The following is a 57671-nucleotide window of genomic DNA, read 5'->3' as shown; positions in this document are numbered from 1 at the left end:
TGACATTGACTGGCTTGCTGATAAGATCAGAGCTTTAAATAAAAGGCCGGAGGTTTTCTTTTGCGCCAACGATTTCCTTGCCATATGCACAATTAAAGCCCTTAGAAAACTAGGCTTAAATGTACCTGATGATGTATTGGTATGTGGCTTTGACAATGCACCTGAGGCAACAATTATTGATCCGGGTTTAACAACAGTAAAAATACACAGCAGTTCAATGGGATATATTGCCGCAGATATTTTACTTTCACGAATTGCCAATCCGCATACTCCATATAAAAAGACCTATATAGAAACCGACATAATCCTTCGTGAGTCCACAGGCTCAGTGCACATATCTGTCTGAATCAAACATTAGCTCAATCATCTGTTAATAGAATGTTAACTTGTAAGGATGCGCCCGGTGTGCATATAATAACTTCATGGGTTTAGTAGTTTATATTGAAGATTGGAGTAGTTATGACAAATAACAGAGACGACGAATTTGATTTCAGAGAAGTCAAAGACGGCGAGGAATCCGAAGTTGTGGATACTACAACTGATTCAGCTGCCTCTGACGATAAATCTGATAATACATCGAATAATAATGAAGAAAAAACTGAATACGAAGATGTCTGCTTTGTCTGCAGACGTCCTGAAAGCAAAGCTGGCAAGATGTTCCATCTTCCAAACAACATCTGCATCTGCAATGACTGCATGCAGAAGACCATGGATACTGTAAGCCAGTTTGACTATCAGAATCTTTTGAACAATCCAAATCTCATGAATGAGCTCAACAAGAATCAGAATGGATTCCCAGGATTTGGATTCTTTAACATGGACAACAACAATGGTTTTAACATGGGTGGCATACCAAACTCTCAGAAGATCAAGAAAAAAAGCGAGAGCAAGGTAAAACCTGCTTTTGACATCAAAAACATCCCTGCTCCTCACAAGATCAAGGCTAAACTTGATGAGTATGTTATCGGCCAGGATCAGGCCAAAAAGGTTATGTCTGTAGCAGTTTACAATCACTATAAGAGAGTAGCCACAGACACAATGGATGACATTGAAATTGAGAAATCAAACATTCTTTTACTGGGCCCAACAGGAAGCGGAAAAACTTACCTTGTAAAAACTCTTGCAAAGCTCCTTGATGTGCCGCTTGCAATCGCAGATGCCACATCACTTACAGAGGCAGGATACATCGGCGATGATATAGAAAGTGTTGTTAGTAAGCTCCTTGCTGCAGCAGGCAATGATGTAGAAAAGACTGAGCATGGAATTATCTTTATCGATGAAATAGATAAGATTGCCAAGAAAAAGAACACCACATCCAGAGATGTAAGCGGCGAGTCAGTTCAGCAAGGCATGCTCAAACTCCTTGAAGGCTCTAACGTTGAAGTACCTGTAGGCGCCGGCAGCAAAAATGCCATGGTTCCTCTTACCACAGTAAACACCAGAAATATCCTGTTTATCTGCGGCGGTGCTTTCCCTGATCTTGAAGAGATCATTACACAGAGACTTAATAAGCAGACATCAATTGGTTTTGATGCTGATCTTAAGGATAAATATGAAGATGACCCTAACATTCTTTCTAATGTTACAGTCGAAGACCTTAAGAAATTTGGAATGATTCCTGAGTTCCTTGGAAGACTTCCTATTATCTGTACACTTCAGGCTCTTACAAAGGATATGCTTATCCAAATATTAAAAGAGCCTAAGAATGCGATACTTAAGCAGTATCAGAAGCTCCTTGCGCTTGATGAAGTTGATCTTCAGTTCGATGACAGCGCACTTGAAGCTATCGCAGAAAAGGCACTTGAAAAAGATACCGGAGCCAGAGCTCTACGTGCCATCATAGAAGAATTCATGCTTGATATCATGTATGAGATTCCAAAGGATGAGAACATTGGACGTGTAACCATCACAAGAGACTACATCGATGGCAAAGCCTCTCCTCTCATAGAGATCCGCGGTGATTCCATCCAGCCAAAGCTCCCTGTATTTAACACTGAGCAGGCCACATCAGTATAAAGACAAAAAAAAGATGCTGTGAAAAATGAAATCATTTTTCACAGCATCTTTTTATTATCATTAGTGTCCGCCGCCCTGCTGCTGGCTGTTGCCACCATTCTGTCCATTCTTGTCATCTGGAAGTGCTGGCTGCTGCTGACCATTGTACTGGTTGTCACCTGATCCTGCTGCGTTAGAATCTGTGCTGCTTGATGTGCTGGCTGCTTCGCCAAGTGTTACATCAAGAGTTACCTCTGTGTAGCCTGAATCGCTCTGTCTCATTACAGTAATTGAAACAGTTGTGCCTTTTGCGTAGTACTCAAGTCTGCTCTGAAGATCATCCATTGATGTGATCTCTTCTCCATCAAAGGAAATGATAACGTCGCCACTCTTAATACCTGCATCGGCTGCTCCGCCGCCTTCATATACATCGTGAACAAGTACTCCAAGAGGAATACCATATACTTCATGGATCTCTGAAGGAACGCTTACACCTGAGATTCCAATGTATCCTCTGTCTTCCTCAGATACCTTGCGTTTTGTCTCTTCGTTCATGAGCTTATCGATGATAGGCTTTGCTACTGAAATAGGAATAGCATATCCCATACCTTCTACTGTATCTCCGCCAATCTTGTTGGAGTTGATACCAATAACTTCGCCCTGAATGTTCAAAAGAGCTCCACCTGAGTTACCAGGGTTGATAGCTGCATCTGTCTGAATAAATGTATGTGTAACGCCTTCTTCAGTTTCAACCTCTCTGTTAATAGCTGAAATAACACCTGTTGTAACAGACTGGCCATAACCAAGTGCGTTACCGATTGCTATTGCAGGTTCGCCAAGTGTAAGTGAATCGCTGTCTCCAAGAGTTGCAACCTTGATTGAGTCAAGTGTGTCTGATGAAACCTCATCGATCGATACGGCAATTACTGCAAGGTCCATATCTGAATCTGATCCCTTAACAACGGCCTCCACTGATGAGTCGTCATTGAAGATTACTTCAAGGGAATCTGCACCCTCTACAACATGGTAGTTAGTTGCGATCAAAAGCTCTGTATCATTCTCACCTACAATAATACCACTGCCTGAAGCTGTAGCTTCCTGTGTCTGTGTGTATCCAAAGTAGCTTGCTGATGCTGTGTAGTTATTATGAATGATAACCATTGCAGGCATCACTTCTTCAACAACTTCTGTTACATCTGTTACAACTACTGATGTAGCTGCGCTGGTTGTTGTAGTTTCAACCTTTTTCTCTGTAGACTGCTCTGTTTCTGTGTTCTCAGAGTTATCTGCAGTCTGTGTTTCTTCTTTTGTCTGATCTTCAGTTACTTCCTGAGATTTTTCACTTGAAGCTAAAAGTGAAATGTGTCTTGAATATGCATAATATCCTGCACCAATACCTCCAACTACCAATGCAAGTATTAAAACTGCTGCAATAACAATTGCTGCTGTGTTTTTCTTTTTAGGTGGTTTGGGTGGTTCAGGTGTACTTCCAAAATTATTTCCACTATACTGATATGTTCCATATGTCTGCTGACCATTTCCATATCCGTATGAATTCTGACCGCCATATGAATTCTGATTATTTACATAATTATTATTTACATATCCATTTGAAGAAGTACTTTGTTGCCCGTATCCAGATCCATAACTATAAGATCCATAAGAATTGTTCTGTCCGCTTTTATCATCTTCAAACATCTCTATTACCTTCTTCCTTTCTTTTTATGAAATTCAGTATAGTTTTATTCTGTGACGGAATTGTGTTCAATTTATAATATAAAAATAATATTTTTTTATAATTTGACAATACCCTTGAAAAGAAATTTCACATAATAATAAGAAAAATCTCACATGCGCCGCCTTGTCAGCAGAGCATGTGAGAATCATTCTCAATAGTCTTCTTCTATTACTTGAATTTCCATATAGTCAAAAGGTACATCTTCAATAAATGCATCCTTGGTAAATCTGCACTTGGCATGAATCTGAAAATCTCTAACTATAGGCTTAAGCCATATGGGCTTTGAAAGATCCATTTCATAGCAGGCCTTCTCTATTGAATTCATGACTTTATGTGTTCTGCTGTCTACTGTATCATCACACACAACCATGTCTTTGATCAGGTGATTGTCATCTATAAGTTTAACCCACAACCGAAACATCAGTGAATACCCCGCTGTCTTTAAGTCCTTTCAGGAAAGCTTCCCTGGAGCGGTTTATTATAAGCTCCTGCGGAAAATCTATGCTTTCGAGCATATTTACAGCTTTATCCATATGACCTATCTCGATAGAAATATGTGCATCAGTGTTTATACAGATGCTGACGCCAAGCTCTGCGCATCTCTCTGCAATCTTTCTGCAAAGCTCTTTGTGATGTCCTTCAAAAGAAAAACTGTGTTCATTGATCTCTATCGGCTTATGGAGTTCTTTTGCCCTTAAAAGAACTTCATCAAGTTCAAAGGGAACTCCTGCCCTTCCAATATGTCCAATAAAGAACACCTTGGGATTCTCAAGAGCATTTATGTACATCTGGGTATTCCTTGCAATAGACTCACCTATCGTGTGTCTCTTGGCATGGACACTTGCAATGACATAATCACATCTGTCAAAAACCATCTTCTGTAAGTTCTGAGGTGGGTCGTATGTATCACCTATAGTTGATTTTAACACCTCAATATCGTGGCCAAACAAGTGACCTTCCATGTCAACAATGTCTGCTTCACAACCTCTTAAAAGTGTAACCCCCTGCCAATTTCTTGGCCACATATTGGTACAAAAGAGATACTGATAATTCTTAACCTCTTTGTAATCCCCAAACAGCATGTCACTGAAGTGATCTGTGCTGCCCAAAAGCGTCATACCCGCTTCCTTCGCTGCTCGTACATTTTCTTCAATAGTTGAATACGCATGTCTTGAATAAAATGTATGAGTATGTGTGTCACACTCAATTTTGTACATTATAAAACCTCATTTAAATCTTTAATCGTCGTATCCATTTGGATTCTGGCTCTGCCATCTCCAGGAATCAGCGCACATTTCCTTGATTCCGTTCTGAGCCTTCCATCCAAGTTCTTTTTCTGCCTTATCAGCATTGGAGTAGCATGTAGCGATATCGCCGGCACGTCTCTCCTTGATAACATAAGGAATCTTAACTCCTGTAGCAGCTTCAAAGTTCTTTACAATGTCAAGAACACTGTAGCCCACACCTGTTCCAAGGTTGTAGATGTTAAGTCCGCTGCCCGGTTCAAGCTTCTTAAGAGCCTTAACATGTCCGAGAGCAAGGTCTACAACATGGATATAATCGCGGACACCTGTTCCGTCCGGAGTATCATAGTCATCACCAAATACGTTGAGCTGTGGAAGCTTTCCAACGGCAACCTGTGTGATATAAGGCATCAGGTTGTTAGGAATTCCGTTAGGATTCTCTCCGATTGTTCCGCTCTTATGTGCTCCGATAGGATTGAAGTATCTAAGAAGAACAACGTTCCACTCTGGATCTGCCTTCTGGATATCTGAAAGGACCTGCTCAAGCATTGACTTTGTCCAACCATAAGGGTTTGTGCATGTTCCCTTAGGGCACTCTTCAGTGATCGGAATAAATGCAGGGTTGCCATATACTGTTGCTGATGAAGAGAAGATTATGTTCTTGCAGCCATGCTTTCTCATAACATCTACAAGTGTAAGAGTTCCTGTAATGTTGTTGTCATAATACTCCCATGGTTTCTGAACAGATTCTCCAACAGCCTTAAGACCTGCAAAATGAATTACGCTGTCAATCTTCTCACTTGAAAAGATCTTCTCAAGCCCTTCTCTGTCTCTTATATCTGCCTCGTAAAATGGTACCTTCTTACCTGTAAGTGCTTCTATTCTTCCAATTACTTTTTTACTGGAGTTTGCAAGGTTATCCATGACTACTACATCGTAGCCTGCATTCTGAAGTTCTACTACTGTATGTGATCCAATATAACCTGCTCCACCTGTTACAAGAATTGCCATAATTTGCCTCTTTCTACATCTTGTACATGAGTCAAAGTATTTTGCGTCCTCATGAAGATAGTTTAAATATATCTTTTTATGAATATATTAAAAATAGACTGAGAGGAATACAACCTTTATTTGTTATATTAACCTGTCTTTTTGTTAACTACCTTTTCTTATAGTTCTATGCCACACTTCTTGCAGAGCTCTCTTGCGGACTCTACTGAGTCGATTCCTTCTTTGTTTTTGATAGGTGCGAACTCATACTCTCTTACTACTTCGTATGGAAGACAGCTGTCGAGTTCGTGGATCATATCAAGAACGAGCTGCTCGAACTTGCATCCGTTTGGCTTCTCAGGCTTAACGAGATTAGCATTCTCATCGATGTATGGAATCTTCTTCTCAACTACGTGAAGAGGAAGTGTCTTTTTAGCAATCTCATTAAGTGCCTTCTCGTTAAAGAGATAGTTAAGGATTACTCCGTAGTTATATGCAGGATCACCATTCTCATCCTTGGCGTCCATCATTTCCTGTGAAAGCTCATAGTACTCAACGATTGATGGCTTGCCATCTTCAAGGCACATAACGCCAACCTTCTCATCAGGAGCGTTCTTTCTAACAACCTTTGCACCGCAGTCAACTGCTGCATTAACTGTAGCACCTACGAAGCAAGGATCTGCTATTCTCTGAAGAACGTTGTCTACTGCAAAGATATCGATCCATTCGATGCCCTCTTCTAAAATAAGGTCACGAAGACCAGCCTTGAGCATTGATGAATACCAGCCTGCATTTCCGTTAGGTGATGTGGAGATTCTGTTCTTGCCCTCCATATAAACCTTTCCTTCATAGTCAGAAGCAGGTGCCATGTCCTGTTTAAAGAATGTAACCTTCTCCTCAGGATATCCGAAATAGTTGTGTTCCTTAAGGAAGTTTATTGTTGCATCATTGTTCTTTTCACTTGTCATGATAAAGAGTCTTATGTATGTTCCACCGGCCTGCTTAACTGTATCAAGAAGGTTCTCGATAATTCTCTGAAAAATGTAAACATGCTTGGTAAGTCCGATATCATACATACCCTTTGGATTGTCAGAGCCAAGTCTTGTTCCCATTCCGCCTGCAAGGAGACAAGCTGCTACTTTTCCGGCTTTGATAGTCTCAACACCAATCTTTGTGAACTCTTCTTTTCTCTTTTCAATCTCAGAGATCTGCATTGCTGCAAGTGGAGCAAAGTTTCCTCTTCCCTCGCTCTTGCCAAGGTTCTTGCAGTTCTCAAGTACAGCAAAATCTGTCTCATCAATCTGCTGTAAAAGTTCCTTTTTCTCAGCCTCGCTGAGTTCATCGTAGTATTTAAGAACATGTTCCTGACCGAACTGTTCAAGTTTCTTTTTAGCTTCTTCGAAATTCATTAACGTTTCCCTCATCTTTCAAATTATAAAAACTCCAAGGAACATTTTAAGTGATTAGCAGACTTTTTACAAGGTGACAAAAAAGGCATACATACCACGTATTAAATGTGATATGTACGCCTTTAATATTTACGCTTAAATATTCGATAATTATCAGCCCGCTGTAGTTGAAGCAACTGCTGCAGCATCAGCCTCAGGTGCTGGTGCAGGAGCCGGTGTTCCCGGTGTCCAGCCTGCAGGATCAACTAAGATTCCGTTCTTATCAAATGTGCAGTTTACATTATCAAGAGGTACTGTCACAGATGTGAGCATCTTGCCAGTGTTGCCATCGAAGAATCTCCAGCCTTCTGCTGTCTGTACCCAGCCAAGTGTCATATGTCCGTCTGTTGGCTCAAGGTAGTAGGTTCCGTCTGCAATCTTTGCAAGTCCTGTTACCATCTTGCCGTCAGCTCCGAAGTAGTAGGACTGTCCGTCTATCACGTTCCAGCCTGTAACCATCTTGCCATCTGCTCCGAAGTAATATCTACTTGCTACATCTCCTGACCAGCCGGTCTGCATTACTCCGTCATCGCCAAAGAGGTAATTAGCTCCCTCTACAGTCTGAAGTCCTGCAAGTGCAGTGTGAGTCTCAGGATTAAAATAGAATCTCTGTCCCTGCTCGTTGGAGTACCAGCCGCTTATAGCAATACCATCTGCTCCAAACATGTACTTACCTGTTTCAAGTGCATGCATTCCTGTGAGCATTACGCCGTTTCCGTCAAAGAGGTAGAGGTTATTTCCAACCTGTGTAAGTCCAACATGCATTGCATAGTTATCATCAAAGAAGTGGATTCCGTCTTCTAACTGAACAAAGCCCTTCTGGCATACGCCGTCAGCATTGGCATAATAAACACCGGCTTCTCCAAGATTAAGGAGACCTGTGCATCTTACGCCGTTGGCATCAAAGTAAAAACGTGATCCGTCGATATCATTAAATCCAACTGCTGCAAGGCCGCCTTCAGCTGGCTTAAAGTAGTAGATACCGCTTTCATCCTGGAACCATCCAGTCTGAACAAATCCATTTTCATCCGTGTGGTATCTGCCATTTGCAAGATTAAGCCATCCGTACTGCTTACGGTAGTTGCTGTAATAATATACATGTCCGCCCCAGCTGTTGAAACCTTCTCCGATTATCCTGGAAAAATAGTCAACATAAAGGTGGTTAACATCTACTCTTGTAGGGATTCCTGAGTAAGAACCATGGCTGCTTGACTGCCACATTGCATACTCGCCTGCATAATCACAGGAAGAGTTGTACTGTGCAATCCATTTTGCAGAAGCTACATTAGGCATCCTGTTAAGAAACCAGTTTCTGCTTGCATATACCATTGTCTCATATCCGTTGGCATTGAGAATGCCGCAAAATGTGTCGGCAATTGCCTGAAGCTGCGCTGAGCTTAAGTTCTTTTGACAGGAATCTTCAATATCGATTGCTACCGGAAATGTTACTGTATATGGAGCTATCCATGCCAAAACCTGGTTAGCTTCTGCTGCTGCCGCCTCAGGTGTTGTCGCATAAGAATAAATATAGACACCTGTTCTCACACCTGCTGCATTAGCTCCGTTTATATTATTAGCAAACTGCTCATCAAGTCCTTTTTTGGTTGTGCCCACTCTGATCATGGCGAATCTGACGCCTGCTGCCCTGACCTGCTGCCAGTTGATCGCACCCTGATACTTAGAAACGTCGATACCAACTGCCACTTCCGGGCCGGATGCTCCTGCTGCGGCTGTGATTCCAAAGGCAGGAACAAAAGATAGGAATGCTATAACCGCTACTAGCAATCCCATAGAAAAAAAGATTTTTCTAGCTTTTTTCATTTAAATAAAACTCCCCTTCAACTTTTTTACAAAACTCTTAACATTTTAATTATAAAGGAAAAGCCACCTTGGAGCAACCTCCAAAGTGGCTTCTATTGTCAATCTGCTATACCCTATACATTACGCAAATGGGTTCTCTGTTGGGTATGGAAGTGATGCTGGCTGATTGTAACCAATTGTCTCAGCGCCAACATACTTAAATACTTCGTAAAGAGCCTTTCCAAAGTGACCAAATGCAACAGCACCATGGTGAGGGAAGTTCTGCTGAATAAGTACGTGTCTGTAGAATCTGCCCATCTCAGGAATAGCGAATACACCGATACCGCCGAATGATCTTGTTCCTACAGGAAGAACTTCACCCTGAGCTACATATGCACGAAGGTGGTTGTCTGATGTGCTCTGCAGTCTGTAGAATGTGATATCACCAGGAATGATATCGCCTTCAAGTGTTCCCTGTGTAACTTCTTCAGGAAGGTTTCTAGCCATGATTCTCTGGAACTTCATCTCGCAGCTTGAAAGCTTGCTTGTGCATGTATTTCCGCAGTGGAAGCCCATGAATGTATCTGTGTGCTTGTAATCAAACTTGCCCTTGATGCTCTCCTCATACATGTCAGCAGGAACAGAGTTGTTGATATCAAGAAGTGTAACAGCATCGTTACTGATGCATGTTCCGATGAACTCACTGATTGCGCCGTAGATATCTACTTCACAGGATACAGGAATTCCGCGACCTGTAAGTCTTGAGTTTACGTAGCAAGGAACGAATCCAAACTGTGTCTGGAATGCAGGCCAGCACTTACCAGCGATACATACATATTTCTTGCCGCCTCTGTGCTCTTCGATCCAGTCAAGAAGTGTAAGCTCATACTGAGCAAGCTTCTCAAGGATTTCAGGCTTCTTGTTGCCTGCACCAAGGTCTTTTTCCATATCTGCCTTAACTTCAGCGATTCTAGGATCTCCGGCATGTTTGTTGAAGCTCTCGAAGAGGTCAAGCTCTGAGTTCTCTTCAATCTCTGCACCCATGTTGTAGATCTGCTGAATAGGAGCGTTACAAGCAAGGAAGTTCATAGGACGAGGTCCAAAGCTGATAACCTTGAGGTCTCTAAGTCCAACGATTGCTCTTGCAATAGGAACGAACTCGTTGATCATCTTTGCGCACTCATCAGCTGTTCCAACAGGATACTCTGGAATGTATGCCTTTACTCCACGAAGGTGAAGGTTGTAGCTTGCGTTGAGCATACCGCAGTATGCATCTCCTCTGCCATCAATAAGGTCGCCCTGTGACTCTTCTGCAGCTGCGCAGAACATTACAGGTCCGTCAAACTTCTCAGCGAGAAGTGTCTCTGAAATTTCAGGTCCGAAGTTTCCAAGATATACGCAAAGAGCGTTACATCCTGCTTTCTTAACATCTTCAAGAGCCTCAAGTGTCTGAACTTCGCTCTCGATGATGCATACAGGGCACTCATAAACGTCCTTATCCCCAAACGCTTTCTTGTAGGCTTCAGCCAAAGCCTTTCTTCTGTTTACAGCAAGTGATGCTGGGAAGCAGTCACGGCTTACTGCAACAAGTCCAATTTTTACTTCTGGAATGTTAATCATAAAAATCCCCTTTCTCGCGTAAAACGCTTAAAACTTATATTGTTTTCCCCTAATTATTTTATTCGTATCTAAAATATTATCTGTCATTGATGACTAAAATACAATCTTGCAAAATGTAGAAAAACACTTCACTTTTTTATTCATATTGTACGCAATCAATGTCACAACTTAACATCAAAGCTTGCACACTTATGTCCTGTGAGCTCCTCAGAACGGGCATCAGGCTGCTGTGTTCCAAAATAGATTCTGAAGTTCTTGCCATATACCTTTCTCTCGCCATCTTCATTAACAGATGTGAAGGCCTTCTTATCAAGCTTTATTGTTACCTCTGTTTCTGCGCCTGCCTTAACATGTACTCTCTTAAATCCGCAGAGACGTGGATAAGTTGTGGCAAACTCAGAATCAAGATCCTTGATGTAAACCTGTACAACTTCGTCTGTGTCTACTTTACCATCATTTACTACTGTAACAGTAAGCTCTGCATCAAATGTATCAGGTTCACTACCATTATCCATATGTAAATGGTTGTCAGGCTTAACATAGCAGTCGCCGTATGTAAGACCATATCCAAAAGGATAAAGAGGTGTTCCAGTAAAGTATCTGTAAGTCCTGTTCTTCATTGAGTAATCTTTGAAGTCAGGAAGATCATCTGCTGACTTGTAGAAAGTAACAGGAAGCTTTCCTGAAGGTGATACATCACCAAAGAGGATATCGGCTACATCTTTTCCGCCTCTTGCTCCCGGATAAAATGCCTGTAGAACTGCATCTGCATCATCCTGAGCCTTTGAAAGATCTATTGCACTTCCGGCCATATCGATGACGATCGTAGGCTTTCCACACTCAAGTACTGAGTAAAGAAGCTGTCTCTGTGGAAGAGGAAGGCTAAGGTTTATCTTATCGCCTGATGCAAACTGGTTTCCTGCATCGCCTTCTTCACCCTCAAGGTTCTCATCAAGCCCAAGCACAACAACTACTACATCTGAGTAATCTGCAACTGCCTTAGCCTCTGAAAGTCTGTCAGGAAGGTTAGGATCAGATAGGTTACTTATATTGTCTTTGAAAATATCGCAGCCCTCTGAGTAAAGAACGCGGACATCTTCTCCAACCTTATCCTGGATCCCCTCAAGAACAGTGATATATCTTGAAGCTGTTCCGTGATAGTTTCCAATAAGTGACAATCTTGAGTTTGCGTTTGGTCCAACTACGCCGATAGTCTTTATCTTGCTCTTATCAAGAGGAAGGATTCCGTTGTTTTTCAAAAGAACTACTGACTCTTTTGCTGCTCTGTGTGCAACTTCAAGGTGCTCTTTGCACTCAACAACATCGAAAGGAATCTCATCATACTCTGTCTTATCAAACATGCCTAAAAGGAATCTTGCTGTAAAGAGTCTTTCACAGGAAGTAGTGATAGTCTCCTCACTTAAAATACCTGCTCTGTAGGCATTCATAATTTTCTGGTATGTACATCCGCAGTTAAGATCACAGCCCATTTCAAGCGCAAGCTTTGCAGACTCTTCAGGACTCTTTGTAACCTTGTGATTCTCATGGAAATCTTTTACTGCCCAACAATCAGATACGAAATGGCCTTCAAATCCCCATTTGCCTCTGAGTGTGTCAACCATAAGTGGCTTATTTGCACAACATGGTTCATCATTGGTTCTGTTGTAAGCACCCATGACTGCCTCTACACCGGCCTCTTTTACGCAAGCTTCAAAAGCAGGTAAATAGGTCTCTTCAAGGTCCTTTTTGGATGCCTTGGCGTTAAAGAAATGTCTTTCTCCCTCAGGGCCTGAATGAACAGCAAAGTGCTTGGCACACGCAGCTGCCTTCATATACTCTCCATCACCCTGAATTCCCTTAACAAAAGGAACTGCCAGGCTGCTTGTAAGGAATGGATCCTCTCCATAGGTCTCATGACCCCTTCCCCATCTTGGATCTCTGAAAATATTAACGTTTGGTGCCCAGAAAGTAAGGCCCTTGTAGATATCTCTGTCTTCTCTCTTAGACTGCTCGTTATACTTGGCTCTTCCTTCTGTTGCAATGATCTCACCGACTTCTTTCATCAGCTCCTCATCAAAAGCTGCAGCAAGACCGATTGCCTGCGGAAACATGGTAGCTGTACCGGCTCTTGCCACCCCATGCAGAGCCTCGTTCCACCAGTTGTAAGCAGGGATTCCAAGTCTGTCAATAGCAGGTGCGTCATAGCGAAGCTGAGATGCCTTCTCTTCAACTGTCATCTTAGCAACAAGCTCTTTGGCGCGCTTTCTTGCTTCTTGTCTATTCATAGCTATACCCCTTAAGATTCTTTTGTTTACCATATTTATTGTATAGGTGGAGCATTTAATTTTCTTACCATATTTTGCCTTTATTAGCTTAATTATTGTTGTTAGTTACACGCAGATTTTTATATGCAAAAAACAGCTGCCACAATTAAGTGACAGCTGCTCAAAATTTCTTTTGCCAATACTAATTATCTGATGTTCTCAGCATCGCCGTATGTAGCTTCCCATTTCTGAGTTCTCTCATCAATGATAGCCTGTCCGCCTGAACCAAGGTAATCAGCAACACCCTCATCCCAAACAGATTCGAATGCATCTACGCTTGCGCTCATAGCCTGATCATAGATCTGATCTCTCTTAGCTGAAAGTGTATCGCCTACGCCGCCTTCTGCTTCGATATCACCAGTCTTAACGTTGATACCTACTCTTGTATCTGTCTTAGCAATCTCGTTAGCTTTGATTACATCCTCAACATCGATTCCTGCATATGAATGAGCAAGAGTCTTCTCTGTGAGGTCATCAGATGTAAGGTGAAGACCATTACATGTGATTGTGTAGTCAATGTTCATACCAGAGTTCTGGATTGCATCGCCTGTTGCAGCAACGATCTCATATCCACCGTCATCAAGCTTGTTGCATGTAACACCTTCTTCACCAAGCTGTAAGAACTGGATTGTCTCAGGATCTGAGATGAAATCAAGGTAAAGCATTGATGCAAGAGGCTCATCGTTTGTTGCAGGGAAGAAGATCTTACGATCGATAGGGCCTGCAAGGAACTTGTTGTGTGTTCCGTTCTTGTCTTCGAATGGATCGATTGCTACGTACTTAGCGTCTTCGCCTACAAGTCTCTTAAGGTTAGCCTGGATTGAATCCTCACCGTTTCTGAAAGGATAATCCCAGTTGTGTGTGAATGCGCCAACATAACCAGCTTTCATCATGTCATCTTCTGTTGTGTCGCCTGATCCATAGATAGCGAAGTCATTCCACATAAGGCCTTCGTTGTACCACTGGTTAAGAAGCTTAACTGCTTCCTTTGTTCCGTTCTGTGTAAGCTTTCTGTCATCGAAGCCGTTTACATAGAACTCTTTGTCAGAGATAGCTGGGTCAATGAAAGACTCGATAAGAGTACCAGCTCTCCAACCTACATCGTAAGAAACTGAATAAGGAACCATCTTGTCAGCGTCTGCTCCAAGAAGTTCGCTTGCGTTGTCCTTGAATGCTACGAGCATGTCATGGAACTCCTGCTTTGTTGTAGGTTCTGCAAGACCAAGCTTATCAAGCCAGTCCTTACGAACGAATGTAAGGATTCTGTTCATGTTAGCAAGTTTTGCTTCTACAGCCCATGTCTGGCCGTTTTCAGGATCTGAATCCCAGTAAAGATTTGACTCACCGAGCCATGTCCAAAGGTTAGGAAGTTCATCCTTGTAATCATCGATGTAAGGTCTAAGATCAAGAACGCCTCCCATGTCAGCGTATGTCTTGATTGTAGGATATGAATAAGTTACACATACGTCAGGAGCTGTTCCGCCTGCAAGAAGGTTGTTGATCTCATCAACCTCTGTCCAACGAGGAACTGCTACGAACTCAACTTCTACGTTGTGCTTCTCAAGCATTCCCTTCTTGATGTAGTCTGTGTACACGTTGTTTGTTGGGTCTGATCCGCCGTCGTTACCGCGGTCATAAACCTCAACTGTGATGTGTCTTGTGTCTGCGAACTTACCATCTGTAAGTTCTGAAGCAACTGCTGGTTCTGTTGCTGTGTCAGCCTGAGTTGTCTCAGTCTGAGCTGCTGGTGCATCAGCGTTTGCTGGAGCACTCTCAGCGGCCTGTTCACCGCCCTGGCTACCGCATGCTGCAAGTGAAAGAGTCATTGCAGATGCAAGTAACATAGATAATACCTTTTTCCTCATAACATAACCTCCATTTATCTTTTGCCCCCGAAGGGGGAGTTAACTAAGGAAGTTCTGCTCTCACACTACGTGTGAGCCAGAACACGTTCGAACCAGATTCGAAAAAACCTCATCAGGTTCTCTCAGCTTATTCTTTTACCGCTCCAAGAGTAACTCCGTGGATAAAGTACTTCTGAAGGAACGGATAAATACACAAAATAGGAATAGTTGAAAACATAACTATTGCAGACTTAAGTGAATCCTTAAGACCAGGTGCTGAGAAACCTTCCTGTGTAGCAACTTCTACTGAATTGATGTTATTCAGAATATTGTAAAGAAGAAGCTGCAAAGGATAGAAATCCTTGTTTTTCATAAACATAAGAGCATCTGAATAACCATTCCAACGTCCTACAGCATAGAAAAGAGCAAGTGTTGCAAGAACAGGCTTTGACAATGGAATGTAAATTGACCAAAGGATCCTGAAGTATGATGCTCCGTCAATCTCGGCTGATTCTCTAAGTGACTCAGGTATTCCATAGAAGAAACTTCTCATGATGATCATGTTGTAAACGCTCATACAATATGGAACGATGAGTACCAGAGGATTATCAAGGAAGCCAATCTTCTGCATAAGCAGGTAGTTTGGAATAGTACCTGCAGAGAAGAACATTGTAATTGTGATAAAGATATTGATAATACCTCTGCCTTTTAAGTTTTCAAAGATCAATGGGTATGCACAGATCGTTGTCATAAAGAGTGAAAAGACTGTGCATATAACTGTCAAAACTACTGTCCATACAAATGCGTGAATGTATTTCACATCACCAAGAACTGTCTTGTAAGCGTCAAAGTTAAGTCCCTTAGGTAAAAGATATACTTCATGCCTTACAAGGAAGTCTGTACCTGAAAGTGATCTTGCCAAAAGGTTGATCATAGGAATTACACAGATAAGACTTATAAGTACACATATAAAAACGAAAACCCAATCCCCAACTTGTGTTTTGGTGGATCTTATAGTTCTACTTTCATCCATTTTATATATTCTCCTTTAAAATTATGCGCTTGCCAGCAATATATCACCAGATTCCTCTCTCACCCAGCTTACGTGAAAGCCAGTTGGCAGCAAGCAGGAAGAATACATTTATTACTGACTGGAAAAGACCTATTGCAGTTGTCAAACTGAACTGCAGTCCCTTAATACCAGCTTTATATACATATGTAGAGATAACTTCTGCATACTTCATAACGAGGTTGTTCTGAAGTGCGAATGGTCTGTCAAAGTTTGATCCAATGATATTACCAAGAGCCATTATCAAAAGAACTACGATAGTAGGCTTGATTCCCGGAAGTGTAATGTGCCACATCTTCTGGAAACGTCCGGCACCGTCTACGCTGGCTGCCTCATAAAGTTCAGGTGAAATACCTGCAATAGCAGCAAGATATATGATTGAGTTCCATCCAAAACTCTGCCATACACCAAGGCCGATATATGTTCCAACCCAGTGTGCAGGATCATTAAGAAATGGGATAGGCTCTCCTCCAAATGCCTTGATAGCCATATTTACAAGACCATCTGTAGGTGTAAAGAGCTGAAGTGCAAGACCATAGATAATAACCCATGAAAGGAAATGAGGCATATATGCAATAGTCTGAACTGTCTTTTTGAACATTTTAAATCTGAGCTCATTTAAAATAAGAGCAAATATGATCGGTATTGGGAATCCGATAACCAGATCAAAAAGGTTAAGAACAATTGTGTTTCTCAAAGAATTGATAAAATCTTTTGTACTAAATGCTTTGATGAAGTACTCCATACCATGATTCTTGGCCCATGGCATTTCCCAGATAGACTGGACAATGCTGTATTTCTTGAAAGCGATCATGATGTAAAGCATTGGAATGTACTTGAAAATAATCAGATAGATGATTGGCAGAGCAAGAAGAACGTATAACTGCCAGTAGCGCTTGATGTAGACACCAAAGGACTGATTACTCCCCTTCCTCTGTGTTTTGGTTCTGCTCATAAACTCCTCCTAAAACCCCTATATTCTTTTATAGAAATATTGCACAATTTCTACTCTCTTATTGTAAGTTATCGACGTCAGATATTCCTATCAAATATTGACTATCACTTACTAATAAATGCGCGCTTTGTGCACAGTGCACAAATTCAAAAAGCTGATAACTGTAGGTTTTGTCCATGCAGTTACCAGCTTTTATTATATTTAATATATCTTTCTGCCCTTCTCGTCAGAAATACCACTCTTTCTATAGAAGTAAGAGTTCACCTGATCTCTCCACTCTTTTGCATTGTAGATCTGCAGTTCGAACCTGTGGGAGACATTCTCAAATACTTCTGAAGGAACCTTTCCTTCAAGACTCTTCCAGGTTTCATAAAGTTCTTCAGCCTCTGCTTCGCCTTCAAAATGGCTGTCATAAATGTGCTGGATCAGTGTCTTTCCTGTTTTGAGCTTCCATGTATATGGAATGTGGTGGAAGAAAAGAAGCAGCTCTTCAGGACATTTTTCAGGATCATTGTACTTTTCAGCATTTTCTTTGTAATACTGCTGAGCGTATCCTGTTCCCTTGTCTGATCTGTCAACACCGATTCCCAGGTGGTCTGCCCTGTGATATGTGCCCCATCTTGAGTACTCATATCCATCAACGCTTGGGCCGTAGTGATCATGTGGTGTAACCATCCAGCCGATTCCAAGAGGACTTGTGTACTTTTCATATATCTCGCGAGATCTTAAGAGCATATCTGTAAGCTTATCTTCATCCACTTTTTCAAGGGCAAATGTAAGTCTTATCCACTCTCTTGCTATTTCTTCAGAGGAAAGCTCCGTGTCAAAGGCAAGTCTTCCGAAACCGTACAGGTTTGCTGCTGCCAGATAATTTCCTGTCCAGTTCCTGTCATTACCGGTATTGATAACTGCTGCCATTCCTGCAAGCTTATTACCAAAAGCTCTTCCGCTCACTACATCTGCAACAGTATCATTTTCTTTTTGACAGTAGGTCTTAAATCCAAGAACCTCCTTGAACATTGGCATAAGATAGCAAAGATCTATCTGATGTCCTGTGTATTCCTGTGCAATCTGAACTTCCAGCATCTGATTGGTCTTTGTAAGTCCACCAATAAGTGGAGAAATAGGCTCTCTGATCTGGAAATCCATAGGACCGTTCTTTATCTGAAGGATAACATTGTCATGATATGCTCCGTCAAAATCCTTGAAGTAATCATATCCGGCTCTTGCTCTGTCTGTCTTGTAATCTCTCCAATCCTGAGTGCAGTTGTAAACAAAGCATCTCCAAATGATTATCCCGCCATAAGGAGCAACTACATCTCCCAGCATATTTGCGCCATCTGCCTGTGTTCTTCCGTATGTGAATGGTCCGGGCCTTCCCTCTGAGTCAGCCTTTACAAGGAATCCTCCGAGATGCGGAAGCTTTCCGAATACTTCTTTTGCCTTCTCTTTCCACCAGCCTATAACATTTGCATCAAGAGGATCACAGACTTCAAGGCCTCCAAGTTCTATAGGTGCAGCGAAATTAAGGGACAGATATGTCTTTATTCCATAATCTGCAAATACCTCAGACAACTCTTTTACCTTGTCAAAATATCTGTCTGTAATAAGGTAAGTTGCTGCATCCTTAACATTTACGTTGTTAATGACAATTCCGTTGATACCGATGCTTGCCATGAATCTTGCATAGTCACGGGTTCTCTCATCAACCACGATCTCTTTATTTTCGAAAAAGAAAGACTGTCCTGAGTAACCTCTTTCGATGCTGCCATCCATATTGTCCCAGTGGTTCATCATTCGAAGTGGGTTGGATGGAGTCTTTTCCACATTGATCTCAAAAAGTTTTTTTCCACAGGAGAGCTGTCTTAATAGTTCAAAGGCTCCATATAATGCACCGTTATCATCTGATGCAGAAATGCTTACAGATGAGGCATCGCTCTCAAGCTTAAAGCCTTCCTTTGCGATGGCATCCTCTTTTTTAATAGTAAGAGCAATGTCAAAAGAGCCTGCGTTATCCACAACCTCATCTGATACAATTCCCTTTAATCCACTTTTGAGTTCACAAAGCGCACTCTTTATCACCTGTGAATCCTTGTTAAACCCTACCACTTCACAGCTAACAGTCTTGTTATCATTACTTACATTCTTATAACCAAGCCAAAGCTGTGTCCATTCTTTATTCCCCATTTTAGTTAAAATCCTTTCTCCTAAAAATCTTCTTTTATGATAAAATAGTCAACGTAATATTGCAGTTTCCTAGATAAGGAGCGTTATTAACATGATAAGTGACATCAATGAACAGGCCCGTGAAGACATATTCTATGACACCTTAAAAGGTGTTCTTTTATATCACAATACGCTTTCAGAATATCCTCTGCACTGGCACAACGAAGTTGAACTTATTCTTATTGTTTCCGGCACACTGAATATCAAATTTCATAACGACACGCAGTCCATGATCTGCTGTAACCCCGGAGACATTGTGCTTATAGCACCCGGAACCCTGCATGAATATCTCTCAGATACTCCAGGCGGTGAAAAACTGATTCTTCTTTTTGATATCGGTGGATATTCTCAGGTTTCATCACTTGTTCCTCTTCTCAAAACTCTTCCGCCTTATGTTCACATCAAGCAGAATGAGTATCCTCTTGAGGACGCCCGTCTTCAGAACTATTTCTGGGAAATAGACAGGCTTTATGGTGAAAGCGATGAGTTCCTTCATATATCTGTTTACTCACTGGTAACTCTTATTCTCGCCCAGATAGGAAGCATGCATCCCAATGATGTTCCATCGGCTGTTGTAAATGATGACCCTCAGCGCAAGAACATCGACAAGCTTGTTTCTGTTACAAACTATATCGATTCCCACAGGTCAGATGACCTTAGTGTTGAGCAGCTTGCTGAGATTGCAGGCTTTTCCAAATTTCACTTTGAAAGACTCTTTAAGTCTTACATGGGAATCTCTTGTTATCAGTACATTACCAAGCGCCGCGTGCTCATGGCTCAGGAACTTTTAGGTGACACAGATCTCTCCGTTATGGACATTGCCATGCAGTCAGGATTCTTTAGTCTTTCAACCTTTAACAGAGTGTTCAAAGACACCAACGGCTGCTCACCTACGGAGTACCGCAAGCTCTACAGAGCAGGCGCGGACTTAAAATCATAAATAATTATTCTACTGTAATCTCAAATGGTGCAAGTGGCGTGCCTGTTTCATTCTCGATAAGGCCGCCGTGGTAAGTGTTCTCACAGCACCATTTGAGTTTTATTTTTTTGCTACCTTTATCTATCTTAACTAATACCTTATCTCCCAAAAGAGCTGCCTCTGCCTTTTGCGAAGTGCCTCCTTCATTCTCGATATAAAAATCAAGAAGTTCGTATCCTTTGCCCTCATCAGCAACTTTAAGTCCCGCAGTATGAGCTAGTTTTATCTCAGCATAAGCTTCATCATCTTCTGTGACAATCTTTGCACTCTCAATTTCAGGTCCTTTGTATTCTGCGCCGCAGCCATACTTCATATGAGCTGCCCAGAGAGCCATTCTCTCTCCAATAGGCTCTTTTACCGTAGGATGAAGGTCATTATCCTCTCCAAGTCCCAGTGTAACAATAAGTCCGGTCATTGGAATATCCAGTATCCTATTCTGAACAAGTCTGAATCTTCCCCAATCATCCGTGCAAGGAAGCTGGTCTATTACAAAGTTTGGAAGCTGAACTGCAATGAAAGGAAGGTTCTCATCATTCCAAAGCTTTCTGTATCCAAGGACCATTCTCTTAGTAAGATCCGCATAGTCCTCATCTCTCTCAACATTTGACTCACCCTGATACCAAACCACACCATCAATAGGATAGTTTTTGCAGGGAGCTGTCATGCCATTGAAAAGACCTGTCGCTTTCCAGTTAACAAAGTCTGTAGGCTGTATCTGTTCGCACTCTGCAGCAATCTTATATTTGTAAGTACCATTCATATAAACGGTCGCATCCTGATTAAAGATCTTTAGCTCTTTTTCCGGAGTAAATCTTCCAAGACCGTTCTCCACACAAAGTCTTATAACTACTTCGTTATCCTTTTCTCTTGTAAGTCCTTCAGGAATATCGTACTTACGTGGTGGATACTGATAAGCAGTCTCACCGACTTTTTGCCCGTTTATAAAAATAGTGTCGCTGTCTACCATTGTTCCCATAAAGAGCCTTGCTGACTTTCCCGCAAGTTCTTTTGGCAGATCAAATTTCTTTCTAAACCACACAGAGCCTATAAAGCCATCAAGCTCAGTTCCCTTGAAAAATCCCGGAACTTCAAAGGTTTTCCAGTCACTGTCATCTGTGCTTTCCAGCTGCCAGTTGTTCTTTATTCCTTCATCTTTCTGATAAAGAGTATTTCTCCATGCGTCGCCGTTTGCTATATTCTTGGCAATCTGTCCATCGTAGAACTCTTTATCTGCATATCTGTCAGCCTCTTCCAAGAGCTCATCATAACCCTCAAGCATTTCTCTGCCCATCCAGCCAAAAATCCTTGAGCCACCAAGGCTTGCATTGATTATTCCTATGGTCTGGCCTGTAAGCTTTTGAAGATGCTTGGCAAAAAAGTACCCAACAGCGGAAAAATCCATAATTGTCTCGTGCTTAACTTCAGTCCAGCTACCTGTGTGATGCTCCTCTAAAGGTCCGCTGTAAGAAGTCTCCTCAACGATTTTGAATGTACGTATTCTGTTGTTCACGTCGTTTTTTACGACTTCAGGGTACTGATCCTTACATCTTGTAAGTGGAAGTTCCATATTGGACTGACCTGAGCACAACCAGACAAGTCCAAGCATTACATCCTTTACAACCTTTTTCTCACCCTTATCATCACTTACTACAAGTTCGTAAGGGCCACCGCTCTCGCGTGCCGGAAGATAGATATCGAATCTTCCATTTGCATCTGTTTCCCCACTAACCTGATCCTTCTCAAGTGTCGCTGTAACCTTTGTTCCGGGCTCATCCCAGCCCCATATATGAATACTTTTTCTTCTCTGAATAACTGCTCCGTCAGATAATAAACGCGGTAATCTAAGCGTAGACATGATCATAACCTTTCCCATTTATATTTATTTTGATTATACTTTGTGCACGCATTTTTTTACCTCATTATAAGTGCGAATAACTCCCCAGTTATTGCTTACGCGGGTGGCGTGAGTATTCTTTTATTATAAGTTCTTTCTATATAGAAAGAACCATATGATGAAAATCTATTGTAGGTAATGGGAACGATACGATGATCATTTATAAAGTATAGATTGTGGCTGCGTACGCCACCATTGACTGACCCTGAGGAAAACGCTCTTGTCTTCGAGCCGACGGTGAGGATGATGGGAACAGTAGTTAGATTCATGCACCGTCGAATTCAGCATTGTAGCGTTTTCCTCCGCCTCCGTCAATGGCAAGCACCTTCGGTGTGGCTGGTTTTAATTGCCTCTGGCTCTGAATCCAGGAACAGTAGGAGTGGCTACTTTCAAGAGTGTGCCGGGCTATATGCTCATTTCACTGTGACAATCTGGAGATAGGAACCGATGTAGGAGAGGATGTAGGATAAATGCTTGATTTTTGCGCTTTTTATCCCACGTCTCTGAAAATCGGCTTGGATAGAATACGAGGATAAGTATTATAATTCTTTCGCTTTTATCCTACATCTCAGTTAATCTCACCATTTATCCAATTTGCATTGCCAAACAATAGAAATTGCTTTGGGCATATAGCGCTTTTTAAAGCTTCCAGCCACCTAAGATTTTTACTAATTTGTCCTTATAGCAAAAAGAAAAGCCAGGGAATGAACCGAATTCCGTTTCGTTCATTCCTTGGCACATTTTAATGATATCACGTCCAAAATTACCTTGAAATAGACTTAAGGTGGACATTTGGGGGACTAATGGTGGACGGAAGGCTATACATTGCTTAATGATAACTTGATTTCAAAATCCAACTCTTTTTCTAATAAGAAATACTTTTTGTTATTTACCGCCCTACTAATGCTATCATAATACCCATTTGTCATTTCCACAGCAAAATTATAATCATTATAATAACCGCCAACAGTTACCCAAACGCCTATCCAAGATAATATTTTATGATCATAATCAATATCAAGTGTAATTCCGTTTGACGGCCACCTAATGCAAAAATGTCCGTTTTCCGTCATTTCTTGTCCATAATACTTAATCATGTAGCTCGGCTCATATTTCAAAGGATGATTAAAATCATATTCGTATGATGGATAATTGTATTCTTTCTTTTCTCCTAGCATGGAATTCTCCAATACATTCTCTATGTTAGAGATTCCCTTAGGATAAATTATTTCTACATCCGGAGCATATTTTAGCAAACCATGAAAAGTCCAAAAGCAAGGAAAAGGCTCATCAAGATTTTCTATATGATACCTGATAATTAGCGAGTTATTATTTAGCTTATAAGACTTCTTATATAGAAACGGAATATCTCTGTTTATGTAGCTTAATTCCAAATAATCGCCGCCAATAGTATCGATATGCATTTTGCTACGCCATATAGAACCATGATCAAGATAATCTATGTGTTTTCCATTCCAAATATACTCCTCTGGATCAATGTTCGGAAACGCATCATCTAATCCGGAACGATCATATTCCTCAAATCTTCCGCCGGCATCAACTGTTCTGTACTCCCTTTGCTTACATGCTACCACATCAAAGTTGTTATCATTTCTATGAAAAGATATTATTTTTCCGCCCAATTTAGGAATAACTGACACCGATATGTGATCATTACTAAGTTTTAATATATCCTTACTGGTGACCATCACTGTCTTATCAAGCAGAGGTCATCAACCCTTATCCAGTTTCCCGCATTAGAGTCTGCCCATACCCCTATTTGGATTTTCCCGTTATTAACAACGATGTCATCTACTATCACTTCAGTCCAATCTCCCATTGATCTCGCGAGAGAAGCAGATTTTTCTTCTGTTCCCATATTCTTAGCATAGAGTGTAGCTGCATTTTGGCCACCGCTACTTCTAACATAAGCTGACAATCTGTATGTCCCATTAGGAACTGAAAGATTTTCATATACACTAACATTATATGCATTGGCATCGTAAAAGTTTAAACACCAAGTTCCAGTTCTACCCTTATTTAGGTTACTTATGGCTGTAGATGAAGATGTTTTACTGCACCAAGTATTCCAACCAGTTAGAGCATTAACAGATACTCTATCTGCTTCAAAGCTGGGATTATATATATAATTATTTTCTGGTGCAACACTCCAACTCCCTGTACTAATGTCAAAATCCCAACTACTTAAAGAATTGAAATAAGGAATATCTCCATTAAAGCTTAAAGGACACCATTGGTTGTAACCCAACCCGTTCCCTGCAAAATCTGACCATCTGTCTCCGCAATATATTACAGTATTACCAATTGTAACAAAGAATCCTGACTGAGATACGTGGCTGTAATCATACTGTGAACCTTCGAGAACTTGATCTGTAGTATATTGTCCTTGAATAGAATCTGAATAAATGTAGTGAGTAGCTGATGCATTCCATCCATGTAGGTCAGAAGAGCAAATGTAGTACTTACCATTATGCTTAAACATACAGTTGCCTTCTCTACCAACTTTATTTCGTGCAACGCATACGCCTGAGTCTATCGATAAATAGTCTGCTTCATTCAATTTTGCCACATATGTATTTCCTCTTCCACCAGAATTAGAAAATACGAGATATGCCTTACCATCATCATCAATAAAAACTGTCTGATCTCCAGTAACAACACTACTACCATCTGTGATATTCACTTTGTCTTGTATATGATGATATGCAAAGTCTCCTGTTGGAGTATCGCTTGTTGCAAACAATACCCCTGTACCATTATTTCCAACAAATTGTGTTACAAGAACATACTGCATTGTATTAGCATTGTATGCTACTCCCATCCTTCCTAACCACTCACATCCCTCAAGTCCTGGAGTAACACTAGTTAAAACATCATTTTCCTTGGTCCAATTCACAAGATCATGCGAACTATAACATGTAACAGCCGCAAATGACGTGTCGGAATTTTTTCTATATGGATTACTAGCATAAGTAATTGCTCCGTTATATTCAACACCATACCAATAATAGGTACCACCAAAATTAAATATTCCTCCACCCTGCGAGTAAATATTATTTCCTTGAGTATCTTTCCAAAAACAATCATTGTTAATTGTAGCCGCGAAACAATTTAAAGGAACCACCAAAACCATAAATAATGTAAGAATAAAAGAAGAAATAGCTAAACGACATGTTTTTTTCATACACCCTCCAAAAAAGGCAGAGGAAACTCCTCCACTAAGAAATCCCTCTGCCTTATCAACAATTAATCAACAACAATAATTACTTTCCTAAATATTCATCTGCCTGCTTCTGAATCTCTGCCTGTACATCTTCAAGTCCTGCAGCTTTAAGCTTTTCTTCAAGAGTAGTAAGTGCCGCTTCTGTATCTTCAACCATCCCCACCTGCATAGGATTTGCATACTGTTGAAGCACGTTAGTCACATTAGCTACCTGTGTCTGAACATTCTCAACATTTGGTGCAAAAGAAGTCAACTTGTTATCAATCAGCATTCCATCCTCAATCTGAGCCTTAAGAGCAATATAGTCATCTGACCATGTTGCACTTGGAAGGAACTGATCTTTATTAGTAAACCAGAATCCTGCTGCATCTGCCGGATAATCGTTATTATCAGCAGTCACACCATCAGGAAGTCCAATCTTCTGGTCCTCGGTAATTACGTAATTCTTTCCCTCTATACCGTAATAAACAAGATAGTTGTATTCAGGATCTTCCATGATCTTATCAAGCACCATCATTGTTCTCTGCGGATGCTCTGATGTAGCTGCAATACCTACACCATTATTAAGATATGATGTAGCAAGTGAATGTCCCTGTTTATCAAGAAGTGGAACAATTCCTACTTCATATCCTTTATCTTTTGCTGATACAAGAAAACTCTGCATATCAACAGAATTACCAAATGCTACAGCGCTCTTTCCTTCAAGAAATGCGTCTTTACTGCGTACATCATTGGAAAAAACGTCTTTATTGATATATCCCGCATCATACCACTGTTTCATAATGTCAGCGGCATACTTATATGACTCTCTTACAGCCCCTTCATAAATTGGTGTGAACTGACCGTCATCTGATTCAGCATTCCAGAAAATGCCAAGATGATTTGCATCTTCATATCTATCACCATATTCATTTCTAAGTGCGCCAAATGGTGAACCAAGATCATACTGAGAATCCATGTTCATCGGAACAATATCGCTCTCATTTTCCTTAATTGCAGCCAAGTAGTCTGTAAATTCGCTCATCTTTGTAGGAGCAGTTACGTTATACTTATCGCAAAGATCCTTCCTATATGCAGCAACATCGCATCTTCTATCTGGCGTACATGTAGTGATCATATAATTTTTGCCATTAACCTTACTTACATCCCAGGCAATAGGTGCACAATTCTGCCAATGCAAAGGCATATATGTCTTCAGTTCATCTTCTGTAAGTTCATAGAATGCATTTTTAGTTGCTTCCTGTGAATACATACACCAGTCCGCTGTGAATATAAAATCAATGTCATCCCCGGCTGCTAAAAGCAAAGGATATTTTGCGGTATACTCTCCCCAGCTCAAATATCTGATTTCTAAAGATGCATTCAGATCTTTTTCCAGCTTTTCATTGACCGCATTCATAACGTCATCCATTCCTGCAGGTGCTTCACCCAACAGATATCCTACAACATCTACATGCTCAGAGATGTCAATATCAGATGTTTGTGAAGCAGTTTCTCCTGACTCTCCTGCTACTTCTTTTGTACCAGCAGCATTTGCTTCTGATGGAACTTCAGTATTTCCACATCCCGCAAGTACTGAAGCAGCTGTGAGCGCAGCCATCATCACTGCTCCGCCCTTTTGTAACCATTTCCTTTTCATAGTTCACCCTCCATTTAAATTATATTATTCTTTTACAGAACCAATAGTAATTCCTGCCACAAAATATTTTTGGACAAATGGATAAAGAAAAATTATGGGTCCTGTTGCTACCACTGTCATAGCAAGTTTAAGCGTCTCCGTAGGAGTATTTATAACTGCTGCATTTTCTGATGCTGCACTGGATATTTGTGCTGTGGACAACATTCTATAAAGCGTATACTGTAACGGGTACATATTCTTCTTTTCTACAAACATCATGGCTGTCCACCAGTCATTCCAATATCCAAGTGCTATGAATAGTCCAATTGATGCTAGAGCAGGCTTAGACAAAGGTAATACAATCCTGAAAAAAATCCCAAAACTACTAGCACCATCTATTCTTGATGAATCAATAAGCGAATAAGGAATAGAAGATTTTATAAAATTCCTTAAGACCAAAATATTGAATACGCTAAATAACGGAACCAGAATCATTACAAGATATGTATTTTTTAAATGAAGGTTTTTACAAACAATAATGTAATATGATGCTAAGCCTCCATTAAAAAGTTCGGTAAAATACAAAATAAATGCCAGCTGATTTCTGTAATAGAGTTCCTTTCTAAACAGAACATAGGCAGTCATAGATGAAACAAAAAGTGATATTCCAGTTCCTATCACAGTGACGCCAATTGTTACCATATATGCTTTACCGATTTGCTCCGGTCTTTTAAATACAGTTCTATATGCATCTAAAGAAAATTCTTTTGGAATAAGCCTCATTCCATAATTGATCATTGCATGTTCGCTGCTAAAAGAGCTTGTAAACAGGCACGCAAACGGATACAAAGCAATAATTGTTAGTATTCCTAAAAAAACATATGCAAGAATCTGTATCAGAAACCAATCTTTTCCCTTTACTTTCATACCCTTCTCCTAGAACAACGCAGAATCTTCATCAACTTTTTTCACCAGATTATTGACCGTGATTATGATCACAAAACATAAGATAGACTGATAAAATGCAGCGGATGATGCCATTCCAAAATCTGAATTTCCCATAAGCGACCTAAATACAAGCGTATCGATGATATCTGTTGAATCCATCAGAAGACCATTATTTCCGATTAACTGATAAAACATATCAAAATCGCCCCTCATGATCTTTCCAACGCCTAAAAGAATCAAGGTAATTGAAGTAGGCCTAAGCAGTGGCAATGTAATATATCTTATCCTCTGAAACACTGTTGCCCCATCTATCTCTGCCGCTTCATAGCAGGAGCGGTCTAATCCCATAATTGCTGACAAGAATAAAATGCTCCCGTATCCGATCCACTTAAATCCATACAATACAGGTAGCAATATCCGCCAAACTTTAGGGTCGGTTGAAATATTTAACGGATCAAGTGAAAAGAAACCTCTGATCATATTTATGATTCCTGTATCGTAATCAAATACTCTGTATACCAAGCTTGCAAGCACAACCCAAGATACGAAATATGGTAAGAACAAGATTGTTTGTGTGAGTTTTCTAAAAATCTTGTTACCAACTTCTGATAACAAGATAGCTACTAGTGTAGCTCCTATGATATATACCGCTAGGAATACCAGGTTATACAGAATAGTATTTTTAGTTACAAGCCAGGCTTTCCCAGACTTAAAGAAATATGCAAAATTATCAAATCCATTCCATGGGCTTCCAAATATGCCCGCCCTATAATTGAATCTTTTAAAAGCAACAATTATACCTGCCATCGGGTAATATCGAAAAACTCCAAACCATACAAAAGCAGGCAAAAACATAAGATATAGCATCTTATTAGCTTTAATATCCTGCCATAACGTTATTCTTCCCCTCTGATTTTTCTGTTTGTTCTTCATAATCATCTTGCCTCCCATGCATTCATTATATTGTTCAGCAGTTTTTTAAAATTTTAGAATTCTTACGATTTCTTTTGATTTTCTACAAAGCCATTTTCAAAGCTGCCGGTTGCTATATAATTAAGTAGTGGAGAAAGCGAAATTGGGGTAAAGAACATGGTGTTATATCTGGTAGAAGATGAAAGAAATATTCGTGAAAGCATACTATCTTTTGTCAACTGGACTTCTATTGGAATCAGTCTTGTAAAAGGATGTAGAAACGGAAAAGATGCACTTGAACAAATGGAAAAAAATGGTGCCCCGGACATCCTTATTACCGATGTTCGTATGCCGATTATGGATGGTATTGCTTTGGCAAATGAAGTAAGAGCTAAATACCCTGATACAATGATACTGTTTTTAAGCGGATATGCTGATAAAGAATATCTTATGTCTGCTATTCGTCTTGAAGCTTTCCAATACATAGAAAAACCCATTTCTATTGACGATCTAACAACAATCATTTCGAATGCAGCTAATGAATGGCGTAAGCGTAATGCCTCAAAACAAGAACATAAAAAGCTTGAGGCATTTAAAGAGCGCAATCTGACAGCTGTAAAAGAAGCAACTCTGATGTCAATTTTGTCGGGAACAGGCTATGATAGTTCCGGGCTATTTAATGTATCCGAAGAATACTCTCTTATTAGTTCTTTTTATCCCCAATTCATTGCAAATCCAACTGAAGGCCAGGCTTTTTACGAAACCGCCCTTTCATTATTTGTTGATGCCACACTTATAGCTTTTGCCCCAAAGGGCATTCTACATATGATGATAAAAAGAGATTTATCAAACTCATATATTACGTTGCTTAGGGATGGCGACTTATCACGTCTAAACACACGAGCATATATATGCTTCATTGAAAACTTTGATATTTCCAAAATAGATAAAGCATTTTTGAAAACAGAATACTCATTTCTTGAATTTCTTTGCTTCTATCAAATTGAGTACAGTGGTGACTTGAATAACTGGAATCCGGTGCCTTTAAAAAATAACAAGGAAATGATTGACAGGCTAGATGAAGTTCTCATGAATTCTAATAGTAATTCAATAAAAGAACTATTATTTTCTTTCAACAAAGAAATATCCGCAAAGAAGTATGATATACACAGCGTAAGACAGTTTTATCTTGATGCTTATCAACATATACAAAAGCATATGTTTGGAACCGGCAATATGAGTATTGATCAGTACAAGAAATTTGAATCAGCTAAGTCACTTATTGATATTTCAAATATTCTGTCAATATTAGTGGATTCCGGTTCAGATATGGTTAAGTTCAAAGACCCAAGAATTCGAAACATAATAAATTATGTTGAAGACCATATCGATGATACTCAGCTATCTTTAAACCAAATTGCTGATGTGCTTGGGCTTTCGTCCAATTACATTTCCAGTTACTTTGCCAAAGAAGCAGGTATGTCGCTTGGACAATTTATTACCGAAAAGCGCATTAAGAAAGCTGAGAAACTCCTGTTAGGAGGAAACGATAAGATTCAGAACATCGCATTAAAATGTGGTTTTCCCGATCTTACCTACTTTTCATCAGTGTTCAAAAAAAATACAGGTATGAGCCCCGCTGCATACCGGAAGGAAAAGATACATCAATGAAAGAAATCCTCAACAATCTGAGCATGCGAACTAAGCTCATGATTTCATATATCATAGTTTTTGCGGTTGTTATAATTGGCATGCTTAGTTTATTTCTATACTATGCAGATAGACATGCCTCTAAAGAGATGCGTTACTCTGCTGAGTCTTCTCTAGAACAAACACAATCATTGCTAAATTTTAAGACTGCTTCAATAAGAGATATTCTCAATATCTTTTCTGCTAACAATAGCCTGCAAACACTTCTTAAAAAAAATGCTTCAGACTATGACATTGGCTCATGGCAATTAGATAATGATGAACTGCAAAAACTCTTCTTAACAGCTCAGTCAACACCGGACATGACAGACATTCAGCTTTATATGTGGAATGGACCAGCTTCATTCCTTGAGTCTTCCTACATTCATAATCTGCGAAATTATATAACTACGCCCTTTTATCAAAATTACAATTTTAATACCCGCCATCTGTCATGGTATAGAGGTCAGGACTTTCTCCCGGCAAAAAACGCAGATAATATAATTGTTTTAAAAAACATACCTGACATGGAGAATTACGCCAACATCATCGGAGTTGTACGTCTCCAGTTTTCAAAAAGTATTTTTTCTGACACGCTTAATCTTGCCAAAACATCTCCAAACACAATTACCTATCTAGCAAGTGATAGCCAGATCATCGCAAGTTCAGATCTTAACTCAGAACGTGAAGGAAAAATACTTCAAGGTGCTTATAATATCATTCATGACAATTCACAGGATCAAATAGAATCCGGAACGGATATCTCTTTGGATGGCGCAGAATATATCCTATATTTTGTTCCTATTAAAAATTCAAAGTGGTCTCTTTATATGTTAATTCCATATTCAGATATTCGCTTGTCTTCCCGTTCCATAACTATAGTAGCAGTGATAAGTTCCCTTAGCATGCTCATAGTATCTATATTTGCAGCTTGGATATTATCAGAAGGTTATACCAAAAGATTACGCATTCTTTCTCAGCAAATGCGCAATATTGACGATTCTTCTATTTTTTTCAAAGAACTCCCTGCTCCATCTAAGGATGAAGTTGGTGTTTTAACTCAAAACTTTAATTATATGTTGTATCACATCTCTATGTTACTTGATGAAAAATATAAGATGGGTAAAGCTATAAAAAATGCAGAGCTGATTGCTCTGCAAGAACAAATAAATCCGCATTTTTTATATAATACACTTGATCAGATATATTGGCTTAGTGTTAGATACAAAAATCCGGAAATAAGCGAGTTGGTTTTAAATCTTTCAAAATTCTATAAATTAAGCCTAAGCAAAGGCAAGAGCAAAGTACCACTCTTCAGTGAACTAGAGCACGTTAATACATATGTTGAGATACAAAACAATAGATTTGATTATCCAATAACACTTCAAACAGATATTGATGAAAATGTTAAAAATTTTGAGCTACCTAAATTAACACTTCAACCATTGATTGAAAACGCGATTATTCATGGTATAAGCCCCAAAGATAGTCCTGGCATGATCAACATCTCTGCACACCAAAACGATAGGCGCTTTATTCTTATCATAAGTGATAATGGGATTGGTATTGATCCTGAACAGCTTTCTGCACTTCAGTCAATGTTCGCTGGTTCTTTAGATACAGAATCAGGATATGGGCTGCAGAATGTTAGAAACAGGTTGCTACTAACCTTTAATGGTAACGTAAACATATCTATCGAAAGTACAATAAATGTTGGAACCAAAATACAAATCGAGATTTGGTCATAACTTATACGATTAAACTTTTAATCCTTTGTTTTAGGCACTTTTTATAACTTTAAGCGTATAATTTTTTATATGAACAAGAGCAGAAAAATACGGTAGTCCAAGTAGCATAAGCTTTACGGAAGATGAGCTGTATTTTATAGGAACATCCCAGCAAAGATAGCGAATGCTTTATCAGAGCCAAGAGATAGACGTCAAAGAGCCGGATCATTTTGTGAAGCCAGCCACCCCTCATGATGAGGGGTGGCTGCAAGCTCGATATCATGCTATATGCCCAAAGCCGGGTGGACAAGCTATCTAAACATGACCTAGGCTTATGAATTCTGATGATTAAGTCATAGATTTTATAATCGCTTAGCTATACCATGACAAAAAACATGACCTAGACTTATGAAAATCCACTGATTAGGTCATGGATTCTGCAATAGCAAAGCGATATCATGACGAAAAACATGACCTAAACTTATGAAATCCGTTGATTAGGTCATGGATTCTGTAATCACACAGCGGTTCCATGACAAAAAACATGACCTAGACATTTGAAATCTGCTGATTAGGTCATGGATTCTGTAATCGCAGAGCGATTCCATGACAAAAAACATGACCTAGACTTATGAAATCCGTTGATTAGGTCATGGATTCTGTAATCGCAAGGCGTATCATAATAAATTGTCACAGTAAAATGAGCACATAGCCATGCGCACCCATGAAAGTAGCCACCCCTACTGTTCCTGGATTCAGAGCCAGAGGCAATAAAAACCAGCCACACCGAAGGTGCTTGCCCTTGACAGAGCTGATGGAAACGCTACAATGCTGGATCCGACGGTGAGATAGAATCTACTGTTCCCATCATCCTCACCGTCGGCGAGGGGGAGACGGCGTTTCCAGAGGCTAAAGTCAAGGGTGGCGTACGGCGGCGCTATCTAAACTTTTCTAATAAATTAAGTATCTTCCCCAATACATATTCTGATTTTCATCATAGGGTTATTTCTAAAAAGGATGAACTAAATAAAAAAGTGCCTGTAGAGCTTTTTCCTCTACACGCACTTTTCTCTTATTACCTTACAACTCCGAACCCCAGGATTGTAAACTTCTTATCGTTCATGCCGTCCGCCATTTTAATCTCGACTTTGTGCTGCCTGTTTTTCTCTTCATTGAAAAGAATCACGGCATTACAATGTGTCCATCCAACCTCTAACGGATTGACATCCTTTATCTTTTTTTCATCCACAAAAACCTGCGCAGTTCCAAAGGATGCGCTTCCTGAATCCTTGAACACCAGTAGCAGCTTACTGCAGTTAATGTTCATGACAAATGGTTCAGGATCTGAGCTTTTCCCATTATAAGCCCAGTTATTCGGAAATTCAGGTCGTGGAATGATTTCTTCGTCCATCTCCACAAGCTGAACATCCTTATCAACATCGTCAAAAGAACCGGCGTCAAGTTTTGTTATCTTGTATTTCTTTTTAAGAGCCTCTAACTCTTTTTTATCCAGCAGTTCAACCTTCTCAAAGTCCCCACCTATTACCGGATGTGGAAGTGTCTCATCTTCTTCATATGAAGTGTCCCTTGATTCATTGACGTTATCGATCAGATTGATAAGGCAGTCGCTCATTATCTGATGGCCAAGATTACTTGGGTGGTATACATCATAAAAGAACTGATTCTTTGATATAACCCTTCCATCCTCCGGAAGAAGCTTAAACTGCTCTGTTACTGCATCCAGGACACTCACCATAGGAAGATCATATCTGATTCCTACAGGCCCCAATCTGTCCTGAAGATTCCAGTCAAAAGAAAATACTGCAAACAGTAAAACTACTGCCGGCTTCCATGGAAGTGACAGGGCCTTCCTTACAAGGCTCTCGTAGCAGACTCCCTTGGTCTCATCACCTTCATCATTTACAGCAAATTCAATGACTATAAGATCCGGTTTTTCAGCGTAGTCCCTAAGTACATCTCGCTCAAATCTTATCATTCCAAGCTCTGAGGGAGTTCCTCCCACACCTGCCTTGATAAAATTCACTTTCCCGCCTTTGATATATCTTTTCTGGAACTCATCTGCAAAAACTTTTGCATAGCATTTCTCATTTATTGGTATAGCTCCGGCTCCCTGTGTAATAGATCCTCCAATAAAAGAAAGTGTGACATTCTCACCACTTCCGGCCTTACTTAAAACTTTTTCAAGCCTTGCGGTGTTTCCGGCATGCAACAGACTCCGTGAGATCATCTTTTTATATCTTGAAGACTTAAAATCAACCAGCTGTTCCATTGGCTGAACAGGAGCAATGAAGCCCTGATTGAGGTAGAATCTGACATCCGCTGCTGCCTGGATTCCTGAAGTTCCAAACTCAAATCTTATCTGCCCCACTTCTTTATCTGAAGCTTCCCATTCAATATCCTCAAGATTTATAACTGTTTCCATTCCATCCATGTAAAGCTCCTGCTTTATCTGAGTAGCTTTTTGTCCCGGACGTTCAGGATACATCTCAAGTACGAATTTCACAGGTTCTTTTGCATCACGACCTGAAACACTGACACCTATGCTGTGGACAACTGTCTTAAAGCCCTGAGCTGACTTAAGCAGCTCTAACATGTAGTCGTCTTCGATATTACCTGATAATCTGGCAGCATCTATAAGTCTTCCACAGTCCATATAAAGAAACTGAACGCCCCGGCCATCAGGCTGAGGCGCCCCAAATATTTCTTTACCCTGCATTATGAAAAAGAAAGGTCTTTTCTTTGTAGGATCTTTGGGGGCCTTAGGACCCCCAACAGATTTACTGAGCGTTTGCCTCGTCAACATAAGCTTTCCATGTGTCACGGATTGCTTCTACCTGCTCTGAAACAACTACGCCAGGTCCAATGTTCCATACAAAGTCTGAGCCAAGACTGAGGTTAGGAATCATTCCGTGGTAAGCAATTGTTCCCTTTTCTGTCATCATAGTAACTGTCTCATCAACTGCTCTCTCATCGAAGATACCATTTCTGGCTGTTGAAAGATATCCGTTGTAATCAAGGTACTCAGCTGAAGGAGCGTTTGTATAAAGGTTCCATGCAAATGCGATCTTCCAAGCCTTGTCTGCATCGTAGCATGCTGGAATTGCAATTGGGTTGTTTGTCCAAACGTTGATGTAGTCGTTCATCTTAGGTCCCTTAGGGAACATAACGAATCCAACTTCATCCTGCATATCCTCAAGGAAGTTACCAGGTGTTGCGCAGTACTCATCATCAACCATGAATGCTGCCATACCATTGATGAATGCTTCCTTGTAGTAATCCCACTCAGCGCCCTCTGGATCTGGCATGTCATAGTTTGTAAACATGTTTACTGTCCACTCAAGAGCTTCAAGTGTCTCAGGAGACTCAAGGTTATATACATACTTGCCGCTTGCATCCTTGTCGATGTATGATCCGCCGTTTGAGAATACAGCTGCTGTTGTCATGTTACCTTCGTTAAGTGTAAGGCCCCAAACATCTACAGTACCATCGTTGTCCTTATCCTGCTGAACCTTCTGCATAAGCTCTTCGAACTTATCCCATGTCCATGTTCCATCTGCCTGCATATCGTAAAGTGACTCAGGATCGATTCCGGCATCCTTAAGAAGTCTCTTGTTGAAATATACACCTGTACGTGCTTCTGAATATCCAGCGAACATAGCATAGATGCTGTTTCCTTTAGAATACTGCTCATGGAGCTTGTTTCTCTGGAACTTAATGTCATTGAAATCAAGGCAGTCAAGTGTTGCAAGGTCATACATAAGACCATTAGCCATAGCTGATGTGATAGCTGGGTCATCACGAAGTGTGAAGAGATAGTTCTCATCGCCACCTGTTGTTGCATAGTCTACGAAATCTGTAGGTGTTGAACCCCAGTCTCCAAATGCCTGAGACTTGATTGTGAAGTTGTATGTCTGCTGGATCCAATCTCTGTACTCCTGAAGAGCTTCTTCATAATCGTTAGCTGGAGCTGCAGGCTCATCTGATGACCACCAGTCACGGATGATGATCTCCATTCCGCCAAGGTCGATTGGGTTGCCGCTTGCATCTGTGATTACCTGATATGGATCATATTCATCAGATGGTGCTTCTGTAGCTTCTGCAGCTGCTTCTGTTGTTGCTTCTGCAGTAGCTGTTTCTGTGTTTGCTTCTGGCTGAGCAGTATCAGTTGCTGCTGGTGCTGCTTCCTGTGAGCCACAAGCTGCCATGCTGAAAAGCATAGCTGCCATTGTAATAACGGCTGTTGCTTTGTTTGTTAGAGACTTTCTCATACTCTAAAAATCCTCCTTTACCCCCTAAGGTAATATTATTGTTATCCAGACTTATTGTCCGGGTGGAACCTTACATCTTGATACCTGTATTACTGATACTCTCAACAAATGCTCTCTGTGCAAAAAGATACAGAACAATGAGCGGAACGATGATCATAAGTGTTCCCGTTGCAAGAATACAGTTTGAATATGCTATTGAAATTGTTGTCTTTACACCATTTATTCTCTGAATATATGCTCCGAGACTGTCCACAATTCTTGAAAGACCAGTACTTATAAGCTTTGTGTTTCCAAGGAACATTCTTGAATAAAAACCATCTGTCCACTGCCAAACAAAGGCAAAGAGGAAACATGATGTAAGAATTGGTTTTGCCTGTGGAAGCATGATCCTTATAAAAGTCTTAAATGTTCCGCAGCCGTCTACATATGCAGCTTCTTCCAGATCTCCCGGAATATTTCTGAAGTACTGCCTTATCATGTAGATATAAAGACCATTCTTAAGTCCCATGCATCCAGCGCTCATAAGATAATATGGAAGTTTTGAACCCCTCAGGTTAATAGTCTGACCTGTTATGAGCTGTGAAAGTCCAAGTACATCAAAAAATCTGAAGTGCAGATGGAGTGAGCTGGCAATGGTCTGTGGTGGAATAAGGATTACCAGTATCACACATGCAAACCAGAATTTCTTTAAAGGAAATTCAAATCTTGCGAACCCATATCCAACCAGTGTGCACATTGCAATCTGAAGCGCTGCGATTGTAAGCGAAATAAGTGTTGAGTTTAAAAGCGCCTGCTTGAAGCTTATGAGCTCTGCTGCCAGTCTGTAGTTAGCTGTTGTAAAGTGCTCAGGGATCGAGATAACAACCGGATTATAAAGATCCTGCTCTGTCATGAAGCTGACAGATATTTTATTCAGGATCGGCTGAATGATCATGAAGCACATTCCAAAAAGAAGAATGAATCTTATAATGCTTACAGCTCTTTCTCCTATTACTTTTCTAAGCAGATATCCTCCGGACTGTTTGTTCCTCTCCCAAAAGCTCTGCTTTTCGTAGGCACTATTTGTTTTTACATTAGTCATAGTAGTAAACCCTCTTAGAAATAAAGAATGATGTTATTCCCACAAATGCAAGTACCAGGATGAAATAGATCCATGACATTGCTGAAGCATTTCCATATTGCTGCTGCTCGATCATTACCTTCTGGATCTTTTCGATTACTCCGTTATCTGATCTCATACAGAAATCAACAACTGTGTAGATCCAGTTAACAAGAAACAGTGAGCTTATCATTGGAAATGTTATCTTCCACAAACTCTCCCACTTTGTACATCCTTCTATATCAGCAGCTTCATACATACTTGATGAGATTGTCTGAAGACCTGATAAAAAGATAATGATCTGAATTCCGGAAGCAAGTGCCACATCATAAATGTTATCTATGACTTCAAATACCTGCTCGAAAGCTCTCACACCGACGCCTGTTGTTCTAAGTATTGATTCGAGAGCTCCTGTAATACTTACGCCCTCTGTTGTCTGCTCAATACTCTGTGCCAGGTTTGCCATGAGCTGATTGTTTGATTCGATTCCCACGATTACGCCGGATGAAAGGATAACAGGTAAAAAGAATATTGCTCTTACCAGGGCTCTTCCTTTAAATTTCTGATTCAGTACAAGTGCCACAAAGAAGCTGAATACTATTATCGCCAGTGAGTAAACCATCATTCTTGATAGTTCCTCCCACAAAAGCCTGTTGTATTCCGGGTCAACCCTGAACGCAAATATGTAATTGGTGATTCCTGAAAATGTCTTTGTAACCTTCCCTGCTGACAGATCAACATTACAAAAACTCATGTAACAGGATTCAAAAAGAGGTTTTATCATGAACAGCAAAAAACCAAGAATAAATGGTGATATGAAACAATATCCCGATATGGCTTTTCGCTTTTGTAAACCCGCCAGTTTTTTTGTCTGCTTACTCATAAAGGATGCCTTCCTTATCTCTTAACGATATAGTCTCTTGCCGGTACTTTTATGCCTTCATCTGTAGTAAAGTCGCTGTAACCATAATTGACGTATACTTGTGTTCCATCTGCATATTCTGTACATGAAACATCTGAATTTAAGTTCTTATGTCCAACCATTTCCTGATTGAATGTGTGTCCCAGTTCTGCATTGTATCTGTTGTAGATACCAAGCATCTTGTCTTTCCAGGAATCATATGTTGAACCATAGTAATCTGTGTACAGAGTTTTCTGAGTGGCAAAAGAGCTCTCTTCCATGAAGGAAAAGCACAGGCCTGCTCCATACTCAGCACTATATAAGACTTCGTTTTCAGCGTTACCGCAAATATTTATAGGATTACCTGTATAATCAACTCTTCCGTGTACTGCTATCTGGAAGAATGGAACACACTCATCAAGGATCGTGTATTCACTTCCTCTTAAGTCCATCTCGGTAACCATGGAACAGAAAGGAATTGCATAATCATTACCCATGTTTATCATGAGCTTTGATCCGCCATCTGCGTATCCTTTAAGCTGCTCAACCTGGAGGTTCTTTACAGCTTCTCTGCTGTAGGTCTTCTTTCTGGAGAAGTCAGACGAAAGATCCATTCCCAAATCTTCAAAGCAAGCACCTGCACCGAGACTGCTACTGCTCTTTACAAGCACATCTGACAACTTCTTTGAAAGATCCGTGTGAAGAAGGAAGTAGTTGTTATCTGTGTTTTCCCTCTGTGCATAAGTTACATGGCTGTAATTGTAAAGCTCAGCTCTTTCCTTACTTATGAATTTTGCTGCATCTCTAAAAGAGAAGAATCCATCGAGAAGGTTGCTGTCATATGCGTACTGTGTTACACCATTTAGATAAACTTCAGCTCCTTTTTCATTAGCAGAAGCTATCATGTTCTTTAAGTCTTTTTTGCTTCCAAGATCAGAAATTGTTTTTGTTTTCCTAAGTATCTTTTGCTGAACACCGCCGTTACACCAGCCAAGCATTTTTACTTTCATGTTTGAAACGCCGTTAGCACTAAGGTCTTCAACTATATTTTCTGCATCTTTATAACCTGTGAGTTTAAGTGGTCTTGATACAGGAACACCCACAACCTGCTTAACCTTGTCGATGGCTCCCACCATTTCAATAGCTACAGGAGTACTTGCATCACTAACAAGGTCCATATATCCTGCGTACTTGTCCTGGAGATACTTGCCATAGCACTTTGCCATGTCCACATAATCTCCTGAATTTACGAAGGTGTACCTCTGAGTCAGAGTCTCATCCGGCAACTCTCTTATATATTCATAAATATCTGAGTTAGCGATATCGCCTACATCATATTTTTCTCTCTGACAGATACTGTATTTTGCATTTACATAGTTGTAACTGTGGTTCTTTCCTGCTATGTCTGCCTGAATAGAAGCATATGGGCTTCCCTCTTCCAGGATGCAGATAAAAGAATCATTTCCTTCAGATACACCGTACACACCGTAATATGCTCTTGTGTTGTGTACTACAGCATCTCTTGAAAGGCACATATCCCAGCCATAAACGTTTGTGTAATAGCTGCTCTGTGAAGTCTTGCCGTTGTTGAAGTTAATTGTTGCTCCGCCACCTTCAGGAACAAACATAAATCCTTTATCGTTTGGACCGCCTGCTCCAAAATATGGAAGAGGAGTTATTGTATAGATAGGTGTTTCTTTGTCGTACTCAAGGTCTTTAAGTGGAACTTCTACCACCAGATCTTTTCCCTCGAGCTTGTAAACTACGCTGACATTGAACACTGGGTTTTCTGAAGTCTTAACTGAAAGATCAAGCTCTTTGTCCGCAAGGAAGTTCTCATATGTGTAACCAACTCCTGCAAACTTCTCTTCAATGGTCTTTTTCACGTTCTCTTTTGTTCCGCTTCTGAGAACGTAGATAACTTCATTTTCCATGCTTGGATAATTTGCTAAAAGCTCATCCTTGTTGTCTTTTGCTGTGAGCTTGTTGATGTCGTATTTCTTGTAGTACTGCTTAACAAGATCGGCTTCTTTTTTGTCCATCTTTGAAAGCCAGTCATTCATCTCTGTTTCAGTGATAACCGGCGGTACCACATATTCTTTTTCCACATTACCAAGGGAGTAGTTGACCCTTATCTCATTGTCCCCCGGAACGATCTCGTATATTCCGTTGTTTGTGCTATAGCCAAAAGTGCTGTAGGTTGTCTCAAGTCCCTGAGTTATGGAATATGACATAACAAGCGGGGACTGAAGGAATGTCTTTTGATCATCAAGGGCTGCTGTATCCTCTAAGACATCCGCAGGATTTGAGCGCCATACTTTTCCGGAATCCTTAACCTCAAGTTCAAAAGCTGTTGTCAAAGGATCCATTGTGAGTTTCAGTTCACCGTTGTCTACTACAACAGGTGTGTCATTTCCCTCAAAGGTATAGGGCTGAACCAGCTCTTTTTCCTCTACTGCAGGCTTGTAGTTAATAACAAATATGACCGCAATAACTATGATCAAAGCCAGAATAATTGAGGGCAAATGCTTTATTATAGTTGTCAGGAATGAACCTATATATATATATTTTGGTTTCTTATTTTCTGTCTTCAAATCCGTCACCTCTTGTTATTACTACATTCGGAACATCAATTCTTTTCCCAGGGAAATGAAATATGCAATTCCCTGAGCGACCATGCTAAAGAAGATCATCAGGATGAATATCATTACCAGCATTGCAAAAAGTGTTGCTACAACGAACAATAAGTTCTTGCCTGCGGAATACTCGTGGATCTGCCCCATTGCCGCTATTATCAAAAGAGCTGAATAAATTAATGATAATAAGCTTACAACCGAGTAGAATTCTGCTTCCTGAACTGTTACAAAGTTACTGAATATCATGAGCGGAAACTGTATCAGGACGTATGGAGTAAATGCGTAGCAGGTTGCCATGTAAACCTGTCCAAGTCTTCCTTTTCCATCGAACAGTGTTGTAAGTCCCCAGTTTCCAAGTACCCAGAGAGCAAGCGGAAAAACTACGCTTGCCAGATACATGAAGATATTTAAGTCTTCCCAGTAAACTTCCATAAACAGAAAGCTCGTATAGCGAAGCTTCAATATTCTTATGAGAAGCGCCAGCGCAAGTATGGTATTGGCTGCTGCATATGTGCCTCTCTTTTCATGAGTAAGATCCCAGAAGCCATCCAGAGGATGAGTCGTGCAGTAAAGTGCAAACTTGAGGGAATCTATATATTTTTCTTTTGGAGTAAGGTTTTCTCTAACATTTGCTATCATAGCTTCACCTGTTTTCTTCTACTTTGAATATGTCAGCATTATCAATCTGCCATTTGATGCTCTTTATCTTTCCTATGGTAAGAGGCACAAGGAAAAGTATGAGGATAATTGCTACTATCCATCCGATGTGAGCCTCAACCCACTCTTTTCTGTACTGCTTATAGGCCTTTGAGTAGTTCTCTCTGTCATACTTAAGCTCGAAATACTTCATGGCATCTTTATACTGTTCCTGACGAAGAAGCGCTCTTCCGATTCCGATATAGGCAAGGTCGTAATTGCCGTTCTGGTCCATGACCTGCTGCCAGTAATTACCTGAAGCCTCGTAATTGCCCTTATCAAATTCCTCTATTGCGCTATATACAAGGTTTCCAAATTCAGTAGGAACAAAAGATGTTATTGAGCAGTCAAGACTGTCTACTACGTAGAGCTCATGACCAATGTGCTCAATTGCTGATGGTCTTCTAAAGTAACCATCCATATTTCCGTTTCCGCCAAAGGCAAATACCATTCTGCCCTGATCGTCATATGCAAAGAGTCTTCCTCTGTTTCTGTCAAGGCACACATAGATGTCATTGTCCATAACTGTTACATCTGTGAGGATTGAAGGTCCTTCATATCCACCGCCGGATCCAAGATAAAGATCTCCGCCCACTGACCAGTTGCCATTGGAAACCAGAATATCGTCACCCATAAGGTTCAATTTTCTTACAGCGTTTTCATCAGATCTTGCCTGATCTTCCGTGCGGGCTTTTGTTGCATATATGAAACCTTCATAGTCCATGTAGATGTTTTCATACTCTGTAGGAACGAATGACTCAAGTTTTGCTCTCTGTTCCTGAGAAGCAAGTTTCTTCCATATATAATCTGTCCACTCAAAGCTAACAGGTGTCGCTCCTACAAATCCTGAGAAAGTACCGTCATTTTCGTACTTCACAAGACCTTTGTTTATCCCTGATGCGATACAGTAAACTCTCTCTGCCGTATCAACTACCAGTTTGTTTGGCTGAAAAACAAGTGAAGGATCAAGGGTATTATCTGTGGGTTTGATAAATTCCATCAGATAGTTGAAGTCCTTATCAACCTTCAGTATCCTTGCATTTCCCTGATCTGCTATGAAGATATTTCCATCTTCTGAAACTGAGATATCAGTGGGATTGTTAAAGGTTGCAGGTCCGCTTCCGCCTTTTATTGAATCTACAACTCTTACAACTTCAAGCTTCTCAGGTGATACTCTGTTTAATTCAATGATCCTGTTATTACCGGTATCGCACAGATAAAGGGAATTACCGTCAGCAAACAGTCCCTGAGGATTTTTTAGTTTGACATCAAGTCCAAGCTCTGAAGATGTGAGTACTTTGCTGACAGAATACAGATCAGGACTCTCCTGAACATCTCCCCAATAATCGTAGTTATATGTGTAGTGTTTCTCTTCTGCGCAGGCCGTAACAGGCTGTAAAAGCACAACTGATACACCAATGAATGCTGCTAAAGTTTTTATGAATAAATTCTTTTTACGCATATCGCCTTGACCTTTCGCTTTAATCTTTAAGACCTGAGCTAGCCATTGTCTCAAGGATCTGGCTCTCAGAGAATACAAAGATAATGATTGGAACGATCATAACAACCACAAGAACGGCTGCTCCCTGTCCTGTTCTTGCAATTCCTCCACTCTGGATCTGCTGAAGGGCATATACAAGAGTTTTTCTTTCTTCTGAATAGATATATGTTGATGCCTTGTTGTTCCAAAGAGCCTGAACCGAGAAGATAATAAGTGTCATCCACGCAGGCTTAACGTTTGGCATTACTATTCCTGAAAATACTTTCCACTCATTGGCACCGTCAATCTTGGCTGCTTCTATAAGTGATGTAGGAAGTCCTTCCATGAACTGCTTCATAAGGAAAAGACCCATTGGTGAAGCGAAGGCCGGGATGATAATTGACCAGTAAGTATCGATCCATCCAAGTTTATTCAGTATCAGGTAGTTAGGAATCTGTGTTACCCAACCTGTGAACATCATGGCTACTGTTACAAGTTTGAAAAATGCCTTGTTTCCGGGGAAATCATATTTCGCAAGAACGAAAGCTCCCATTGAGGCAATGATAAGGTGCCCTGCTGTTCCAACAAATGTAATAAAAACTGTGTTGAACAGGTATCTTGTAAATGTGACCCAGGATTTTCCCATTGTTACAAACAAATCTGAGAAGTTATCAAGCGTAGGATGCTGAGGAAAAATTCTCGGTGGGAATTTAAAAAGTTCATCCAGAGGCTTAAGTGCACTGCTGACTGCGTATATGATCGGAAAAGCCATGACTATGGCAACAAGTACAAGGAAAACGTAAAGTGCTATATCTCCTGCAATTGATCTGTTCGGTTTTCTTTTCTTAATTAGCTTCTTGCTCATATCAAGTTCCAACTCTCCTTAAAAGACTCTGGATTGCCTTGTTGCAAAGTATCATCATAAGGAACAATATTGTTGCTATTGCGCAGGCATAACCCATTTCAAATCTTGAAAAACCATAGTCAAACAAATGAGTAACAATTGTACGTGCAGCATAATCTGTACTTGGATATCCACAAAGAGCCATAGTCACATCTGCGACACCAAATGATGATGTGATGGACATAACTGCACCGAACATAAGCATTGGTTTCATGTTTGGAAGTGTGATATACCAAAGCTCCTGCCATCTGTTCTTTATTCCATCCATGTATCCTGCTTCGAACTGAGCTCTGTCTACGCCCTGAAGTCCGGCTACGAATGAAAGGAATCCTGTTCCCAAACTCATCCAGAGGATAACCAGCATACATATTGGAAGCATGTAATGTGGATCAATAAGCCAAAGCTTAGGACCATCAATGATTCCCACACTCATCAGGAAAGCGTTTACGTATCCGTAAGCATCTCCTCTAAAGAACACTGAGAAGATAACATAACAGTTACCTGCGATTGATGGCGCATAGAATACGATTACTGCTATACTTCTGATCCATCTTGGAAGCTCATTTATAAGCCATGCAAACAGGAAAGAAAGAATGTAGCCCAAAGGTCCTGTTATCAGTGCGATCATCAGTGTATTTTTTACACCGATCAGGAAAATGTCATCCTGGAGCACAAGGCTTATGTAGTTCTGAAGTCCGATAAATCTCGGTGGTTCAAGGATGTTGTAATATGTGAAGCTGTAGTAGATTGATGCAACTACAGGAAACACATAGAACATAGTGAACAATATTGCATATGGAGCAAGAAAGAGATAACACATCTTGCGGTTTTTGGCCTTTTTAAGTGCCACTGTAAAATTATGCTTTCGAAGCTTTATGTACTTCTGCAGATATTCCTTCATTGTCAGTTCTCCATCGGTTTTTGTTTTTATTCAACCGGCATACCAAACTCAATACGTTTCTTCTTGATCTCTTCATCAATCAGAATCGAGTAATCGATAATTGTCTCTCTGGAATCAACCTTATCGTTGATTACTTTTCTTATGGCATTTGAGATGTGTCTTCCTGTGAAATAGCCACCCGGAACTTCTCTGATACCAACTGTGTTGTCCCACTGCTCGCTCAAAACTTTGATATCGTCAGCGCTCCAGGAAAGATTCTCGAATGCATCTCTGTTTGCTGTTGCATATCTTGCAGATGAACCAAGGAGTGCCTCGATCTCTCTACCGAATCTTACCTGTGTATCAGCATTTGCCCACCACTTCATGAACTCCCATGAATTTTGTCTGAGCTCTTCATCCTCTGTTGCGATCATCATTGTTGCGCTTCCTGTGATGAAGTCTGATCTGTCGATATATTTTTTACCGTTTGCATCTACTCTCTCGGTTCCCGGGATCAATGTGAAGTCCCAGAGACCTCTTATTTCAGGAGCAGAAACCATAAGTGTGTTGTAGGTTGAATATGGTGCTACACCTATTGGCATTTCTCCTGCACGGAATCTGCTTACAAAGTCGTAGATAGTTGGGATTCCGTAGTCGTTAAAGTATCTTACGTAGTCATCGAATGCCTTTACTCCGGCTTCGGTATTAACTGTTGTCTTTGTTCCCGCCTCGTTGTACATGTCTCCGCCATACTGATAAAGTAGTGAGAAGTACATTGAAAGGTCAGGCACATTTGACATGATCGATGTTGACGCTGCTGCAGCTCCGCTACTTCCTGCCGCTGTAGGAATACCTATTGAAAGGTTATTTCCCTGAATCGTAGGAAGCATCTCGATCAGCTCTTTCCATGTCTGTGGTGTTTCAAGCTCAAGCTCTTCCAGTACATCTTTTCTATAGAACATTACGTTGAAGCCCTGTGTCTCCGGGATACCATAAATATGTCCGTCAAGTCTGTACTGTTCATATGAGCTCTCTGAATAGTGAGATAAAACTTCTTCCCATCCATCAAACTGTGTTATATCCTCTGCTGCACCTCTGAGGGCGTAGTTTACAGGCTGATCGGCACCAACTGATAAAACTACGTTTGGTCCTCGTCCTGCAAGTACTGCATTAAGAAGTGCTCCGGGATCTACAATCTCTACGTTTACCTTTACTCCTGAATTTGGAGTAAAATCATCATCAACCATGGACTTAAGGATTGTTCCCTGGTCTCTACCTGTGAGTACCCAAACCTTAACTACTTTGTCGCTTGAGTTCTCATCGTAAACATCACCAACTGAGTTATAGTCCACAAAGAATGATGCGATAAAAGACTTTATCTCATGGCCTGCTTTAGTAAAGAAGTTGGCCTTGTCTTTTTTCACCTTAGCATCCGTTCCTGAAATCACCAGGTAATCCACATCAAGCTTTGTCTCACTCATCTTAAGAGATGCTGTACCAAGAGATGTTATGTTGTCCTTGAATGTAACAAACTCTGTTGTGATCTTTTGAGGCTTTTCTATAAATCTTTCAAGCTGCTGCGCGATAGTCTGCGCTGTTGCGATGTTATCCGCTTTCTGTCCGGAGTAAGCAACCATATCATCGACGATCTTGTAAAGTCTTTTTGCCTCAAGATCCATGGCTTTCATAATTTCCGGATAAGTTGTATCAATGTGATAATCTCTGTACACATCAGGTCTTGCACCTGTGTATACCAGAATTCTTCTGTATATCTGATTCAGTCTGTAAGTTGAATCTTCCATTTCCTCAAGGATTGCACCCATACCGCCAAGAGTTGCCTCAAGTCTTACAGTATGTGTTCCTTTTGTCAGATAAAACTCATATGGATTTCCATCTCCATCCGAGAGAGTAATGCAATCCCAATCGTTGCTGTAGCCAAAAGAGATTTCTTCAAGTTCTTTAAATGGAACCTTTCCATCTATGAGTACGCTTCTATTTGATACAGAGCCTCTTGCATAGTTCTGTCTTGCCTTGACTGTGATGTTGTAATACCCATCTTCGGGAACTTCAAAGTTCCATTCGATCCACTGTCCGGAAGCTCTCCAGGCCTCACCACCAACGTAGTTAAGAACTGTTGTTGTAACACTGTTTGGAACTGTTGTAGGTGATGATCTGTCATATTTTGCATAAAGTGAAGATTCTGACCTTAATGTTGAATCCTCGCCCTGAACTACTTCAAGATAAGTTTTTGCAGCTTCTGTTCCTTCACTGCCCTGATTGCTTGCGATATACTGCTCGTAGCTTGGTGTTTCTTTTACTCCGCAAAGCTCAACCCTTGAAAGGACCATAGGCTCATTGTCTGCCACGAATGTAAGAGTGTTATCGCCCTTTTCGAAGTAGAACACATAAGGCTCTGCCACAAATCCCATATCATCTCTGAAGAATGCGCTCTGCCAATCGAAGTACTCAACCTGTCTTGGGCGGATCTCATTACCCTGGTTATCAATCTTTTTCTCTCCACCATCCATCCACATTCTGGTAAAAGAAATGTTTCTTGCATCTTCAAATGGAATCTCACCGTTTACCAAAACAGTTCTCTCTGCAGGAACGCCTCTGGATTCCGGTATGTAGTAGTCGATATCTATCTGATACATTCCGGCCGTTGGAACATTTACGTTCCATGTGATTTCGGAACCGGTTCCTGTGAAAACGCCATCTCTTGATGCAACTGATTCTTTGTGCACCTCACCTGTTGACTGATAATCAAAAAGGCTGACTTCCACATTTTCCTGTGGATAAGCATCTTTTGCATGTTCATTTATATATCCGGTGTAGGCACCAACTCTTTCCATGCCTTCAATTTCTTCGGTAAGATCGGCATCTGCATATTTGGCACTGAAGTCTTCGATCTTTCTGCTTGAAAGACCAATGCATATGCATACTATAACTGCCAGGATTCCCACAACTATTAAAACTTTTTTAAGTGTTTTGTTCATGTTTTTAGTCCCTATTTTTACAGTTATTATTCTTGAGCAAATACCCAGAAAGCCGGCTTAGGCTCGTAATTTCCATCAAAAAGCAATGGGCATTGTTTTTGCTCTTTATTGCTTCCACCGCCTACATTTGATCTGAACTGAAGCCATGAAAGCGTATCTATTGTTCCCCAGAAAGTCATGCCTGTTATGTTCACACCTGAGTTCTTGGCAGATTGAAGAGAATAATACATGAGGTTGTAGATCTTTCTTTGTTTCTCATACTCTTCTTCCATAGCTTCAGGGCTTCCATCATAACCATCTGTAGCTCTTAAATCCCACTCTGTAACCTGAACTGCTCCTACGACTTTTCCATAAGCTTTTATTGATGTTTCCATCTCGGCTGCTGAAGGGCCTTCCATACTGTAATGTCCCTGCATTCCCATGGCTGAGATTCTTGTTCCTTCGCCCGGAGCTCCTTCATTTTCCTTTAGCTTCTCAAGGAGTTTGATGATTCCTTCTCTCTTTTTGGCATCGCATTCGTTATAGTCGTTGTAGTAAAGCTCAAGGTCGGCAGGTGCATATTTGTTGGCATATTTAAAGGCATTTATTATGAAGTCTTCATTCTGATATACATGCCACCAGCTTGAATTGCCGCCGTGTCTGTCTTCCAAAAGATCCTCTTCAGGTCTTTCTGTATCGGTTCTGTAAGTTCCGGTTGAATCTGACACTGCTTCGTTTACTACGTCCCATCCATAGAAAAGATCTTTGTAAGGACTGCCTTCGCCTGTGAAATGTGTAAGGACTTCTCTTATGTACCACTCAAGTCTTTTGTCCATTTCTTCGGCTGTCACATAATCTTTTGTCTTGTCGTAGTCCACATGGAAGAACCACTCCGGTGTCTGTGAATGCCACAAAAGTACATGGCCTCTAACCTTTATCTGTCTGTCAGGATTTGCTTCGTTCCATTTAAGGATCTTGTTCAGGATCTTTTCAGGATTCGTGTAATTAAGAACGGGAACTGTAATTGTTTCGCCGTTTAGTTCTGCCTCTTTTGTTCCCGGACATTTACTTACGCTATATCCAAAAAGCGAATCGGGTTTTAATTCATTTCCAAGGGTAACTGCATTAAAGTGAGTTGTTACCAGATCCCAAAGTTTTGAGTCCCAGGGTTCTTTTCCGGTTATGGCACATCCGATCCGGCATCCCATCTTTTTTTCTACAGCATCACGAAGTGCCGGTATTTCTTTTACCACATCTTGCTTTTCTGTACTCATCTGTGTACTTCCTTCTATATTCGTATCTTCTTTTGCAGATGCTTCTGTATTTGATACTTCTTGTGTCTGTGCTTCCGCACCTGACTCTGTATTTGATTCTATGTTGGATTCTATGCCGGATTCTGCTGAAGATGCAGCTACATTGCTCGCGCTGCCGCAGGCTGATGTTGACACCACTACAGCTGCCAGAGCCATCACTGCCAGATATTTCCCCTTAACCATCAACTTTCCTCCCCGCTTTCTAGTAATCACTTTTTGCTAAAACATATTAAAGTTGACAATGTATAGCATATAGGCTACAGGCCTGACTTGCTTACCAGTTGTTGCCAGACGACATTCAGATATTGCGATTAGGTGACAGAAATTGCCCCTTATTTTTTGTGCATTTTCCACAATTGGCATAGGGATGTTCTAGAATGTATTATCTAATATGAGCAGAAAAGAATAGAGAATAGCAATTTTTGAGAAGTTTTACTAGTCACAAGATGTTATCATAATTTATGAATTATTCGTAAAATAGTATCTGAAATAAGAGAGGTTACAGCTATGCCACCTAGGAAAGACCCAGCCGTTAAGCTTGAATATTATCAACAGAATACCGATTACAAAACACGAGTAATGGTCAACAATGTTGAAAAACAGATTTTTCCAAAAGATAGTGCGCTTCGTATCTGGTACAACGAACTTTCATGCGACTATTCATCTCATTGGCACAATGCTTTGGAGATCATCTCTCCCATTGAGAATTATTATGATGTTGAGATTGATGGCGTTTCACACCATGTAATGCCCGGCGAGATCATTATCGTCCCTCCCAGAAAATCTCACGCTCTTCATGCGCCCAAGACAGGCTGCAGATATGTATGCCTTTTTGACATTGACTTTTTTTCATCACTTCGAGGCTACACAAGCCTTATTCAGCTGCTTCAGGAATGCATTCACATCACACCTGAAAACTATGCACCTATTTATAATGAAATATATGACAGCTTTTCTCTGATCTGGCAGGAATACTTCCAGAAAACAGAATTCTATGAGTTCTCGATTTATTCACACCTCTTCCAGATCATGACAATGCTTTCAAGATATCACCTCAGTAAGATCAATCTCTTTACCGAGAGCACTCCTGTTAAGAGGAATGAGTATTTTGAAAAACTCAATTCTGTTATCGACTATATTGATAACAATTATGTATATGACATTACCCTTGAAGATGCTGCTGCCCTCAGCGGCTTTTCAAAGTTCCATTTTTCAAGGCTCTTCAAAGAATACATGAACTGCACCTTCTATGACTACCTGATAAATCAGAGAATCAAGGCCACAGAAGTTCTTTTGACCGATGATCGTCTCTCAATTACGGACATTGCGCTGCAGGCAGGGTTTTCAAGTATTTCTACCTTTAACAGGACCTTCAAGCAAAAGAAGGGCTGCACTCCTGGCGAGTACCGTGCCCTCTACTCCGGCGGCCTCGGCCGAGAACGCGGAGATGTAAGAGCTAAATAAAACACTTGGCAAATCACAAGATTATAGTGTATTTGCGTGAAAGGACACGCCCACTCAAACTTATATCCAAATCCCCACTGGGTAATACATCATTTTTCCAGAGTTTTACCCGTGCTATTCTATCATTCATGGGTAAAAAAACAATTATCAGCCTTTTTACCCGAACCGTTAAGCTGAACATCGGGTAAAAAAGCCATCTTTATACTATTTACCCAAGCGCATCAATTATTCTCGGGTAAATGTCGTACATTTATAATTTTTACCCATGCCCTTCTTTAAACAGTGGGTAAAAATGTCTACTTTTTGTATCTTACCCGCAAGGTTTATAATATCATGCTTAGTGGTAATATCTTCTTTATGATTCCAGATACATATTCTATTACCTAATGAACTTCCTTATTATTCTGCATACACATTCCTATTGCTTAAAGAACTTCTTTTGATATTAGGAGTCACTTAACAAACTCATAAGAGTACACCTGATATCCTTCACCTTCAAACACGAAGAATACATTGTGTTTACCAGTTATTTTTTCATCAAAATCATAATGAACTACTACAGGCTCTTTTGAATCTACTGATACAGGAATAGCAGCAATTTCATCAGATGATGGGGTGTCAAGGCAGATTCTTATAGAGCCCTTTCCACTTCCAAGTACTTTAACGTCAACTGCGCTTGCACCGCCATTTCCAAAATCCACTCCAGAAAAGCTTGTCCAGGATCCGTCCTGAATTCCTGTAAGGACCATCTCTCCTGAACCATACTTTTTGGCAACTTCGCCATACTGGGTAGTCTTGATATCAGCGCAGTTGCTCATGGTTACTGCAGGAATTTCTTTATATGGATCAAAGGCTTTTGTCTGCTCAACGCCATGTCTTGTGCCTATGCTGGCTGTTGGCTCAAGGTCTCCGCCCAGCATCAGACTGTCGATATTTGTGCTTCTGTATCCCTGAAGGATTCCCATTTCTTTTTCAAGAATTCTTGAATGATATGTGATATACCACTGTCCGTCAAATTCAAACATACAGTGATGGTTGTTTCCACCCTGACCAAAGAACACCTGAGGATTCTTAAGAACGGCGTGGGCCGGTTCAAAAGGTCCCATAGGAGAATCTGACTTCATTGTCACTATTTCTCCCTGTGAGAAGCCAAGTTCAGACTCTGCTCCTGCAGGTACATCAAAGTTTGAGCAATATGAATAATAGTAAGCACCGCCAATTTTGTTTATTCCTGAATCTTCAAAAAGATATGGAACATTCTCGATAGGCTTTGGATCACCATCAAGGCTTATCATGTCTTTTCCTAGTTTTGCAACTCTTGCTGTTCCCGGATTTGAAGCTTTTTCCTTACAAGGAACTCCGCCGCCAAAATAAATATAGGCTTCTCCGTCATCGTCCATAAGTACAGCAGGATCAAATAGCCATGTTACTTCCGCGCATGTAGGTGTATCTCTTGAAATCAGTGGGCCATTTAAAGGATCTGTAAATGGTCCAACCGGGCTGTCTGCTGTGAGAACAGCGATTCCGTTTCCATTATTAGCAAAATATAAAAAGAACTTATCCTTGCCATCTATTTTCTTGTAAGCTGCTGCGGGCGCCCATGAATTAGCTCCCCAGGAAGCTGCTCCGTTTGTTCCTGCAGCATAAATAGTCCCATGGTCTGTCCAGTTAACAAGGTCCTCTGAAGACACCACATTAATTGTATTTATATTGCTATAAGTATTCTCTTTTACTGTTCCATCAGCATTGTAAGAAGGCTTATCTCCTGTCATGTAGATATAGACTCTATCACCATAAACAAGGGCATATGGATCTGCCCCAAATCTCTGTACCATAATTGGATTGTGTTCTGTAATCTTCTTGTAGCTTTTCATAATCTCCACTCTATCTAATACTTCCATCGAAATTTCCCCCGCCATCTCAGCATTCGCGAAAGATGGCATCTCTCCCTCATAATATCCACAACCTCCAAGAAGCAATAGCGCAAAAGTAGCAATAATTAGGTGTATAAGAGGATTCCCGGTTTTTATCGATTTAAACCAATGCATAGCCATGCCCCATTGCTTCTTTAGAGTTTGTCAAAAGAAAATATATCGAATTTTACAGGTTCAAAACCACCAAAAAGTTGCTGATTTTGTTTCAGTAATTGCGGAAGTCCCCAATTTAGCAAGCTTTACGCAGTGTGTAGCAATATTTGATTGGAAGGCCAGGCTGAAAAAATAGAAAATTACGGTAGGGTATAAACATTATTATTATGTATTGGGGAGATTATAAAATGCTTAGAAAAACACGCGTAGAAAACGGGCTTGTTAATGGCCTTCCGGGCAATGATCCGAGGGTAACTGTTTACCGAGGCATTCCTTTTGCTGAAGCACCTATTGGGGAGAATCGTTTCAAGGCTCCACAGCCATGTAAAGACTGGGAGGAACCTCTTGATGCTTTTGAATTTGGGCCGATCTCATATCAGGATACTCCCGGAACCGGAGATGGACTCTATGACAGAGAATGGCATGTGGATCCTGAAATTGCCAAGTCAGAGGACTGCCTGTATTTAAATATCTGGACACCAGCCAAAAGAGCTGATGAGAAACTTCCTGTTTTAGTATGGTACTACGGCGGCGGTTTTCAGTGGGGTTACACCGCTGAAATGGAATTTAACGGAGAAGCTCTTGCAAGAAAAGGAATCGTTGTTGTCAGCATAGCCTACAGACTTGGATGCTTTGGATTTTTGGCTCACAAGGAGATAACAAAAGAAAATCCTGATGCACCTGCAAACTTTGGTCTTCTTGACCAGAAGGCAGGTCTCCACTGGGTTAGCAGAAACATTGCCGCTTTTGGCGGAGATCCTTCAAAGATCACAATAGCAGGACAGTCTGCCGGCGGATCAAGCGTTATGCACCAGCTTACTCACGATGGTAACCGTGACATTATTAAGGGCGCTGCCATTTTTAGCGGTATTATCAGACATGTAAACGCAGAAGATGATATATTCAGGCCTCTTAACCTTGAGCAGGCCGAGGACCTTGGCGAAAAATTCTTTGAATCTCTCGGCGTAAAAAATCTTGAAGAAGCAAGAAAGCTTACTTCCAAGGAACTTCTTGATGGCTATAACAAATTTATCAAAGACCATCCCAGAATGTATCCGATTGTAGATGGCAAGTTCTGTACAGGGGACCCTGTTGAGAGATTTGTAAAAAGAGATTGCGCAGACGTTCCTGTTATCTCAGGAAACACTGCAGATGAATTTACAATTGACGGAATCAGTATGGTTGAGTCCTCTGTAAAGAGCGCATTTACTGATGCAAATAAAAATGATGCAGGTCAGAAGTTCTACTACTACAGATTTAATCCGGATATTCCGGGGGATGGTCACAAGGGCGATGCTTATCCCGGAACCTTCCATTCATGCGATCTATGGTTCTTCTTTGACACGCTTGGAATGTGCCACAGACCTTACAAGGGAAGACATTTTGATCTGGCAGACCAGATGAGCAGCTATTTTGCAAACTTTGTAAAGACAGGTGATCCTAACGGCGAAGATTTGCCGACCTGGGAGCCTTATAAGACCTCATCTCCTCACGAGATGGAGTTTCTTGGCAGAGGCGCTACGCCTAAATTTGAGGGCGGTATAAGACAGAACAGCCGCAATCAGGCAGTAAATCCCTATCTTCCATCATGGGAATATATCCCGGACGGAGAGCCTTACGTATTTGGCGACAGAGTTTACGTATATGGATCACACGATCTGTATCAGGGCGAAACCTTCTGCCTCGGCGATTATGTATGCTGGTCAGCACCTATGAAAGACCTTGGCAACTGGAAATACGAGGGTGTGATCTATCCAAAGACAGCTGATCCACTTAACCCTGACGGACATATGTGCCTCTATGCACCTGACGTCACAGTGGGTCCTGATGGAAGATATTATCTCTACTATGTACTTGATAAAGTCTGCGTTGTATCTGTTGCTGTCAGCGACACTCCTGTTGGACCTTTTGAGTTCTACGGATACGTGCACTATGAAGATGGTACAAAGCTTGGCGACAAGGAAGGCGATGAGCCACAGTTTGACCCGGGCGTATTAACTGAAGGGGATGATACATATCTTTTCACAGGCTTCTGCGGACAGGGCGATAAGTCAAGACATGGCGCTATGCTCACAGTTCTTGATAAAGACATGCTTACAATTAAAAAAGCTCCTGAGTTTATTGCTCCCGGCAATTGCTACAGCGAAGGTACAGGCTTTGAAAAACACGCTTTCTTTGAGGCACCTTCTATCAGAAAGCATGATGACACCTACTATTTTGTTTACTCCTCAGAAGTAATGCATGAGCTCTGCTATGCTACTTCAAAGAGCATCTACGGACCATACACCTACGGCGGTGTTATCGTAAGTAACTGCGATCTTCATATCGACAGCTATAAAAAGGCTGACGAAGCTACAGCTTATGGTGCCAACAACCACGGAAGCATTGTGGAGATTGACGGTGATTGGTATATCTTTTACCACAGACACACAAATGGAACCTGGTTCAGCAGACAGGGCTGCGCTGAAAAGATTCATTTTGAAAGCGACGGATCCATCAAGCAGGTTGAGATCACTTCCTGCGGACTTAACGGCGGACCACTTTCTGATGTTGGCGAATATCCGTCATATATTGCTTGTAACATATTCACTAATGACCATAAAATATATGTTGAAGCAAGCGCCCCAAGAGTTGTACAGGAAGGCGGCGACAACACACCAAACAATGGCTACATCAAGGATATCGTGGATGGCACAACCATTGGATTTAAGTATTTTGAGTTAAAGGATGCAACAGGTCTTCGCATTAAGACCCGAGCATATTTTAACGGTACATTTGAAGTAAGAACATCTCTGGATGGAGAACCTATATGCAGTATCAGTGCTCATGGTTCAAATATCTGGACAGCTTTTGAAAGCTCTTTTGCCAAGATAAGCGGAACATATCCGCTCTATCTCACATACAATGGCACAGGAAATTGTTCACTTGCTTCTATAGAAATTTTGCATTCTTGAATCAAAAATTCAAGAATGTAGAAATATATTCATTGATCTACAAGGAGTTTGTTATGAAAAGAAAGAAATTATTGACCTTACCTCTTATTCTTGCTCTTTTGACAGGGTGCGGGGCGCCTGCTGCTCAGCCAGCTTCCGGAAATGCAGGTAATGAAGCTGCCAGCAATGGTGCGGAAACTGCCACTGAGCAGGCATCAGTAGAATCCTCAGATGCAGCGGCATCTACTACTGAAGTAAGTGCGAATGCGGCAAACGACGCTTCTACAGAGGCAAGCAGCGAATCAACAGCCGACGATGTTACTGCAAAACCAGAACCGGCAAAGGACAAATACGATATGAGAGATATCACACCAACAGATCTTGTCGCAGAGATGAAAACCGGATGGAACCTGGGAAACACATTCGATTCCTTCGGAACATCAGGAGTTGAGGCCGAGACCTATTGGGGCAATCCCAAAACAACCAAAGAGATGATTGACGCAGTTAACGAAAAAGGCTTTGACTGCATAAGAATCCCTGTGACATGGGCTGACCATTTAGGCGCAGCACCTGACTATACCATCGATGAAGCCTGGTTTGACAGGGTTGAAGAAGTTGTAAATTATGCTCTTGATGACAATATGTACGTTATCATCAATTCTCACCACGAAGAGGAATGGAGAATTCCTGATGATGCCCACATCGATGCCGTAGATGAAGAAGTAAAAGCTATCTGGGTTCAGATTGCAAACAGATTTGAAAAATATGGCGACCACCTCATTTTTGAAGGCTTAAACGAGCCCCGAGTAAAGGGAGGCACAAACGAATGGAGCGGAGGAACAGGTGAAGGCAGAAAGTGCCTGGACAGACTTAATCAGACTTTTGTAGATGCTGTTCGTTCAACAGGTGGAAACAATGAAAAGAGACTTGTTCTCATTACAAGTTTTGCATCATCCCATGTTATTCCTACTATTGGAAGCATGAAGATTCCTGAGGATGACCATCTTGCTGTTTCTATCCATGCGTATACACCTTACGACTTTACTTACTCTGCATCCGGTAATTCCTATGACACATGGGATGGTTCCCACAAAGGAGATATTGCCGGTGTAATGCAGGATCTTCAGAGAATCTTTGGAGTTAAAGGTATCCCGGTACTCCTTACAGAGTATGGCGCCGAAGACAAAAATGGAAACTCCCAGGAAGTCTGCAACTGGGTTACAGAGTATCTTACAAGAGCAAAAAAAGTTGGCATCCCATGCTTCTGGTGGGACAACGGTCTCTTCGAATCAGGCAATGAGCACTTCGCTATCTTTAACAGAAATGACTGCTCCTGGTACAGAGAAGACGTTGCAGACGCCATAATGGCTGTATACAACGAAGAAAAATAAATGGACCTTGGGAATGGACCATGGGGACGTCCCCAATGTCATTTAGTTAAGGAAATTCATATATACTTTCATATCAAAAACATTATTGCAAAAGAAAAAGTGATTCTACAAAGAACGTAAGAATCACTTTTTTATTTGAAAATTTTTAAATTAGGGCTTGACACAGGCCTCAAAAAGTGCGGCCGCCTTTGCTAAAGAAGCTTTAGCAAAGGCGGCCCCTTAAATCAAAGGTATCCGACCACACATTGATTTAAGGAGGCACTCATGAAAGCATCATACATCAAAAAGAAGTTTTTTGAAACTATTGATTCTATTGTTGCGGATCCATCACCGTTTGTAAAAAGACCTGGTTCTGATTT

38 protein-coding genes (1 of these 38 running past the window's edge) are annotated in these 57671 nt (G+C 40.8%); 8 read left to right on the top strand and 30 right to left on the bottom strand.

Annotation, left to right across the window (positions count from 1 at the left end; genetic code table 11):
• Together C4S54_RS02580 and clpX are read left to right on the top strand one after the other, a co-directional pair.
• Positions 1 to 346, top strand: the 3' end of a protein-coding gene (locus tag C4S54_RS02580; protein ID WP_103868141.1) for a LacI family DNA-binding transcriptional regulator. Its footprint begins 719 nt before the window's first position; 346 of the gene's 1065 nt are visible here — the last part of the coding sequence; the start codon falls outside the window, past its left edge; the stop codon is at positions 344 to 346.
• A 113-nt stretch (positions 347 to 459) separates the two neighbouring features.
• Positions 460 to 2016, top strand: a complete 1557-nt coding sequence (clpX, locus tag C4S54_RS02575) for an ATP-dependent Clp protease ATP-binding subunit ClpX (protein WP_103868140.1) — start codon at positions 460 to 462, stop codon at positions 2014 to 2016.
• Between the two features lie 60 nt (positions 2017 to 2076).
• Here the strand turns inward: clpX and C4S54_RS02570 are convergent, their stop codons facing one another.
• The 12 genes from C4S54_RS02570 to C4S54_RS02515 form a co-directional block, all read right to left on the bottom strand.
• Positions 2077 to 3693 carry a S1C family serine protease gene (locus tag C4S54_RS02570; protein ID WP_103868139.1) on the bottom strand — a complete coding sequence of 539 codons (1617 nt, stop codon included), beginning with the start codon at positions 3691 to 3693 and terminating at the stop codon, positions 2077 to 2079.
• A gap of 191 nt (positions 3694 to 3884) precedes the next feature.
• Positions 3885 to 4154, bottom strand: coding sequence for a hypothetical protein (locus C4S54_RS02565; RefSeq protein ID WP_022772435.1), 270 nt, complete (start codon positions 4152 to 4154; stop codon positions 3885 to 3887).
• A complete protein-coding gene (locus tag C4S54_RS02560; protein ID WP_103868138.1) occupies positions 4135 to 4950 on the bottom strand; it encodes a phosphatase in 816 nt (271 codons plus the stop codon). The genes C4S54_RS02565 and C4S54_RS02560 overlap by 20 nt, the downstream gene beginning before the upstream one ends.
• A 21-nt stretch (positions 4951 to 4971) precedes the next feature.
• Positions 4972 to 5988, bottom strand: coding sequence for a UDP-glucose 4-epimerase GalE (galE, locus tag C4S54_RS02555; protein ID WP_103868137.1), 1017 nt, complete (start codon positions 5986 to 5988; stop codon positions 4972 to 4974).
• Positions 5989 to 6146: 158 nt separating this feature from the next.
• Positions 6147 to 7376 (bottom strand): UTP--glucose-1-phosphate uridylyltransferase, encoded by a 1230-nt coding sequence (locus C4S54_RS02550; protein ID WP_103868136.1) that lies wholly within the window; start codon positions 7374 to 7376, stop codon positions 6147 to 6149.
• 153 nt (positions 7377 to 7529) lie between these two features.
• The gene (locus C4S54_RS02545) at positions 7530 to 9236 is read right to left on the bottom strand and encodes a GH25 family lysozyme (RefSeq protein ID WP_103868135.1); all 1707 of its coding nucleotides are present in this window, start codon (positions 9234 to 9236) and stop codon (positions 7530 to 7532) included.
• A 120-nt stretch (positions 9237 to 9356) separates the two neighbouring features.
• Positions 9357 to 10835: an L-fucose/L-arabinose isomerase family protein gene (locus C4S54_RS02540; protein WP_103868134.1), complete on the bottom strand. Its 1479-nt coding sequence runs from the start codon at positions 10833 to 10835 to the stop codon at positions 9357 to 9359.
• 161 nt (positions 10836 to 10996) lie between these two features.
• Positions 10997 to 13120, bottom strand: a complete 2124-nt coding sequence (locus tag C4S54_RS02535; RefSeq protein WP_103868133.1) for a glycoside hydrolase family 3 C-terminal domain-containing protein — start codon at positions 13118 to 13120, stop codon at positions 10997 to 10999.
• 185 nt (positions 13121 to 13305) lie between these two features.
• Positions 13306 to 15024, bottom strand: a complete 1719-nt coding sequence (locus C4S54_RS02530) for an extracellular solute-binding protein (protein WP_103868132.1) — start codon at positions 15022 to 15024, stop codon at positions 13306 to 13308.
• A 127-nt stretch (positions 15025 to 15151) separates the two neighbouring features.
• On the bottom strand, positions 15152 to 16036 hold the full coding sequence (locus C4S54_RS02525; protein ID WP_022772446.1) for a carbohydrate ABC transporter permease: 885 nt from the start codon (positions 16034 to 16036) through the stop codon (positions 15152 to 15154).
• Between the two features lie 43 nt (positions 16037 to 16079).
• Entirely contained in the window at positions 16080 to 17027 is a 948-nt protein-coding gene (locus C4S54_RS02520) for an ABC transporter permease (RefSeq protein WP_103868131.1), read from the bottom strand.
• Positions 17028 to 17228: 201 nt separating this feature from the next.
• Positions 17229 to 19214, bottom strand: a complete 1986-nt coding sequence (locus C4S54_RS02515; RefSeq protein WP_103868130.1) for an alpha-glucuronidase family glycosyl hydrolase — start codon at positions 19212 to 19214, stop codon at positions 17229 to 17231.
• Between the two features lie 91 nt (positions 19215 to 19305).
• Between C4S54_RS02515 and C4S54_RS02510 the strand changes: the two genes are divergently transcribed.
• Positions 19306 to 20193: an AraC family transcriptional regulator gene (locus C4S54_RS02510; RefSeq protein WP_103868129.1), complete on the top strand. Its 888-nt coding sequence runs from the start codon at positions 19306 to 19308 to the stop codon at positions 20191 to 20193.
• A 4-nt stretch (positions 20194 to 20197) separates the two neighbouring features.
• On the opposite strand, the gene C4S54_RS02505 is transcribed toward C4S54_RS02510, so the two are convergent.
• The 6 genes from C4S54_RS02505 to C4S54_RS02480 form a co-directional block, all read right to left on the bottom strand.
• Positions 20198 to 22087: a sialate O-acetylesterase gene (locus tag C4S54_RS02505; RefSeq protein WP_160110654.1), complete on the bottom strand. Its 1890-nt coding sequence runs from the start codon at positions 22085 to 22087 to the stop codon at positions 20198 to 20200.
• Positions 22088 to 22944: 857 nt separating this feature from the next.
• A complete protein-coding gene (locus C4S54_RS02500) occupies positions 22945 to 23835 on the bottom strand; it encodes a hypothetical protein (protein WP_103868127.1) in 891 nt (296 codons plus the stop codon).
• Positions 23835 to 25331 (bottom strand): family 43 glycosylhydrolase, encoded by a 1497-nt coding sequence (locus tag C4S54_RS02495; protein ID WP_103868126.1) that lies wholly within the window; start codon positions 25329 to 25331, stop codon positions 23835 to 23837. Before C4S54_RS02495 ends, C4S54_RS02500 begins: the two co-directional genes overlap by 1 nt.
• Positions 25332 to 25410: 79 nt before the next feature.
• A complete protein-coding gene (locus tag C4S54_RS02490) occupies positions 25411 to 27009 on the bottom strand; it encodes a DUF3502 domain-containing protein (protein ID WP_103868125.1) in 1599 nt (532 codons plus the stop codon).
• Positions 27010 to 27033: 24 nt separating this feature from the next.
• Complete coding sequence (locus C4S54_RS02485) at positions 27034 to 27915, bottom strand: carbohydrate ABC transporter permease (protein ID WP_103868124.1); 882 nt, start codon at positions 27913 to 27915, stop codon at positions 27034 to 27036.
• Between the two features lie 9 nt (positions 27916 to 27924).
• A complete protein-coding gene (locus C4S54_RS02480) occupies positions 27925 to 28869 on the bottom strand; it encodes an ABC transporter permease (protein WP_200821034.1) in 945 nt (314 codons plus the stop codon).
• Between the two features lie 156 nt (positions 28870 to 29025).
• Between C4S54_RS02480 and C4S54_RS02475 the strand changes: the two genes are divergently transcribed.
• Both C4S54_RS02475 and C4S54_RS02470 read left to right on the top strand, forming a co-directional pair.
• Positions 29026 to 30519, top strand: a complete 1494-nt coding sequence (locus C4S54_RS02475; protein ID WP_103868122.1) for a response regulator transcription factor — start codon at positions 29026 to 29028, stop codon at positions 30517 to 30519.
• Positions 30516 to 32285 (top strand): sensor histidine kinase, encoded by a 1770-nt coding sequence (locus C4S54_RS02470; RefSeq protein WP_160110653.1) that lies wholly within the window; start codon positions 30516 to 30518, stop codon positions 32283 to 32285. The genes C4S54_RS02475 and C4S54_RS02470 overlap by 4 nt, the downstream gene beginning before the upstream one ends.
• Before the next feature lie 1054 nt (positions 32286 to 33339).
• Here C4S54_RS02470 and C4S54_RS02465 read toward each other — a convergent pair.
• The 11 genes from C4S54_RS02465 to C4S54_RS02415 form a co-directional block, all read right to left on the bottom strand.
• A complete protein-coding gene (locus C4S54_RS02465; RefSeq protein WP_103868120.1) occupies positions 33340 to 35088 on the bottom strand; it encodes an SGNH/GDSL hydrolase family protein in 1749 nt (582 codons plus the stop codon).
• Positions 35063 to 36553, bottom strand: coding sequence for an extracellular solute-binding protein (locus tag C4S54_RS02460; RefSeq protein WP_103868119.1), 1491 nt, complete (start codon positions 36551 to 36553; stop codon positions 35063 to 35065). Before C4S54_RS02460 ends, C4S54_RS02465 begins: the two co-directional genes overlap by 26 nt.
• A 70-nt stretch (positions 36554 to 36623) precedes the next feature.
• Positions 36624 to 37634: a carbohydrate ABC transporter permease gene (locus C4S54_RS02455; RefSeq protein WP_103868118.1), complete on the bottom strand. Its 1011-nt coding sequence runs from the start codon at positions 37632 to 37634 to the stop codon at positions 36624 to 36626.
• A complete protein-coding gene (locus C4S54_RS02450; protein ID WP_103868117.1) occupies positions 37627 to 38535 on the bottom strand; it encodes a carbohydrate ABC transporter permease in 909 nt (302 codons plus the stop codon). The genes C4S54_RS02455 and C4S54_RS02450 overlap by 8 nt, the downstream gene beginning before the upstream one ends.
• Positions 38536 to 38549: 14 nt before the next feature.
• Complete coding sequence (locus C4S54_RS02445; RefSeq protein WP_103868116.1) at positions 38550 to 41147, bottom strand: DUF5696 domain-containing protein; 2598 nt, start codon at positions 41145 to 41147, stop codon at positions 38550 to 38552.
• A 21-nt stretch (positions 41148 to 41168) separates the two neighbouring features.
• Positions 41169 to 41828 (bottom strand): Yip1 family protein, encoded by a 660-nt coding sequence (locus tag C4S54_RS02440; protein ID WP_103868115.1) that lies wholly within the window; start codon positions 41826 to 41828, stop codon positions 41169 to 41171.
• A gap of 4 nt (positions 41829 to 41832) precedes the next feature.
• Positions 41833 to 43347: a hypothetical protein gene (locus tag C4S54_RS02435; RefSeq protein ID WP_103868114.1), complete on the bottom strand. Its 1515-nt coding sequence runs from the start codon at positions 43345 to 43347 to the stop codon at positions 41833 to 41835.
• 19 nt (positions 43348 to 43366) lie between these two features.
• A complete protein-coding gene (locus tag C4S54_RS02430; RefSeq protein ID WP_022772462.1) occupies positions 43367 to 44230 on the bottom strand; it encodes a carbohydrate ABC transporter permease in 864 nt (287 codons plus the stop codon).
• 1 nt (position 44231) lies between these two features.
• On the bottom strand, positions 44232 to 45170 hold the full coding sequence (locus tag C4S54_RS02425; protein ID WP_022772464.1) for a carbohydrate ABC transporter permease: 939 nt from the start codon (positions 45168 to 45170) through the stop codon (positions 44232 to 44234).
• 26 nt (positions 45171 to 45196) lie between these two features.
• Entirely contained in the window at positions 45197 to 48145 is a 2949-nt protein-coding gene (locus C4S54_RS02420; protein ID WP_103868113.1) for an extracellular solute-binding protein, read from the bottom strand.
• A gap of 26 nt (positions 48146 to 48171) precedes the next feature.
• The gene (locus C4S54_RS02415) at positions 48172 to 49620 is read right to left on the bottom strand and encodes an endo-1,4-beta-xylanase (RefSeq protein WP_103868112.1); all 1449 of its coding nucleotides are present in this window, start codon (positions 49618 to 49620) and stop codon (positions 48172 to 48174) included.
• Positions 49621 to 49944: 324 nt separating this feature from the next.
• Here C4S54_RS02415 and C4S54_RS02410 point away from each other — a divergent pair, with 324 nt between their 5' ends.
• Positions 49945 to 50901, top strand: a complete 957-nt coding sequence (locus tag C4S54_RS02410) for a helix-turn-helix transcriptional regulator (protein WP_103868111.1) — start codon at positions 49945 to 49947, stop codon at positions 50899 to 50901.
• 452 nt (positions 50902 to 51353) lie between these two features.
• Here the strand turns inward: C4S54_RS02410 and C4S54_RS02405 are convergent, their stop codons facing one another.
• On the bottom strand, positions 51354 to 52802 hold the full coding sequence (locus tag C4S54_RS02405) for a glycoside hydrolase family 43 protein (protein ID WP_242973722.1): 1449 nt from the start codon (positions 52800 to 52802) through the stop codon (positions 51354 to 51356).
• 374 nt (positions 52803 to 53176) lie between these two features.
• Here C4S54_RS02405 and C4S54_RS16365 point away from each other — a divergent pair, with 374 nt between their 5' ends.
• Both C4S54_RS16365 and C4S54_RS02395 read left to right on the top strand, forming a co-directional pair.
• A complete protein-coding gene (locus C4S54_RS16365) occupies positions 53177 to 55942 on the top strand; it encodes a carboxylesterase family protein (RefSeq protein ID WP_160110652.1) in 2766 nt (921 codons plus the stop codon).
• A 53-nt stretch (positions 55943 to 55995) separates the two neighbouring features.
• Complete coding sequence (locus C4S54_RS02395; RefSeq protein WP_103868109.1) at positions 55996 to 57312, top strand: glycoside hydrolase family 5 protein; 1317 nt, start codon at positions 55996 to 55998, stop codon at positions 57310 to 57312.
• Positions 57313 to 57671: the final 359 nt, after the last annotated feature.

The organism is Butyrivibrio sp. Su6 (assembly GCF_900108105.1).
Taxonomy (GTDB): Bacteria; Bacillota; Clostridia; order Lachnospirales; family Lachnospiraceae; genus Butyrivibrio.
Note: the sequence above shows the minus strand (reverse complement) of the source record. Positions and strands in the feature narration are given on the sequence as shown.

Coding starts and splice junctions, on each gene's coding strand:
- clpX (WP_103868140.1), top strand. CDS start 460: ATGACAAATAACAGAGACGACGAATTTGATTTCAGAGAAGTCAAAGAC.
- C4S54_RS02570 (WP_103868139.1), bottom strand. CDS start 3,693: ATGTTTGAAGATGATAAAAGCGGACAGAACAATTCTTATGGATCTTAT.
- C4S54_RS02565 (WP_022772435.1), bottom strand. CDS start 4,154: ATGTTTCGGTTGTGGGTTAAACTTATAGATGACAATCACCTGATCAAA.
- C4S54_RS02560 (WP_103868138.1), bottom strand. CDS start 4,950: ATGTACAAAATTGAGTGTGACACACATACTCATACATTTTATTCAAGA.
- galE (WP_103868137.1), bottom strand. CDS start 5,988: ATGGCAATTCTTGTAACAGGTGGAGCAGGTTATATTGGATCACATACA.
- C4S54_RS02550 (WP_103868136.1), bottom strand. CDS start 7,376: ATGAATTTCGAAGAAGCTAAAAAGAAACTTGAACAGTTCGGTCAGGAA.
- C4S54_RS02545 (WP_103868135.1), bottom strand. CDS start 9,236: ATGAAAAAAGCTAGAAAAATCTTTTTTTCTATGGGATTGCTAGTAGCG.
- C4S54_RS02540 (WP_103868134.1), bottom strand. CDS start 10,835: ATGATTAACATTCCAGAAGTAAAAATTGGACTTGTTGCAGTAAGCCGT.
- C4S54_RS02535 (WP_103868133.1), bottom strand. CDS start 13,120: ATGAATAGACAAGAAGCAAGAAAGCGCGCCAAAGAGCTTGTTGCTAAG.
- C4S54_RS02530 (WP_103868132.1), bottom strand. CDS start 15,024: ATGAGGAAAAAGGTATTATCTATGTTACTTGCATCTGCAATGACTCTT.
- C4S54_RS02525 (WP_022772446.1), bottom strand. CDS start 16,036: ATGGATGAAAGTAGAACTATAAGATCCACCAAAACACAAGTTGGGGAT.
- C4S54_RS02520 (WP_103868131.1), bottom strand. CDS start 17,027: ATGAGCAGAACCAAAACACAGAGGAAGGGGAGTAATCAGTCCTTTGGT.
- C4S54_RS02515 (WP_103868130.1), bottom strand. CDS start 19,214: ATGGGGAATAAAGAATGGACACAGCTTTGGCTTGGTTATAAGAATGTA.
- C4S54_RS02510 (WP_103868129.1), top strand. CDS start 19,306: ATGATAAGTGACATCAATGAACAGGCCCGTGAAGACATATTCTATGAC.
- C4S54_RS02505 (WP_160110654.1), bottom strand. CDS start 22,087: ATGTCTACGCTTAGATTACCGCGTTTATTATCTGACGGAGCAGTTATT.
- C4S54_RS02500 (WP_103868127.1), bottom strand. CDS start 23,835: ATGGTCACCAGTAAGGATATATTAAAACTTAGTAATGATCACATATCG.
- C4S54_RS02495 (WP_103868126.1), bottom strand. CDS start 25,331: ATGAAAAAAACATGTCGTTTAGCTATTTCTTCTTTTATTCTTACATTA.
- C4S54_RS02490 (WP_103868125.1), bottom strand. CDS start 27,009: ATGAAAAGGAAATGGTTACAAAAGGGCGGAGCAGTGATGATGGCTGCG.
- C4S54_RS02485 (WP_103868124.1), bottom strand. CDS start 27,915: ATGAAAGTAAAGGGAAAAGATTGGTTTCTGATACAGATTCTTGCATAT.
- C4S54_RS02480 (WP_200821034.1), bottom strand. CDS start 28,869: ATGAAGAACAAACAGAAAAATCAGAGGGGAAGAATAACGTTATGGCAG.
- C4S54_RS02475 (WP_103868122.1), top strand. CDS start 29,026: ATGGTGTTATATCTGGTAGAAGATGAAAGAAATATTCGTGAAAGCATA.
- C4S54_RS02470 (WP_160110653.1), top strand. CDS start 30,516: ATGAAAGAAATCCTCAACAATCTGAGCATGCGAACTAAGCTCATGATT.
- C4S54_RS02465 (WP_103868120.1), bottom strand. CDS start 35,088: ATGTTGACGAGGCAAACGCTCAGTAAATCTGTTGGGGGTCCTAAGGCC.
- C4S54_RS02460 (WP_103868119.1), bottom strand. CDS start 36,553: ATGAGAAAGTCTCTAACAAACAAAGCAACAGCCGTTATTACAATGGCA.
- C4S54_RS02455 (WP_103868118.1), bottom strand. CDS start 37,634: ATGACTAATGTAAAAACAAATAGTGCCTACGAAAAGCAGAGCTTTTGG.
- C4S54_RS02450 (WP_103868117.1), bottom strand. CDS start 38,535: ATGAGTAAGCAGACAAAAAAACTGGCGGGTTTACAAAAGCGAAAAGCC.
- C4S54_RS02440 (WP_103868115.1), bottom strand. CDS start 41,828: ATGATAGCAAATGTTAGAGAAAACCTTACTCCAAAAGAAAAATATATA.
- C4S54_RS02435 (WP_103868114.1), bottom strand. CDS start 43,347: ATGCGTAAAAAGAATTTATTCATAAAAACTTTAGCAGCATTCATTGGT.
- C4S54_RS02430 (WP_022772462.1), bottom strand. CDS start 44,230: ATGAGCAAGAAGCTAATTAAGAAAAGAAAACCGAACAGATCAATTGCA.
- C4S54_RS02425 (WP_022772464.1), bottom strand. CDS start 45,170: ATGAAGGAATATCTGCAGAAGTACATAAAGCTTCGAAAGCATAATTTT.
- C4S54_RS02420 (WP_103868113.1), bottom strand. CDS start 48,145: ATGAACAAAACACTTAAAAAAGTTTTAATAGTTGTGGGAATCCTGGCA.
- C4S54_RS02415 (WP_103868112.1), bottom strand. CDS start 49,620: ATGGTTAAGGGGAAATATCTGGCAGTGATGGCTCTGGCAGCTGTAGTG.
- C4S54_RS02410 (WP_103868111.1), top strand. CDS start 49,945: ATGCCACCTAGGAAAGACCCAGCCGTTAAGCTTGAATATTATCAACAG.
- C4S54_RS02405 (WP_242973722.1), bottom strand. CDS start 52,802: ATGGAAGTATTAGATAGAGTGGAGATTATGAAAAGCTACAAGAAGATT.
- C4S54_RS16365 (WP_160110652.1), top strand. CDS start 53,177: ATGCTTAGAAAAACACGCGTAGAAAACGGGCTTGTTAATGGCCTTCCG.
- C4S54_RS02395 (WP_103868109.1), top strand. CDS start 55,996: ATGAAAAGAAAGAAATTATTGACCTTACCTCTTATTCTTGCTCTTTTG.